A 55,715-nucleotide genomic window follows, 5' to 3' on the forward strand; every position below is an offset into this window, starting at 1 on the left:
CAGCGAACTCGCCGACTTCGATGTTTTCGACCAGGCAACCGGCCGCGTAATCCTCGATCACGTAGTCCTCGTTAATGGACTCGTAGTTTTCGATGCGGTCGCGCTTCGGCACTTCGTCAATCAGGCGGCGGTGCGTGCCTTCCTGCCAGTAAATCGACAGGTTATCGGTGCGGGTAATAAACATGGCGTCGGCCGGGAAGTACGGCACTCGCACCGCTGGCAGACCGCCGATGCGTTTCTGACTGATAATGACGTCAGCGGCCAGCTGCTCGGTATTGGCCTGCGACTGGTTGACGATCGGGAAGTACTTGTCAGCCAGCAGCTGACGGCCCACGATGACAACCAGCTCCGGGTCTTCCTGATACCACGGCTCGATCAGGGTGTTGGTGGCATCCATCACCAGCGCATCGAGGTTGGCATAATCACCGTTTTTGCCGACGCGGATTTTTTCAGAAATGACGGTGCCGTTTTCGTCGGTGATTTTGCTCATCACGCGCGCCGGTGCATCGTTGCGGTACTTCTGCAGCCAGCCTACGGCCACGTCCTGCAGCATCGGATTCTTGGCGCGGTTCGAGGTTTTGGCGCGTGTAACGCCGTTGAAGCCGATCATGATGCGGTCAAGCGCCTGGCGCTTCACGATGGCGTCACGCAGACGGGCCTGAAAATCTTCATAGCGCGCCCACAGGTCGAGGGTGTTATAGCGGATATGAAAGTCGTAGTTGACCTGCACACACTCGTAACCCTGCTTATCCAGCGCGGCAAAATCAGCGGTTTCGCGCTCGTCGCCACCTGCCGTGTCGGTCACGCTGGCAATCGAGCCGGACACACCGATCCCGATTTTCTCGCCCTTCATTTCGGACACCGGCACGATGTTGATGCGGGTCAGGAAGTCGGAAGACTCCTGCACGCGGTTCATCAGGGTCTGCGTGACCGTCGGCTCAACGGTAAACTTTTTGTTCATGTCGTCGGTTTCGACGCCGTTCAGCTCAGCAAGGCGGGTCATGAACTGGTTAAACTTAAAGCGGGTATTCTTGCGCATTGGCGTTCCTGTTTATCTCTGTGTTGGGTTTTAACGTTCAGGCAACGCCTGATTAGCAGTCGGTCTGCGCGCCGGACTTCGGATCGCTGCCGGTTGCCGCCGGGCGGCGGTTAAAGCTGCCGTCGGTCTGCGAAAGCTGGCCCTGCAGCGCAGCGAAAGCGGCGCGGTCTTCCCCGGCCTGCTGCTCGATAGCCTCAAGGCGTGCGCTGACGGATTGCTCCAGTGCCGACAGCTCCTGCGTCTGGCTCTCCGCATTCAGCTGCACCTGCTCAGCGACGGCCGTTACCGCCGCGCTGACGTCGGCGAACTGCTCGCCATCGGTTTTCTTTTTGGCAGAGAACATCGCCGAGATGCGCGCCAGCAGTGAAGGTGACGGCTCGGCCATCTCTTCAAACTCGATCACGGTTTCTTCAGCGGCGGTAAAGAGGTTGCCTTTATCCTGCTTGCGTGACGCCAGCGGATTAACTTTGGCCGTGGCGCTGAAGCTCAGAATCTCCGTGCCGAGGCTTGCCGGGTCGTCGGTGACGGCAAGGCCGACCAGATACGCCTCGCCCGTGTCGGCGAACTCAGGGTTAACTTCAATGGAGGTGTAGATTTTCTGGCGCGCTTTGGTCAGCTCGACCAGCTCAGGCGTCGGATCAATCCAGCCAAATAGCGCCAGCTTGCCTTTGAGCGGGCCTTCGCCGATTTCTTCCGCCTCGACGGCGGTCACGTCGCCAAAGCGGCGGAAGGTGCTGTCAGCGGCATAGCCCCGGATGTGCTCCATGTTGATGCGTGCGCCGTACATTTCCGGGCTGTAGTTTTTCGCCATCTGCGAAATCCAGTCACGGGAAATGACACGGCCGTCAGTGGTTGCGCCTTCAACTGCGATACGAAAACGCTTTGCTTTGATTGCTGCCATTAATCAGGCTCCGGTCAGGTGTTGGGTCGGTTCGGGGCCAGTTTCCCCGTCGCCACACAATCCCTCAACGAATGCCAGCCCGCTGATGCATCAGCAAACAGGGACAGCAGGCGCGCCATTTTCGGCACCGGTAGCCTTGCCGGTATGAAAACGACACCGACAACCATCATCAGCGATCCGCGCCGTCAGGCCGCGCTGCTTTACTGGCAGGGTTATTCCGTGCGCCAGATTGCGGAGACGCTCGGACAGAAAACGCCAACCGTGCAGAGCTGGAAGCTGCGCGACGCGTGGGACAACGTTGCGCCCATCAGTCGCGTGGAATCCAGCATGGAGGCCCGGCTGATCCAGCTCATCATGAAAGAGGTAAAGGGGAATGGTGATTACAAAGAGATAGACGCGCTCGGCCGTCAGATTGAGCGCCTTGCCCGCGTTGAGCGCTACCGCAGCAGCGGCAACGAGGCCGACTTAAACCCCAACGTGCGCAACCGCAACAAAGGCGAGCGCCAGCCGGTTGTTAAAAATGAGTTCAGCGAGGAACAGGTAGACAAGCTGACCGGCGTGTTTATGGATAACTGCTTTGAGTATCAGCTCAACTGGCATAAAGCCGGGCTGACTCACCGCATCCGCAATATCCTGAAGTCGCGCCAGATTGGCGCAACGTTCTACTTTGCCCGCGAGGCGCTGATCGATGCGCTGACCACCGGCCGTAATCAGATTTTTCTTTCAGCCAGCAAAGCGCAGGCGCACGTCTTTAAAAACTACATCATCGACTTCGCCCGCCAGGCTGACGTTGACCTGAAAGGCGATCCCATCGTGCTGCCGAACGGGGCGCGCCTGATATTTCTCGGCACGAACGTGCGTACCGCGCAGAGCTACACCGGCAACCTCTATCTGGATGAATATTTCTGGATCCCGAAATTCCAGGAGCTGCGCAAAGTCGCCAGCGGCATGTCGCTGCACAAGAAATGGCGCACCACCTACTTTTCCACGCCGTCGGCCCTGTCACACAGCGCTTATCCGTTCTGGTCAGGCGAGCTGTTTAACAAGGGGCGTCGCAGCAAAGATGATCGCATCGAGATTGACCTGTCGCATTCTCACCTGGCGAAAGGCGCGCTGTGCGGTGACGGGCAGTGGCGGCAGATTGTCACGGTTGAGGATGCGCTTACCGGCGGCTGCAACCTGTTCGACATTGACCAGCTGCAGCTTGAATACAGCCCGGCGGAATATCAGAACCTGCTGATGTGTGAGTTTGTGGACGATGAGGCGAGCGTGTTCCCGTTCGCTGAGCTGCAAAGCTGCATGATCGACAGCCTGGAAGAGTGGGAAGACTTTAACCCGTACCTGCCGCGCCCGTTTGCATACCGGCCGGTCTGGATTGGCTATGACCCGTCGCATACCGGCGACAGCGCAGGCTGTGCGGTTATCGCGCCGCCGCTCGTTGCGGGCGGAAAGTTCCGCGTACTGGAGCGTCACCAGTGGCGGGGCATGGACTTTGCCGCGCAGGCGAAATCTATCGAGGACTTAACGAAAAAATACACCGTGGAATATATCGGCGTTGATGCGACCGGCATCGGCCAGGGTGTTTACCAGCTGGTACGCCAGTTTTATCCGGCCGCGCGTGAAATCAAATACTCGCCGGAAGTGAAAACAACAATGGTACTGAAGGCAAAAGACACGATCAGCAGCGGGCGCCTTGAGTATGACGCCGGGGCGACGGATATCACGCAGTCGTTTATGGCTATCCGCAAAACCATGACGGCCAGCGGCAACCGCTCAACCTATGAGGCGAGCCGCAGCGAAGAAGCCAGCCATGCTGACGTCGCCTGGGCAATCATGCACGCCCTGTTAAACGAACCGCTTACCGCTGCCAGCGGCGGCGCTAACCCCTCTATTCTGGAATTTTACTGATGAGCAAACGCAGAGGCCGCAAGGCTCACACCGCCACCGCGCAGCCTGTACAGGCAACCGCACCGCAGCAGCACGCCGAGGCGTTTACCTTTGGCGATCCGACGCCGGTCATGGATAAGCACGACATTCTGGATTACGCCGAGTGCATCGGTAACGGGCGCTGGTTTGAGCCGCCGGTCAGCTTTAGCGGGCTGGCTAAGAGCCTGCGCTCGGCCGTGCATCACAGCTCGCCGATTTACGTGAAGCGCAATATTCTGGCCTCGACCTTTATCCCACACCCGATGATGAGTCAGCAGGAGTTCAGCAAGTTTGCGCTTGATTACCTGGTCTTCGGCAATGCCTTTGCCGAGCTGCGCCGCAATGGCCTGGGTAAGCCGCTGCGCCTTGAAACCACACCGGCCAAATTTACCCGCAGAGGCGTGAAGGATGGCGTTTACTGGTTTGTGAATGACTGGAAAGAACCGCATGAATTTTCGGCCGACAGCGTGTTTCACCTGCTGGAGCCGGATATCAATCAGGAGCTGTACGGCCTGCCGGAATACCTTAGCGCGCTAAATTCCGCATGGCTGAATGAGGCGGCGACACTATTCCGCCGCAAGTACTATCAGAACGGCGCGCACGCCGGTTACATTCTCTACATGACCGACGCGGCGCAGAGCAGCAGCGACGTTGACCGGATGCGCCAGGCGATGCGCGACACGAAAGGGATCGGCAACTTCCGCAACCTGTTTATGTACGCGCCGAACGGTAAACCGGATGGCATTAAGATCCTGCCGCTCAGTGAAGTGGCGACAAAAGACGATTTCTTTAACATCAAGAAGGCCAGCCGCGACGACCTGTTAAGCGCGCACCGCGTGCCGCCGCAGATGATGGGGATTATCCCGGACAACTCCGGCGGATTCGGCGACGCGGTGAAAGCTGCACAGGTTTTTGTTCGCAATGAGCTGACGCCACTGCAAGAGCGAATGAAGGAAATCAATTACTGGATTGGTCAGCCCGTAATATCATTCAAAAATTACACGTTAGAGGTCTAGATAGAGGCACCTGTATCGGCAGGTGCTTTTCACATTGGAAGTGACGAATCAACATCTTGGATATTAAATGTCTCATTATCATATGCGCAGGTAAATCTATCCTCTAATTGGTCCCAGAATAATGGAGGGTGATTGCGCGATAGCTTAATAAAGTTAATGAGCGCATGCATGTCTAACACATGCACTTTACAACCTGTCGCTTCGTAGATTTTACGCACTTTTTGATTAGGCTCACCATCTTCGACAAGTGAAAGCTCAGGGATAATAATTATGATGTGTTTATTATGCCCTGCATTAATCTCTACTTCCCTCTCGCAATCAACGAGCTTAATCCCAAGCGAGCATTTTTTTGCTACGCCTGTTATCTGCCCCAGAGCCTCTTTAAGTAATCGGTTAGTTGTACTTTTACTCCTGCTGAATGAAACCAACTTCCCTCTCTCTACAACCCCCGAGCTTTTAGATTCAATCAACAAAACATTGAGGTCATCAATGGCTAAAACATCCGTCAATTCTCTTTTTTTATTTCCATGTATTATAAGTGGAGATTGGATTACATCCCCCCTAAAAAGACTGACCAGAGAACGTGCAATCATCTCCTCCTGTACATACCCTTCGCTGCCATCCTTACCTTCTGATAAATCATAATACATACTGGGAAGGTGGTTATCGTATACAGACATCGGATAAGACTTTAATTCATTTATTTCCATCATCTGACTTACAACTTTAGTAGGCCACTTTTTATCGCAAATGTAATTTTTAACCAATTCTGAATAAAAAGAGTCTGCTAATATATTTAGTAAAGCAAAAGAGGCTGGAGGTCTAAATCCATTTAAAAGCCATGCTTTAACTTCACGAATAATTTCAACATCAAGCGAAACAACGCCATAAGCGACGCTATGATTTAGGTCATTGAAGAAAGTAATGCTTATCCTAATGAAGTTTTCATTTATAAGATGAATTAACCCGGGTGATTCAATCTCATCTTTAATCGGCCTAACAAAAATTAATGGAACATCATCTGTATCTTTTACGGACATTCCTAAGGACATATAATTGTTATCACCTGAAGTCATTGCAAAGTGAATGATTGTAGGGGCACCCAATAAAATTGATTTAATAGCCATCGTAGGCAGTTTGACAATAATTCCAATAGTTAGACTGGTTCGGTCATAGTCTAACCAAAGCCCAACATTTTCAGATGCAAGCCGACTTGCAATGATTGAATTCGGAACGAACATAATCACTCCATACTGTGTTAGGTCCAATGCTCATGTGCATCATTTGTACAAAATAACCCCCTCCTGTGCAAGCAATCAGCAAAGGCTCTCAAATCGATTTTAAGGGCTTAACTACTTTGATTGACGCGTGATGGCGCCGATACCCTATCGCCCGTCTCGGTGCAGCACGCGGCGCCTACGCATACATGTTTGTACACCTCGCGCGCAATGCTATCCCCGCCACGCCTGCCCGCTTCGTGCACCGTTTTTTATGCACCTGCATGACCAATAAAAACGGCACCCTGCCTGGTGCCGTCATGTTTTTTTTGCTATGAATTTTTCATGCGGATCCATGCAGCTACTGCATGCATTGTCTTTCTCTGAATTTTTTATAAGTTTTAAGAGCTAATCCCAGCTCTATCACATCACAAACCAGCCCCTACGAGGAATGTTTCAACATAGGAACCTTTAGATTCAAATGGTACTTTTTTTTAATATCCACGCAGCCACCTAAAAGGATTCTCAATTTGCAGGTACGGTCGAAAAAATGACCGAAAAATTTTGGTTACTTAAAGTGCAATCGCTTGCGATTTCAGCAATTAAAGCCAGGGCTATTTCCCTGTCACGCTCCATACAAACCCCTTCCGTGGTTAGTCTTGCGATAAGCTCAACCCGCTCAATCATTACTCGTTCTTGTAAATCATCTGCCATTTCTTCCCTCCGAACCAAAAACACTGTACATAAACACAGTATAATTTTTCTATTGATTTGTGAATTGTTTTTTTACTAAATGAGGGGAGAAATCAGCCCCATATTATCCACTAAAAATCTTGAGGACCAACAGGTTATGAGGAAAGCGTGCATTGAACTTATCGGGCAAACTAAAGTTGCATGCCTCGTTGCAGGTGAACGCGCGACGGGGAGATGCTTATACATGGTCGTGGTTTCCAGGGACATGACTATAGAGCCAACCACCGCGCAGTGGGCAAACGCCCTTCGAATGTGTGAGAGTAAAGCTGCCGAACTCAAATATGATGTCGCACGAGTGCTGGGACGCAAACTTGCCGGGGAGTGATTTGAATTTTGAGCGAGAAAAGTTACTGCTTCCACAGATCATCTTCCTGTAGACGCCCACTCCGGTAAAAAAGACGCATTTTAGAACCAGCGTCCAAACTACACCCGCTTACCAGTAGCCTGATTTCTTCCTCACTACCCTCAAAACCCCTGGCTTTAAGTTCTAACTTTAACCGTCGGCGCTGCGGCCCCGTACAGTTATTGACAGAACTCCAAGGGGCGGCAGAGCCGCTATGAAAAGCAGCCTCCGCTGGCGCATCGGCCAGTTTGGCGACCTTTTCCCACTTAACCAAACGCGTGAGAACTTCAGAACCAGCAATGAAAGGCGAGTAAATACCATTAACGCGCTGGACGTCTTCAGCATATTCATTCCCCATTTCGGTGATTTCGTAGCAAAGGCGGATCACTAAATCATCACGACTAACCAGCGGGCCACCCTGCGCCATGGTGTAAGAGGCCCAGCAGCTTGCAACAGAAGCTGACGCAAGCACGGCATCCATTTTACTGTCTGGCAGGCTGGCATCTTTAAGGCGACGCAGTTCACGCCATACCGTGACAGGCGCACCGCCGATTTGCTGAAACTGACGGATAGACCAGCGCGATGCCCAGGCCGAAACAGCTTTCGCCATTTCGCGCATATTTGCCCCAGTTTCATCGTCTTTTTCGCCGTCCATAGCGTAGCCGTCAATGTTCTTGGAAATGTACTTAGCGATGTAGCCGGTAGCGCTGCCCTTAGTCGGGTCGATAGCTTCGGCATGAAAACGTGCCTTGCGTGATTCCGGCGTGTTCATCTCGTGCGCATCTTCAGCACGAGCATATCGGGCCATAATGTCATACACGCGTTGTTTGTGCTCAGGCTCCATAAACAGCAGCATGTGCCAGTGCGGTGTACCGTCGTGATGCGGTTCGACCACACGAAAACCAAACAGGTGAATGCCTTCGCGGGAAAGCGCGGCGCGGATTTTTGACCAGACCTTGCAGAGATAACGCTGCGTATCTTTCGGGCTTGAGCCGTTCCACTGAGAGATAAAACCGCCTTGGCTGTAAACCGCATGGTATTTAGAAGGTGCGGTCAACGTATAGAACTCGCCCACGCAGCCGGTTTCGTTGGCAACGTCTTCAAAACCACGCATACGGGTCATTAACTCACGTCGGCGTATCGCCGGGTTAGCCACGCTGCGATTAACCATTTCATCAAGCGCAATGCGATCCCCTGCCTCATTAATCAAATCGAAGCGCTTAAAGAAATCCCGGTTGCGTTTCTTCTGTTCCATCCATTCGGCCAGCGTGCTGCGTGACACGTAAGGCGAGGCAGATTTCTGCACCTGCCCTACTGCTATTGCCATGTGCTCACGCTGCAAGTCACGCATCTTTTTGAGGCGACCGCGCCACCATTCCGGCGCCATCATACGTAGCAGGCCGGACTGACCTTTACGCAGGGTAAGCACGCCGTTACCCGCCTGGAATTCAGACCAGTAAGGCGGAACAGTACCGGTAAGCGCCGTCAGTTCAGCAATATAACGGTAAGCGTTCAGGGTAATGTATTCTTCATCAGCGTCATCGGGCAGGGCTACAGCCGTGGTAAAGTCAGCCACGCTTTGTGTCATGAACGTGCCGACTTTATAAGCCAAATCGCGGATGTCCTGACGTGCCAGCATGGGCAGGCGTTGTAGCTGCTTAATAAACGGCAGCTCGAAGGTGGCGGATTCAGAAAGCTTGTAACGGTTTTGAACCAGTTGCAGGCGTGGCAATACATTCTTGCCGATAGTCTGGCGTAAAAATGTATTGGCCCGGCGGCGACCCTGTTTTTCATTTCCCAGTAATTTGGCGTAACGCTTGCCAAAATAACCGGCCAGAAAATCCGGCATGTCGTGCAGGTACTGGCTTCTCCAGTTATGGTCTGCGGCATCCTTATGCCACAGTTTTAGCTCGGTCAGGGTGATGTCTTTCGGTGCGCCAGGTGCAAAAAATTCACGCCGCATGTGGTTAACGGCGTGATATTCACCCTGTATCGGATTCAGCGCGGTATCAGTCATGTGTTGCTTCTAACTCTGCAAGCGCCAGTTCCGTCAACTCTGCCAGCCTGCGGGTTTCTGCAACATAGCTGCTGATGGTTTTCATGCCCCTGCGCAGCACTTCCTGCCCGATAGCGTCAGAGACCAAATCACGGGTAAGGATCACCGGATCTGAATAGAGAGCCATGATGTTAAAGACCTGTTTGCGGATACCATCCCTTTCACGCCAGGTTAGTTTTTGTAAAGCAAGAAGCCGGGGTTTACCCGGCAGTTTTGGTTGATGCACTGAAACGGCGTAACGGCCATCAATAATCGTTTCCATACTTAAACCGCCCCGCCTTTTTGATACTGCGCGTAACGTTCGGTCATTTCCTGACAGGCAACACAGCGGGTTACTCCCTGGATGGCACGACGGCGAGCTTCAGGGATGGGCGCGTCGCAATCCTGACAAAAAGAGGCACTGACCGTAATCAGGCGGTGAGTCACCTGAGCAATGTTGCGCGCGAGCATTTCTTCGGTGCGAAGCTGTACCAAATCCATTGAGTCAGCCATTAGTGCAGCTCCATTGATTCGTTGTCGTAGCGTTCGGCTTCACGGCGGATCAGGTCGGCAGCTTCAATGCCGCTTAAGCCCTGCTGATGAATATGAACCGCCAGTTCTATAAGTCGGCCAGAAACAGCCATTGCGCGGTCTTTACGCTCTTCAATACGGGCTTTATTCAGCAAGGCGGTCATCGCCTCTACATCACTGTCGAATTTATGGGTTTCAATATTTCTCATTTTACTTTTCCTGATTAAGGGCGAAAGAATGCCCGACGGGTTGACGTCATTTACTGAAGAGGCTTATTTAATTGGTGAGAGTTAATCTTTTAGGAAATAAACTCACAACTGCACGAAAATGATTCATGGCACGAATAAGCGCATTTCTTTCATCAGTGGTCAGCTCACTAAAATCAAGCTCATGGCGGTCAGTTTTAATGTTCGCCAGATAAAAGATTGCGCTTAACGCCCGTTTGTTTTCCTGATAATTGCTATCCCTGATATCACGCATATCATCCATAAAGCGCGAAATGTCTTTTTCGCTATTTTCTCCCCAAAATCTGGATCGCAATTCAGCTACGTGATTCAGGCCAGCAGTCCTAGCGCCTGTGTTTATTGCAACCAATGCGGAGTCAGCTTCAATAGCCATGCCTTACCTCTCTTTCTAACTTGTTCATTAACGGCAGATTGCTTTTCACTCAGCACCGGATGCCAGCGTTTACCGTCTTCCCCCATGATCCAGCCGTGACCGTATGATGCCGACGGGCTTCGACGTTTGAGTAGGGAAGCCATTGAGATTGTCGTCATATAATCAACTCAGTCCGATTGAGGCACCAAGACCGCTGATTGCATCAACGGTGTTTGCCAAAGCAGGGTTTGAATGTACCCGGGCGTGAACGCTTAGACCGATCAAAGACAGGCAGCGAATACCAGCGTTAATATTTTCCATGAATGCACTCTTACCCGATGCAGTCATTTTTTGTCCTGAAACAGCAGCAGCGGCCACCTTCCCTATTTCCGATGTTGCCTGCAAAACGTAATGTGTCATGCGCTCGGCTTTAGCCTCATTAAAAGGGACTGCCGGCATACATTTCATTTGTGCCAGCAGTCCGTCTATCAACGTAGCGTCTTCGGTCATATCGGTAATTGCAGCTATTTCCATTGCGGTTAGCTGATGCACCTGGTCAGGATTCAGTTTGTTACGCAAAGTCTGATGATTCATCCCCAGCTTATCGGCCAGTTGGCGGATGTTGTGGCGGCTGGCAAAGGTCTGACAGGCATTATCGAAGTGCGGTTGTATGGAAACCTGATAATCAAACATGATTCGTCCCTATCTAACACTTAGGATGAATTACGCATTAAGCGAAATATTACTTTCGCCTAATGCTTCGATAGTAAGTGCCGCCATGTTGACTTCAACACGAGCACGAGGCTTGTTACCTTTGCCACGAATTGGTAAACGGCCATCGCGAATCATGTCGCGTGCTGTACCTAATGCAATGCCGGTGAGGGTGCAATAGGTTTCAAGTGGCAGGTATGGGGTTGGGATCGTGATTGTAATGTTTGGACGCATAAGGCAAACTCCCGTATTCGGTTGAATGCAGCAACATTCAACAATATTCGATAATATCTAGTGAACAAAACGGAGGTTAACTCGATTAAATCGAGTTTGCAAGCCTAACTATGCAACTAAAACGAAATGCAAAGCTGCCTACTGATAGCGCGGGTGTACTGGATCGTGTTTGTGAGGCATATGGATTTACCACCTCTGGCCAACTGGCTGACCACTTGGAGATGGCCTCTAGTAGCATGTCTGCGAGGCGAACGCGTGGCGTGTTCCCTGCTGATATAGTTGTTCAGTGCTCTTTGGAAACTGGTGCAACACTTGAATGGCTTGCAACCGGCGAAAACAAAACTGAAAAAACAACAAAACTAGACTTAGTCGAATTTAAAAGAAAAAAACTTGTTGATGGGCAGCTTTATGATCTTGGGTTGACCTCCTTAGACAAAGCATTTTTCCGCGAAGGGCTGCACCTCCCCTCTACTCCGATTTGCATACAGTGTGATAAAGCCCAGTACATTGTTGAGCAAAGTTTTCCCGAAGTGTATGACGGCGAATGGCTGATAAACGTAGAAGGTAAAATCAGTATCAGAAACCTTGTTCGCATTCCAATTAACAAAGTACGCGTTAGCGGTGGTGAGATTTCTTTTGATTGTGCACTGAAAGACATCGAAGTTATTGGTCGCGTGATTATGACAATTACCAACTAAATCATGTCCATTCGAAAGCAAACAGATGGAAAATGGCTTCTTGATTTTTATCCTGAAGGAAAGCCAAAAGGTAGACCCAGTAAGCGCATTCGTAAGACCTTCTCCACGAAAGGGGAGGCTCTGGCATATCAAAATCATGTCGTGGAAAACCTTCACGTCAAACCGTGGCTTGAAGGAAAAGAAGATCGCCGGAAACTAAAAGATTTGGTCAATCAGTGGTTCGACGAGCATGGCATTACTCTTGATGATGGTGAAAGACGTAAAGGTGCGATGGAATTTGCTTGTAGCAGTATGGGTGAGCCTTTAGCGCATGAATTCACTGCCACGCTGTTTTCGGTCTATCGAAAAAAACGTTTATCAGGCGAACTATCGCGTACTACCAGAGTTGAGAAGGTTTCGCCGCGGACGGTTAACCTTGAGTTAGCCTATTTTAGAGCGGTCTTCAATGAACTGAAGCGGTTGGGCCACTGGAAAGGTGATAATCCTTTAGAGCAGATGCGACCTTTCAAATCTGAAGAAAGTGAACTGATTTATCTGGAAGCCGATGCGATTAAAAGGCTTCTTGAAGAATGTCTAAACAGCCGTAATCCCAGTGCATACCACGTGGCGAGGGTTTGCCTTGCTACTGGCGCACGTTGGAACGAAGCTGAGAGTTTGACGAAACAACAGGTTTCAAATAAACGAATTTCATTCTTTAAAACGAAAGGTAATCGCAACCGTACCGTTCCTATTAGCCAAGCACTTTACGATTCACTGCCGATCCCAAAACTTAACGGACCGCTTTTTTCGTCTTGCTATTCGGCATTCCGAAAAGCTGTGCATCGCGCTGATTTGTTACTACCAGACGGACAACTTTCGCATGTTTTACGTCATACTTTCGCCAGTCATTTCATGATGAATGGCGGGAACATTTTGGTATTACAGCGAATACTTGGACATACTGATATCAAAATGACAATGCGTTATTCGCACTTTGCCCCTGACCATCTTGAAGAAGCGATCAGAATGAACCCCCTTGAGAATTAAGCCCCCTTTTTGTCCCCCCAGAACTCAAAGGCTCAACAATATTCAATAACATTCAACACTTAAGTTATTGATATACATCGTAAGCTATTGTTTTATATGGTTGGGTCACGGTTCTCATAATCGCTTGGTCGCTGGTTCAAGTCCAGCTGGGGCCACCGAATTTTCCCTGTTAAATCAGGATATTAAGCCACCTTTTAGAAGGTGGCTTTTTTGTTTCTGGTAGTCGGTGTCGCAAAAGTGCCGCATGCCTTTATTCCTTCAGAATTCAGATACAAAAAAACCGCTTTCGCGGGCCTGTTAGTGAAGCAATGATGGCTGTCTTTCGTCATGCGTAAAATTGGCACCTTGTTAGTTGGGCCTGGCGAGACGATCATCCCTACAATGCTTTCATGGGTTTTAAAAGCGCAGCTGCAATTAATGTTCTGGCATTGATGATATGGGCGACCGGCAGAGCCGCAAATCCATCCCCCAGCATGGGTTTCAGACTCTTACGCTCAGCAATCTGCGTTATCACACTGCCGAGGGTAGTGTCGTAATAGGAAACCTCCCGGCGGGAATTCAGCGTACCGCGAAAATCCAAGCTGCGCGCCCGGATAACCTGGTCTGCAATCACCTGCAAAGATGCAGCCAATGTGCCTTTCTTACTGGCCTTGCCGATGGCAGAAAGTACGTTAATTAACAAAAACGGCGTGTTTACCGGGAACGCGATCGCATCCGCATCCTCGGCGGTACAGACCAGCCCGAGGATGGCGGTGGAGATGATGGAGATGGTACGCGTGCCGTCGTTGATTTCGACAACCCGGAGACCGTGATGATAATCAGACATCTGATGCACTCCGTGAATTGGGTGTGCTCAGATTGCCCGTGCAGGCGGTTGCGGTTTGTTGAAAGACTAACGGACAGAGAATATGCCCTGACGCCAGTCACCCGAACAGCCAGCGTCCCGCATTAGCAGACTCAATAAACATCGCCAGGGTAAGTGCCTTTTTGCCCTGATTAACCGGCTTGCGGGAAAAAAACGAAGGGGAGTTCCAGGGAAAATATGAGGTAAGATTAAAACCCGCAGATTGCACATTGAACACCCGCAAGAATTTCTGAGACATTTCTGCTATATCATCGGCTTCATACAGTTCCTGCAAAATATCATCATCATTGATTTCGATTTTCTTTAGCAGGAACGTAGTAACCAATGGCAGTTCACGCCGGATAAATTCCCTTACCTCTGTTGCGTTATCAGCCATATTACTCACCAGATTTTATCCTGTGGGTGCACAAGAAGATTATAACGATGGACTGTGCGGAAACTGATTTGGGCAACATCTTTGCCCAGAATAATCCATCACACGACGGGCACAGCTCTGCCCACAAATGCGCCCAGGTTGTTAACCCAGAAAATTTTCAACCCGCGAAGGGTCAGGGATTTTGCCGTCAGGGTTGGCAGGATGCGCCGCTGAAATTTATAGGACAGATGTTTGCGAAAAAACAGTGAGGCCACAGAAGTACCGGGGGTTGCCGTGATGGGTTTACCCGGCACGGCAACACTGTTGTTACCAAGTATCAGCGCCGAGACGGCGACAATATCTTGTACACCTAACTGTTTTTCCGTCTCCTCAATCAGAACCCAAAACGGCAACTCCTGCGGCGTCAGGTTCGATAACCCATTGAAATAGTATGTTCCATTCAATTCTTCTGTTGTATCCATAGCGTAAGATTTCATTCCATGATTGGTTAACAGAATTTGAGTGTAGCACTCACTTAAGGTGCTGTTAACCTGCCAGAAAGGCGGCCAATTAAATCGGAGTTTCAGGCCTGTAGTGGCCAACAATAACTGGCCATCACTCTAGAGTTTTTCCAGTATCGATTTTCCGATTCGTTGGGTGGCAACCCGCCGTTATAATCATGCAGCCCAAACAATTTTGCTTAACGCATAACTCCGCTAAGTTACGTCGTCGCACGCCAGGCTAAATATGCCAACCCGCGCACACTTCACAAAATTCCCGCCTCAAAACCCCTACCCACATACCCCACACGGTTATAGGATTGCCACTCCATCAGACAGGAGTCGAGGAGTTGCCATGGACACACTCAACAACCCCCGCCCCCCCTCGCTGTTCCCAGGCCCAAAATGAACAGCACTGACGCTCAGTTATTAGCCTGGTATCAGGAAAGATGGAATAAGCCCCTGTTCCTCTCCTTCAAGCGCCCCACTCTTACCCTGGAGACCAGCCTTTCTACAGGTGATTACCCATGGTGCTGGGAGGATGGGGAAGACATCCTTGTTGAATACTTCGAAAAATTCCATGTCGATAAGGGCAATTTCACATTCATCAAATACTGGCCGAATGGAGGGGTATTTATGCCTCTGAATTTTCTGCGTTCAAAGGACAAAAAGTGGAAGTGGACTGAACCGGAACCACTTACCTTAAAAATGCTGGCTGAATCGGCCAAGGCCGGTCGTTGGCTGTATGACTAAATGGAAAAAAGAAGGTTATGGCTAATCACATCAATCTGCGCCTAACCTTCAGTACTTCAAGGAATAGATTATGTCACTCAGCACGGTTATTAAATGGACCCACCGAATTCTGACGCTTCTCCTGTTGTTATTAGTCCTCTGCTATTTCGCCTATCAGCGCGCAATGGGCCCGCCTTATGACGATGCATTGCTATCAGCGAAACAGATTGGCCCGGACACCTGGCTTTATATAACGGAATATCAGGGCGGTGCGACGGTGTCAGATGTCTACCGTTACTACCTTTCAGCAGAATTAAAAACCGATCCGCTAAAAGCACTCGGCCATATTGCGCCCTTCCTGACGGCGGATACCGCGGATGCCAAGATCAACAAATGGGGAAACCGGGTCAGCATCAACCTGAGCGGCAAGGTCTACCAGTTCACCAGCTCGGTCTTTTACACCTCAGACGGCATTGCGATCTCCCCATCAATCGATTTCACCTCCCACACCCCATAAAAATAAAAAGGCAGCCCCAAACGGAGCTGCCAGCATCACCTTACCCCTAAACCACTATGACTTTTTCTTAGCCTTAGCCTTAGGTTTCGGGGTTGCGCCGGTCGCCTTCACCGTTTTTACTGCTTTTGCGGCAGGCGTCGGGACGTCGGCATGGGTCGCTTCGACAAACTTCTCATAATATTCCAGAGACAGCCTGCGGATGGCTTTACCGATATTGGCGTAGTCATACTCATTCAGGTTAGCCAGCGACACGCGCCATGATGGGTGAGGTGTGCCGAACCCGCGGCCCGGTAGCAGGATCACGCCGGTTTCTTCCGCCAGGCGGAACAGCGCCTGATTCGGCTTCAACTGACCCAGCATCCATTTCACAAACTCGGCACCGTACATCTGCTCGGCCAGCTCTTCCAGATCCAGCAGATGGTAGTAACGTACCGAGTTGGTGTCATACGGCATCGGCAGGCCCAGCTCGCGATACAGCGCCTCTTTCCTGCGCAGCACGATGCGTTTCATTTCGGCTTTGTAAGCGCCCGGTTCGTCCATCAGGCAGAAAATTGAGAACAGCGTCATCTGCGCTTGTACCGGCGTCGACAGCCCGGCGGTATGGTTTAACGCCACCGTGCGACTGTCGGCGACCAGACGATCGATAAACTTCAGGCTGCGCGGATCGGTGGTGATCGAGCTGTAGCGCTTGTCGAGCTGCTTACTTTTGGCTTCCGGTAACCGGGCAATCGCCGCGTCGATAATATTGTCTTCGTGGGTCGCCACAACCCCCATGCGCCAGCCGGTGGCACCGAAGTATTTCGAGAAGGAGTACACCAGGATGGTGTTATACGGGCAGATGGCAAACAGCGAGACAAAGTTATCGGCGAAGGTGGCGTACACGTCATCGGTAAGAATGATCAGGTCAGGCCGCTTCTTCACGATCTCGGCGATATATTGCAGCGTCTCCTCATCGATTTTCACCGACGGCGGATTGCTCGGGTTTACCAGGAAGAACGCCTTCACTTTCGGGTCCAGCAGCTTATCCAGCTCTTCGTGGGTGTACTGCCATTTATTGGATTGCGGCGCGTCAATGTGGATGGTTTTGAGGTTGTAATCGCTAAGCTCGGGGATCTCGATGTACGGGGTGAAGATCGGCATACCGAGCGCGATGGTGTCGCCCTCATTGATCACATGGTTGGCCTTCAGGCTGGCAAACAGATAGGTCATCGCCGCCGTGCCGCCTTCCAGCGCATACATATCGAACTTACCGACAAACGGATAGGTGCCGATCATTTCGGTGTGGATGTACTTGCCGATAATCTCTTCGCTCATCTTGAGCATGCGATCCGGCACCGGGTAGTTACAGCCCAAAATGGCCTCACACATTTCATAAATGAAATCGCCGGCATTCAGGCCCATCTGGTCGCGAATATACGACACGGCCGATTCGATAAAACGCACGCCGGGGACACTTTCATGCTGCTTGGCAAACAGTTCAAACCGCGCCTCGATGCCTTCACGCTTCGGAAAGCCGCCGACATGATCCATATACATGTAGGAGCGTTCGGCTTCGGTCATTGCAAATAAACCAAACTGGAAAAAACCATGGCGTGGGGTGGTAGCCAGAAAATTGGGGTTCCCACGGCCAGCGTTCAACATCAACTGGTTACTTTGAACCGCCCGCTGCATCAGCGCATCTTTCAGTTCAAAAGGGCTCAACAGCGCGAGCTTTTCCGGGTCGCTAAAATTCATGTCACTACTCCTTGAAGCATCATTGACAAAGCAAATTGCCATTCCGGGATCGCCCGGGCAGGCTACCTGTAAGACGACATCTCGTTAAACCAGTGCAACCACCAGCGGCCCCAGTAAGGTCAGGAACACGTTGGCCAGCGCGTAAGTAATGGCGAACGGCACCGTTGGCACGGTGTTTTCGGCTTTATCCAGCACCTCACCAAACGCCGGGTTCGCGCTGCGGGTGCCGCTAAGCGCCCCCGCGAAAATGGCAGTGTTGTTGTAGCGCAGCACATAGCGGCCAAACAGCATGGTCAGCACTAACGGCAGGATGGTCACCACTACACCAATCAACAGCAGCTTCAGCCCCTGGCTTTCGACGGTTTGCACCGCCTGGAGGCCGGAAGAGATCCCGACCACCACCACGAACGCCGCCAGACCCAGATCTTTCAGGATCTGCACCGCGCCCGACGGCATATAGCCGAAGGACTGCCGTCGGGAGCGGAACCAGCCAAACAGCAGGCCGGAGAGCAACGCCCCGCCACCACTGCCCAACGTCAGCGGAATCGAGCCGATTCTGGCGGTCAGTAATCCCACCAGCAGCCCCACCACCAGGCCTGCGCCCATATAAACGAAGTCCGTTTTGGCGCTCGGCACAATCGCATGACCAATCAGGTCCACCACGCGTTTGACGTCCTGTTCCGCGCCAAATACGGTGACCACATCGCCCAGCATCAGCACCGTTTCCGGCTCCAGCGCCAGCGCTTTGCCCTGGCGGGTAATCTGCGAGACATATATCCCATGACGCACGTCCTGCGCGGCGGCAGCACGGATATCGCCAAAGGTGCGGTTTTCAAGTTTCTTGCTGGTGATCACCACTTCACGCCGTTGCATGGTCAGTTCCATGCCCTCCTCGGCGTGCAGCTCTTTGCCGAGGCTTGGGGCGATGGTGACCACGGCGGTACGTTTGCCGACCACCAGCACAATATCCCCGCCCAGCAACTGCAGGTCCGGCGTCGGCTCCATCACCTGTTTTTCCCGCTTCACCCGTTCGATGGTGATCGGTAAATCTGACCCATTTTCCAGGGCGGAAATCGTGGTGGCGGTATTTGGTGGCAACTGGAAAATCCTGCCAACCAGATCGGGCGCGGCGGCTTCCTGCCCCGGTCCGTACACCTGCACGCCGGACTGGATGGCGCTTTCGGCCTTTAACGCATCCTCTTTGATGCTGCGACCCATAAATTTCGGCAGCAAATTCACACAGACCAGAATGGCGCCGAAGGATCCGAAGACGTAGGTGACCGCGTAGCCAATCGCCACGTTGCCCTGTAAGCGCTGAACCTCATCGGCCCCCAGCCCCAGCTTGGTGATGGCGTCACCGGCGGTACCGATAATCGCTGACTGGGTTAATGCCCCCGCCGCGACGCCAGCCGCCAGCCCCTTATCCAGATCGAAGCCTTTGGCTAACACCACCACCGTCAGCAGCCCGGTAATCGCCAGCACCGCCGCCAGAATGATCTCCTTAATCGACTGCTTGCCTAAGGATCGGAAGAAATCGGGACCGCTCTCGTACCCCACCGCATAAATAAACAGGGCAAACATCACCGATTTCACCCCCGCATCGATCTCCACGCCGACCTGGCTGACCAGCACGGCAACCAGCAGCGACCCCGCCACCCCGCCCAGCTGGAACTTGCCAAATTTGATCTTGCCGAGGTAATACCCGGCCGCAATCGACAGAAACAGCGCAATTTCGGGAGACTTTTGGAACAACTCATGCAACCAGTTCATATGCCTACCTCAGTTACCAAAATGAAGAGTCCTGACAGCTAAACAGGCTGGAGAGAACTGGCCAGCCCGACAATTAACGGCCCCATCAGGGGCAGCACGACATTGGAAATTGCGTAAGTGATGGTGTAACCCAGCAGCGGCGTGGAATTTCCGCAGGCACTCTGGATGGCACTCAGTGCAGGCGTGCTGCACTGTTGCCCGGCAATGGCCCCGAGCAACACCGGGGCGCTGAGTTTGAGCCAAAAGTGTCCAACCAGAAGGGAAAGAGACGCCGGGATCACCGCGATGGCAATGCCCAGCAGCGGCAAGCTAAAGCCATATTGCATAATCAGCGCCAGCGCCTGCGGGCCGGATGACAGGCCAACCCCGGCAATAAATCCCGCCAGCCCGAGGTCTTTCATCAGCGCCAGCGCATCGGCATTTACCGTATGCAGATCGGCACGACGGGCGTGATACCAGCCCAGCACCAGGCCGACCACCAACACGCCGCCGCCGGTTCCGGCTGAAAACGGAATGCCGCCAAGGTTGAGGGTAAAGCTGCCCAGCAAGGTGCCCAGAGCAATCGCCAGCCCGGCAATGCCGAGGTTGCTGGCGAGCTTGTCGGGCATCCTTTTGCCGATATGGCTGAGCTGGGCGCCCGAGCTGCGACCGCCGCCTGGCGTGGTGTCGTAAATCTGCAGGATGTCATGAAGCTGTAAGTGGGTTGCGGGTAAGGCTGGCATAATCGCATCGCCGCGCTGAATGGCGGCCACATGCAGGCCCGCAGGCAAGGTCACTTCGCGTAAGGGCCGGTTGGCCATCGCCGGTGCCAGCAGCACCACATGGTAGGTTTCCAGCGCAGCGGCAATCGAGGTGGTATCCGGCATTTCCTGGCCCAGCATCGCGGCGGTCTCAATCAGCGATCCGCGATAGCCCACCAGCAGCACGCGATCGCCGCGGCGCAGCTTCAGCTCCGGGGTCAGCCCCAGCAGTCGACCATGGCGCTGCACCCGCACGATGCTGCTTTGCTGGCCTAACCGTTGCTGGATCGCCGCCACGGTATACCCGGCGCCGGCATCCACCCGATAACCGCGTCCGACGATGGTCGGTGCCGCAGACTGTCCGTCGGTTTCGACCCGCCCGCCCATTTCCAGCCACAGTTTGTCCGCCTCCTCGCGCAGGTTAACGCGCAGGAACAACGGAAAGAGCTGGCTGGTGACGATGACGATGGTGATCAGCCCGCAGATATAGGTGATGGAGTAGGCGGTCACCACGTTGCCCTGCAGGCGGAGTATGTCGCTGGCAGGTAAATCCAGGCGGGAAATGGCGTCGGTGGCGGTGCCCACTACGGCAGATTCAGTCGCGGCGCCGGCCATCATCCCCGCCGCAGTGCCCGGATCCAGATGCATCACCGCCGTGGCGGTCAGCACCAGCGCCAGCACCGCCACCACCTCAATCAGGCAGAACAGACCCAGGCGGATACCTTTGGCATTCAGATTGGCGAAGAATTGCGGGCCACCGCTGTAGCCCAACGCAAAGATAAACATCATAAAGAAGATGTTTTTGATGCCGGTATCGACGGGAATGTTCAGTTGGCCAATCAGCAACGCGGCAATCAGCGTGCCGCAGACGCCACCCAGCTGGATCGGCCCAAGGCGGATCTGCCCGATGGCATAGCCACATGTCAGGGCCAGAAAAATAGCCAGTCCGGGAACAGACTGTAACGCCTGAGTGATAAATTCAAACATAGTCCCAGACATGCAACATCCCTGGTCATTGAGTGGATACTGCTGGAGAGAGAAGAAATTCACTCTCTGAGATGCCCGTAAGTCAAATTCACCGACGAGTTGGTTAAAAATATAGCAGGCGATTCACCGTTTGGTAGCAAACGCCGTATTGCTAACAGAACCTGTGATACTGCTAGCAGTAATGGGGCATATTCTCCACATTGGTGCATCATTCGCACCATTCGCATGGTTCCCCGCCGTGTAAGCCGCTGCTCAAGCCTGCCCTGCCTGCCTTGACTGATCTGGCATAACTCCTGCATTGGTTAATAACGAACTTGTATACAAGCCCGCATACTGGGCCACATTGGGAGTCATCAGCCATGAGCAGCAAAGACAAACAGACTATCGATGCGATGCGTCGCCAGATTATGAAGTATTCGGCACTGACTTTAGGCGGCGTTGCACTCAGTGGCATGTTGGGGAGCCTGCCTGCAATGGCGGCAGACGAAGAGATCCTGATTGGCTACTGGCCGATTGTCGGCGGTCTGCCTTTATATGTCGGGATTGAGAAAGGCTTCTTTAAACAGGCAGGCCTGAATGTGCGCGCGGTGAAATTTGCCAGTACGCAACAGGTGGTTGAGGGGATGATCACCGGGCGCATTCATGGCTGTGCCAACGGCACGGCAACCGGCGCACTGGGACTGGGCGCGCTGACCAGCCCGGATCTGTTCAAAATTATCTGCTCCAATCCGTCCAATGAAAAAATGGTGCTGGATGAGTTCCTGGTACCAATGAACAGCACCGTGACATCCATCGGTGACCTGAAAGGCAAACGCATCGCCTGCGGACCCGGCATCCAGAACGTCACCATGGCGAAAATCATCCTGGAAAAGAATGGCTTCACCGAAACCAACGTGATCGAACTGCCGATTGGCCAGCATGTCCCTTCATTAGCGGCGGGCCAGATCGACGGCGTCTATACCCTGGAGCCCACCGGCACAGTGGCGCGGATGAAAGGCCTGGGCAAAGTGCTGGAAACCGGCGTGATTGCCAAATACGTGCTGGGCGATGCCAACGCACCGTGGTTTGGTGGCGCAGCGGCGCTGACCAGCAGCTTTATCAATGCCGATAAGGCCCGCTCGAAACAGTTTGTCGAGGCCTATGCCCAAGCGGTGAAATACATTCAGCAAAACCCGGACGACGCGCGTCAGTATGTCGCCGGCTACACCGGTATCGAAGCGGCGCTGGTGAAGGAAGTGCCGCTGCCGGGCTTTGTGATGTATGACCAGCTCACCGGCGAGAATCAGCAATGGTTCCAGAAATTCTATGACGTCTTTACCGAACGGAAAATTTTCAGCAAGCCACTTCAGGTTGCCCCGCTGATCTACAAAGCATAAGGAGCTGCAAGATGAGGTCATCATGGCGTTATAAGCTTCTGCCGCTGGTTGGGCCGCTGCTGCTGTTTCTGCTGTGGCAGACGGCCGTCAGCGCCAAATGGTTGAACCCGGTATTACTGCCCTCACCGGGTGAAACCGTCGGCTACCTGTTCAGCAAGCTGGCCGACGGCAGTATGAATCAGGATATCGGTGCCACCCTGTATCGCACGCTGATGGCCTTTTTCGTCTCGGCGGTGATTGGTGTGCCGCTGGGCGTGATGCTCGGCAGCAGCGAACGCCTGTATCGCAGCGTGGAGTTCCTGGTCGATTTCTTCCGCTCCACGCCCTCTTCGGCCTTGATCCCGCTGTTTATGCTGATCTTCGGCATCACCGACACCAATAAAATCGCCATTGCGGCCTTTGCAGCGGTGCTGGTGATCCTGTTTAACAGTGCGTACGGCGTAATGAATGCCAAAAAGACCCGCATCATGGCGGCGCAGGTGATGGGCGTTTCGCGCTGGCATGTGTTCAAAGACATCATGCTGATGGAAAGCCTGCCGCAAACCTTTGTCGGCCTGCGCACCGGCGTGTCGATGGCGCTGGTGATCGTGATCGTTGCCGAAATGTTTATTGGCTCGGAAACCGGCCTGGGCCATCGCATTATCGATGCGCAACAGCTGTTCAATATTAAAGACATGTACGCGTCGATCCTGATTACCGGCGCCTTTGGTTATCTGCTGAATCTGGGCTTTCTGCTGATTGAAAAGCGCTGCGTACACTGGAGTGGCAAAGCATGAACCATCCTCCCTACCCTAAACCCAATACCCACGTCACGATCCGCGGGCTGGATAAAACCTTCGCCGGGCAACCGCTTTATCAGGACCTGAATCTCGACTTCCCGCGTGGCAAAATTGTGTCGATATTCGGCCCCAACGGCTGCGGAAAATCGACGCTGATGAATATGATTGCCGGCCTGATCCCGGTCGATCGCGGGCAAATTCTGTTTGATGGTAAAACGCTGGCAGAAACCACCATCGGCTATGTGTTCCAGAACTATCGCGATGCGTTGTTTCCGTGGCTGACCGCCTGGAACAACATTGCCTATCCGCTGAAACGCCGGGGAATGAAGGCCGGTGCGGTGAAAAAGCGCGTAGCCGAGCTGTCGGAAATGTTTGATATCCGCTTCGATCTGCAGCGCTATCCCTACGAGCTGTCGGGCGGCCAGCAGCAGACGGTGTGCATCATGCGCGCGCTGGCGACCGAGCCGGAAGTGATGTTTCTTGACGAGCCGTTCTCGGCGCTCGATTTTGAAATGACGCTGTTTATCCGCGATAAGTTGCAGCAGGTACAACAAGCAACCGGCGTGACGATGTTGATTGTCTCGCACGATCTGGAGGATGCGGTGTTTCTGGCGGATGAAATCTTACTGCTGACGCGGCGTCCGACGCGGGTGGCGGAAATCGTGCCGTTTGAATTACCGCGTCCGCGCACCGCCGAAATCATGAGTCATCCGGAATTTATTCGCGTCAAAGCGCATACGCTGGAGGTGTTTAAGCGTGAAATGGCGGGGTAGTCTCATAAAGCAAAAAGCAGCGCCGGAGCGCTGCTTTTTTTATTTCACCCAGCCGGCCAATCAGGCTTCCGGCGGGGCTTTCCCTTCTTCAATAAATTCTTCATCGATCTCATCGCTGTTTTCGCGGTTATCGCGCCCGGAAAGCAGGTTCCAGCAGGCAATAAACATCGCGGCAATCAGCGGACCGATGACAAAGCCGTTGATACCGTAGATTTCCATCCCGCCGAGGGTGGCGATCAGGATCAGGTAATCCGGCATCTTGGTGTCTTTGCCGACCAGCAGCGGGCGAAGAATGTTATCCACCAGACCAATCACCACCACAAAGAAGCCGACGATAAACAGCCCTTTCCACAACACGCCCGAGGCGAAGAAGAAGATCGCCGCAGGCACCCAGACAATCGCCGACCCCACCGCCGGGATCAGGGACAGGAAGGCAATCAATGCGCCCCACAGCAGGATGCCATCAATGCCGGTGATCCAGAATGCCAGCGCACCCAGCGCGCCCTGAACCACCGCCACCACTACCGTGCCTTTGACCGTCGCACGGGAAACCGCCGCGAACTTCATAAACAGGTGATGCTTCACGTAGCTGGACAGCGGCAACGCTGCGAGGATCAGATTGACCAGATAAGCGCCGTCTTTCAGCAGGAAGAACAGCAGATACAGCATGATGCCGAAACCAACGGTGAAACCGAAGGTGCTTTTACCGATCAGGAATACGCTGCCCGCCAGATACTGCCCGCCCTGCATCGCCACCTGCGAGAGCTTCTGCTGGATTTGCGCGGCGGTATCCAACTGGTGTTCGGTCAGGAAGCTTCTGGCCCATCCCGGCAAATGCTGCATGACGTCCGCGATGATGGTCGGCAGCTGCAAATTGTTGCCCTGCAGCTTGGTGTAAACCACATTGAACTCAATCGCCATCGACGAAACAAGAATGGCCAACGGGGTGAAAACGATTAAGCAGATCACCACCAGCGTGGCAAAGGTGGCCAATCCATTACGGTCACCCATCATCTGGCGGAGTTTTGTTTTCATTGGGTGGAAGATCACTGCGAGGATCGCAGCCCACAATACCGAAGAGTAGTACGGCCCCAGTACATCAAGAAAAGCCACTGTTACGATAAAAAGGATCAGGATGAAAAATCCTTTTGCCAGGCCGTTAAATCTCATGTCAGTCCCTCTAATGCGCAATTTTGCTCCCGAAGCATAGAACGCAATTTCGCATTTGCAACAAAAGACTGACGCTCATTTAACGGCCTGTCAGATCAGGCGAGTTTCACCGGCCACTGATTCAGCACGATGCCACGTTTCTGCGCCCCTTCACCGAAGTCTTTCAGCACCGCTTTGACATCCGGATCGATGTACTCCGCGTTGTCGTGATCGACAATCACTACGCTGTTTTCCGGGATTTCCGCCAGCAGGCCTTTCAACCGGGGGTTATGCATAAAGGTCAGGTTCTGCTGGAAGCGCAACACAAAGTGATCGTCGTAGCGCGTCAGCAACATCGCCCCGCGATGGCTCTTATAGATGCTGAACAGGATCTGCGTGGCCAGGCCAATACCAATCCCCGCCAGCATGCCAAACACCAGAATCCCGCCGATGGTGGCCAGGAACGGCACCGCCTGCTGCGCGCCCTGACGGAACTGCTCAACAAACAGGCGCGGCGTCGCCAGCTTATACCCGGTATACAGCAGCACCGCCGCCAGGCTGGCCAGCGGAATGGCGTTCAGCAGATCGCTGAAGTAGAGACCACACACCAGCAGTAACACGCCGTGGATCAGAATTGAAATCTTGCTCTGCGCACCGGCGCTGACGTTGACCGAGCTGCGGACAATCACTGCGGTAATCGGCAAGCCGCCAAGGAAGCCGCTGATCAGGTTACCGATACCCTGCGCGCGCATCTCTTTATCCGGCGAAGGTGCGGGATTTTGTGGACGCAGTTTTTTCAGCGCTTCCTGGCTGAGCAAGGTTTCCAGGCTGGCAACGATGGCGAGGGTCGCGGCAATCATGTACACCGCCGGATTCTGCCAGACGCTCCAGTCCGGGCGTTCCAGTTCACCGGTCAACGCCGCCAGGCTGTCGAAGGAAGGCAGAGAAATGCGCGGCAGGTTGCTGACGATGTCCGGGAACATTCTGCCGCCCACCACCGTCGCCATACAGCCAAACAGCACCGCGACTAACGGGCCGGGCGCCCAGCTCAGCACCTTGATGTTTTTGACGGTGTTGGTCGACCAGAACCACAGAATAAACAGGCCGATGCCGGAGACCACAATCGCCGGGATCGACACGCTAAACGCGCCGCCGGTGACCAGCGAGCTGAGTTCACTCTCTTCTGCAGCACCCAGCGCCACCGGGATCTGCTGCATAATCAGCAAAATACCGATCGCCGCTAGCATGCCTTTGATCACCGTGCCAGGCACGAGGGTGATAAAGCGTCCGGCACGCATCACGCCGAGCATAAACTGCAGCACGCCGGCGATGATTAACGCGAACAGCAGGGCGGAAAACGATCCCAGGGTTTCAATTGCGCCGGTGACAATGGTCACCAGACCGGCGGCCGGGCCGCTGACGGCGAATTTAGACGGACTAAAGGTGGTGACCACCAGCCCGCCGATCACCCCGGTAAGCAGGCCAACAAAGGGCGGAAGGCCGCTGGCCTGCGCAATGCCCAGACAGAGCGGCAGAGCCACCAGAAACACGACCAGACCAGCCGGAATATCCCGACGTAGATGACTTAAGTTCATGGCGATTTACCCTCTGCACTTTGCTGGATTAACTCTTTCAGATGCCCGGACTGCAGGTCATACACGCAGCCAAACACATCCAGTTCCACGCCGGACCGCCAGATATTCAGCACCGGCTCTGCGGCGATCAGGTGAGAAAATTGGGCGAGGACGTTGGCCTCCACCAGCTTATTCAGCTTTTCGCTTTCATCCTCAATACCGTCGGCGTCCGCCAGTCCCGGTGCCAGCGCGTTACGCAGTTGCGTGATGCGTCGGGCGAGCGGCGAGTTTTCGTCAGACAGCGGAATATTCGGTAGGGCTATCGCCGCCTGCACGCCACCGCAGCCGTAATGGCCGCAGAGCACTATGCGGGACACTTTCAGGTACTCCAGCGCGTATTGCAGCACGCTCATAAAATTATCGTCACCGGCCACCACCATATTGGCGATATTACGGTGCACAAAGAGTTCACCGGGATGCGCGCCGGTCAGGACTTCGGCGGGGACGCGGCTGTCGGAGCAACCAATCCACAGCGAGTGCGGCTGCTGGGAATCGACGTTTTGGCGAAAGTATTGAGGATTGCGTTGGCGGCGCTGTAAGGCCCAACTGCGGTTTTTCGCTAACAGGGGTTTTAGTGTCGTCAAAATACATTCTCTCTTTTAAGTACGACAGGAATAAACCTGAGCGCCAAATAAATGGAAATAAGTGTTAACAGAGGAACTGCCTCCGTTTAAGTATGTACACATCTGCTGTAATAAGTTCTGATATTTTAGACTGGTATTAATTATTAAGATTATTCTTAACCCCACTGAAATAAGCGAGTGTAATTTTTATTAAATTAACCTGTTTGCCGTTGATTTCTCAAGGCATGCGTTTTCAGGCAATTAAATAAACTAAAATAATCAATTAAAATCCTTGTTAATCAATAACATGATTATTATTGCATTCCCGATGCATTAATTAAACATAAGCTTTTCCTATGACCGAAATTCGCCATAAAAGGGATGACCGTCTCTTTAATACACCGGTTTATCATTATCTTTTGTAGGGTAAATAAATAGAGCTACTGGCTAAATCCCTGAAAGGTTTTATTTCTCTAAAAATAAATATGCAGACGAGTAATAACGCGATTTATCAATAAACGTCAGAAACACCCTGAAATATTTGAACATCTTTACATTGTCGAACTGCCGCCCTGCCCCAGTTTCTTCTTACGGCACACCTCACAGAATAAATAAAACTCATGCCTCTATAACCATTTTATGGCAGACAAAGCCGCCGCCCCTGCTTAAGTTGGTATTGGCACAACAAAACAACAACAATATAACTGGCTGTTTTATAATAAAAAAACAGAACAGACTTACCTCAAAAACAGATAAAAACACCACCCGTCAATCCCAGGTGAGTGGATTTTTTTTTAACCCGGTCACGGATTAATAAAAAAAACAGAGAGCGTACCCTATGAGCAACCACGACATTGTCGACGTAAAGGGATGGATTGATTCCCGCGCCATCTCGGGGAAGCAATGGCTGATCCTGGCCCTGTGCTTCTTAATTATCCTGTTCGACGGTTATGACGCCGCCGTAATGGGCTTTATTGCCCCTGCCCTGATTGAAGACTGGGGCATTTCCCATGCTGAGATGGGCCCGATCCTTGGCGCCGCGATGTTTGGAGTGGCGATTGGCGCGCTGGTCGCCGGGCCGTGGTCGGATAAATTTGGCCGTAAGAAGATCCTGCTGATTTCGATTGCCTGCTTTGCCTGCTTCAGTCTGGGCAGCGCCTTTGCCCGTTCGCCGATGGAGATGGCGCTGCTGCGCTTTCTGACCGGGCTGGGCCTCGGCGCGGTGATGCCCAACTGCGTGACGCTGGTGTCGGAATATATGCCGGAACGCCGCCGCAGCCTGATGATCACCCTGATGTACAGCGGCTTTAATATCGGTTCAGGGATGGGCGGCTTTATCGCCGCCGGTATGTTGCCGCACTTTGGCTGGAAATCGGTACTGCTGTTCGGGGGCGCGATGCCGCTGCTGATGCTGCCGCTGCTGATTTGGGTATTACCGGAGTCGGCGATGTTTATGGTGGTGCGCAACGTCAGCCGCGAAAAAATTGCCGCCGTGCTTAATCGGTTGGGCGGCACCTTCAACGCCACCACCGCCTTTGTGCTGTCGACGCCGATTGTGCCGAAAAAAGCGCAGGTGCTGCAGTTGTTCAGCAAGGGCTATGCCGGCGGTACCATCGTGCTGTGGCTGACCTACTTTATGGGCCTGTTTGTCATCTACCTGCTTAACGGCTGGCTGCCGACCATTATGCGGTCGGGCGGCGTCACGCTGGAGCGCGCAGCGATTGTCGCCGGACTGTTCCAGCTGGGTGGCACCGTCGGCGGCCTGCTGGTCGGAAGCCTGATGGATCGCCTGAAGGCGAAATATGTTATCGCGGCCTTTTATCTGCTGGGCTGTTTCTGCCTGGTCTCCCAGGGCGTCTGGGGCTTTGGCCCGGACATGCTGGCGCTGCTGGTGTTTGTCAGCGGGCTGTGTATCAACGGCGCGCAGACCGGTTTGCAGGCCTTCTCACCGGCCTTTTATCCGACGGAAATGCGTGCCACCGGCGTGTGCTGGATGCACGGCATTGGCCGTAGCGGCGCGATTATCAGCTCCTCGCTGGGCGGCGTGCTGCTCGGCGTGTTCCCGGGGCAAACCAGCATCTTTATTGTGTTAGCGATCCCGGCTCTGCTGGCAGCGCTTTCGATTACGCAACATAAGCCTGCGCAGGTGGCACGACAGCTAAAAGGGGTTGATCTCAACGACCTGCCGTCCCTCTCGCGCAGTATGAATAACCGATAAGTGAAGGAAGAGAACTATGGCTACTATCATCGGCGGTCTGGCCGTCTCACACACGCCAACCATTGGCTTTGCAGTCGACCATAACAAGCAACAGGAAGGGGCCTGGGCGCCTATTTTCGACGGCTTTGCGCCTATGCAACGCTGGCTGGAAGAGAAGAAACCGGACGTGCTGCTGTACGTGTTTAACGATCACGTCACCTCCTTCTTCTTCGATCACTATTCGGCCTTTACGCTGGGCATTGATGAGCAGTATGCGGTGGCGGATGAAGGCGGCGGTCCGCGCGATTTGCCGCCGGTTCAGGGCCATGCCGCCCTGTCGCAGCACATTGGTGCCAGTCTGATGGCCGATGAATTTGATATGTCGTTCTTCCAGGACAAGCCGCTGGATCATGGCCTGTTCTCACCGCTCTCCGCGCTGGCACCCTGCGATAACGGCTGGCCGATGCAGGTGGTTCCGCTGGCGATTGGCGTGCTGCAATTCCCGATCCCATCTGCCCGCCGCTGCTACAAGCTCGGCCAGGCGCTGCGCCGCGCGGTGGAAAGCTTCCCGGAGGATCTGAAAGTGGCGGTCGTCGCCACCGGCGGCGTTTCTCACCAGGTGCACGGTGAGCGCTGCGGCTTTAACAACCCGGAGTGGGATGCGCAGTTTGTCGATATGATCGTCAACGATCCGCAGCGCCTGACCGAAATCACCCTCGCCGAATACGCCACGCTGGGCGGGCTGGAAGGGTCGGAAGTGATTATGTGGCTGGTGATGCGCGGCGCGCTGTCTGCCAACGTGGAAAAGCTGCATCAGGCCTATTACCTGCCGTCGATGACCGGCATCGCCACGCTGATCCTCGAAAACCAGGCGAGAGAAGCGCCGGTGGATGTGCATCAGCGCCAGCGCGATAAGATCAACCTGCAGCTCAGCGGCGTGGAGAAATTGCCCGGCACCTATCCGTTCACTCAGGCCCGCAGCCTGAAGGCATTACGTATCAACAAATTCCTGCACAAGATGATCCAGCCCGCCTGGCGTGAGCGCTTCCGCAGCGCGCCAGAGGCGCTGTATGACGAAGCAAAACTGACCGAAGAAGAGCGCACGCTGATCAGCTCGCTGGACTGGCGCGGGATGATCCATTACGGCGTCAGCTTCTTCCTGCTGGAGAAACTGGGTGCGGTGGTTGGCGTCTCCAACCTGCATATCTACTCCGCGATGCGCGGCGTGTCGCTGGAAGAGTTCCAGCAAACCCGCAATCAGCAGGTGCTCTACTCTGTGGCGGGGAAAGCATCCTGATGACTTCGTTGCCGATTATTGACTGCCACCATCACGTGTTCGATCCGGCGCAGTTTCCCTATGATGCCAACAGCGGCTACCACCCCGACGGCCACGAGCTGGCCACCCCGGCCTACTATCAGGCGGTGATGGAAGCCTACAACATCCGCCATTCGCTGATGGTCGGCCCGACCTCGGCCTATAACCTTGATAACCGCTGCATGCTGGAGGCGATCCGCCAGTCCGGTGGACGGGCGAAAGGCATTGCGGTGACGCCGCGTGACGTCGACAGCAACACGCTGGCGGCCCTGAAGGATCGCGGCGTGGTCGGTATTGCCTTCAATGTCGCGATGCTCGGCACAGGCCCTTTTTTACAGCTCGACGATCTGATGGCGAGGCTGGCGGAGCTGGAGATGTTTGCGCAGATTCAGGTGCAGGATGATCAGCTGCTGGCGCTGATGCCGCTGCTGAACCGCACCCGCACCAAACTGATCTTCGACCATTCCGGGCGACCGGACGTTAACGCCGGGCTGTCGCAGCCGGCGTTCCAGGCGCTGCTGTCGCTGGCTGGTCAGGATCGGACATGGGTCAAACTGTCCGGCATGGCCAAGTTCTCGCAGCAGCGCTACCCGTGGCACGATGCGCAGCCGTATTTACTGGCGCTGCTCGACGCCTTTGGCGCAGATGCCTGCCTGTGGGGTTCCGACTGGCCGTTCCTGCGCGCCACCGAACGGATGGACATGGGCACCCAGCTGCTGTTGCTGGAGAAAATGATCCCCGACGAAAACACCCGCCGCAAAATCCTGTGGGATACGCCAAAGCGCCTGTTTGGCTTCCACGACTGAGGAAAACGCATGAAAACCATTTATGTTCTGAATGGCCCTAACCTGAATTTGCTGGGCACCCGCGAGCCGGAAACCTATGGCTCCGACACGCTGGAAACGGTGGACAAGCTCTGCCGCGATACCGCTGCCGAACTGGATATTGCTATCGAGTTTCGCCAGACCAACCATGAAGGAGAGATGATCGACTGGATCCAGCAGGCGCGTTTGCAGGCTGATGCGCTGGTGATCAACCCGGCCGCCTGGACGCACACCTCGGTGGCGATCCGCGATGCGGTGACCGGCGTGGCCCTGCCGCTGTGGGAAGTGCATATCACCAACGTGCACAAGCGCGAAGCCTTCCGCCACCACTCGTTCCTGTCGGATGTCGCGCAGGGCGTGATTTGTGGCTACGGCATTCGGGGCTACCGCTATGCGTTGATCGAAGCGGCCCGCACGTTATAAGCGCGGCTCGCTGCCGTGGCACACCTCGCGCAGAAAGCCGATCAGCGCGTCGGCCGCCGGTGACGGCAGGCTGCCGGTGCGGTAGCTCAGCCCAATCGCCCGTCGGGTATCCGGCAGGGCGATCGGCAGCACCACCAGCTCTTCGGACGCCAGCTCAAATTCCAGCTGGTGCGCGGAGACGGCGGCCAGCATATCGGAATCACGCAGCAGGCCACGCACCAGCGCCAGATCGCCGCTCTCGACCACCGGAGCCGGCGTCGGAATGCCCATCGCCAGGAAGCAGTTATCCAGCAGATTGCGGGCGGGCGTATGGGAGCGCGGCAGCACCCAACGTGCCTCGCGCAGCGCCTGGGTGCTGACCGGTGCCTGCGCCAGCGGGTGATCGCGTCGGGCTACCAGCACCATCTCTTCCGCAAACAGCGGTTCGTTGCTGATATCGTTGATCTCTTCGGTATTGCGCAGCGCGCCAAAGATAAAGTCGATCTCGCCGGATCGCATTTCAGACGTCAGCATGCCCCAGGCACTTTCGCTGGTGACCACCTTGATGCCGGGATACCGCGCGGTCAGCCGCACGATCGCCTGCGGCAGTAATCGCGTGCGGCCAAGCGGCAAGGCCCCCACCCGCACCGTCCCTTCCAGCACCCCTTTGCGGGCGGCAATATCCGCCGGAATATGCCGCAGCTCGTTAAGGGCACGGCGAATATTCGGCTCGATTTCCCGTCCCGCCAGCGACGGGATCATGCCGTGCGGCGTGCGTTCCAGCAGCGCGATGCCCGCGCCGTTTTCCAGCACCTTGAGCGCGGCGCTGACCGCCGGCTGGCTGAGCCCCAGTTGCTGAGCAACCGACTGCATATGCCGGGTCAGGCACAGCCTGACGAAGATTTGCAGGCGACGGACGTTGAACAGCCACAGCGGTTCTGACTCCGCCCGGCCGCCTTTCCCCTGCAGTTTGCTGAGCAATAACGGGATGGCATGCAGCTCATCTATCGCCCGTTCGGCGCGCGGCAGAATGCATTGCCCCAGGTCGGTGAGGCGCATACCGCCCGCGTGACGTTCAAATAACGGCACGCCTAAAGTGAGTTCCAGATCGCGAATAGCGCGGGTGATCGCCGACTGGGTACGAAATAATTCATCGGCGGCCTTTGAGACACTCCCCTGAACGACAACCTGACTAAATGCCCTGATTTGCATCAGGTTTGTCAGTTCCTGCCGGGTTATTTCCTGGGCCATTTCCGCTCCTTCTCAACCTGTGATCTGAGCCAAACTATAAATAAAACGCATACCCACTGCAATCAAATGAATTATCCGGGGATACGCCTGCGTGACAGCATGAAAAAAAACGCAAAGGAACCCGAATATGACTGAGTTAACTTCCCCGAAAACCGCTCTGGTGGTCAGCGCTCACTCTGCCGATTTCGTCTGGCGTGCCGGCGGCGCCATCGCGCTGCATCAGCAACAGGGCTATCAGGTGCATATCGTCTGCCTGTCATTTGGCGAGCGCGGCGAATCGGCCAAGCTGTGGCGTAAAGGCCCGTCGATGACCGAAGCGCAGGTTAAGGCGTCCCGCCGCACGGAGGCGCAGGCCGCCGCCGAAATCCTCGGTGCCAGCATCGAATTCTTCGATCTCGGTGACTACCCGCTGCGTGCGGACAAAGAGACACTGTTCCGCCTGGCGGACGTCTATCGCCGCGTGCAGCCTCACTTTGTGCTGACCCATTCCCTGCAGGATCCCTACAACTACGACCATCCGATGGCGACTAATCTGGCGCAGGAAGCGCGAATTATCGCCCAGGCCGAAGGCTACCGTCCGGGCGAGAAGATCGTTGCCGCGCCGCCGGTGTACTGCTTTGAGCCGCACCAGCCCGAGCAGTGCAACTGGAAGCCGGACGTGTTGCTGGATATCACCCGTGTCTGGGACAAAAAGTACGCGGCGATCCAGTGCATGGCCGGGCAGGAACACCTGTGGGAGTACTACACCCGCGTGGCCCAGCAGCGTGGCGTGCAGGCGAAACGCAATGTCGGTATCACCGCCGCCCGCGACATCATTTACGGCGAGGGCTATCAGAGCATCTTCCCCCGCGTGACGGAGGATCTGGCATGAGTGCGATCGGTCAAAAAGGCGTTGTCGTGCGAAATATCCCGCGCGCGGACAACAAGGATATCGCGTCGCTGGCAACATCCGGCGTGGCAACGGTGCATGAAGCGCAGGGCCGCAAAGGGCTGCTGGATCACGCCATCCGTCCCCTTCAGCAGAACAAATCGGTGGCGGGCAGCGCCGTCACCGTGCTGCTGGCACCGGGCGATAACTGGATGTTTCACGTCGCGGTTGAGCAGTGTCAACCCGGCGACATTCTGGTGGCGGTGCCGACCTCCCCGTGCGTGGATGGCTTCTTCGGCGACCTGCTTGCCACCTCGCTGAAGGCGCGCGGCGTGATTGGTCTGATTGCCGATCACGGCGTTCGCGACTCGCGCACGCTGCGTGAGATGGGCTTTGCGGTCTGGTCCCGCGCGGTGTATGCGCAGGGCACGGTGAAAGAAACGCTCGGCTCGGTCAACGTGCCGGTGATCTGCGCCGGTCAGCTGGTCAATCCTGGCGATGTGATTGTCGCCGATGACGATGGCGTGGTGGTGGTAGCGCGTGGCGAAGCGGCGCAGGTGGCGGAAAGCGCCCGCAAGCGCGAAGCGCTGGAAGAGAGCAAACGCGTGCGCATGGCGGCGGGCGAACTGGGTCTGGACATCTACCAGATGCGCCCACGGCTGGCCGAGAAAGGCCTGCGCTACCTGGACACCCTTGACGATCTGGAGACCTGATATGCGCCAGCGCCGCCTGCCCTGCCTGCTGATGCGCGGGGGAACCTCAAAAGCCGCCTGCCTGCTGGCCAACGATCTGCCTGCAGACGCGGATCTGCGCGATCGCGTGCTGCTGGCGCTGATGGGATCGCCGGACAGCCGTCAGATCGACGGGCTGGGCGGTGCCGATCCGCTGACCAGCAAAGTGGCGATCGTCCGGCGATCCGAACGCGCCGATGCCGATGTCGATTACCTGTTTGCCCAGGTCAACGTCGACAAGGCCATCGTCGATTACGGCCAGAACTGCGGCAACGTGCTGGCGGCGGTCGGTCCGTTTGCCATCGAGCGCGGGCTGGTTAAGGCCGGCGATCCGCTTACCGAAGTGCGGATCTTTATGCAGAACACCGGGCAGATTGCGGTCGCGCAGATCGCCACGCCAGACGGCGAAGTCTGCTACGACGGCGATCTGAAGATCGACGGCGTGCCGGGCACGGCGGCGGAAGTAGTGCTGAATTTCAGCGATATCGCCGGATCCAGCTGTGGATCGCTGCTGCCCACCGGCCAGCCGCGCAATGTCTTCGACGGCATCGAAGTGACCTGCATCGATAACGGCATGCCGGTGGTGCTGTTGCGGGCCGCCGATCTGGGCCGCACCGGCTACGAGAGCCGCGAGCAGCTGGACAACGACGCTGAACTGAAGCAGCGGCTGGAATCCATCCGCCTGCAGGCCGGTCCGTTAATGAATCTGGGCGACGTCAGCCAGCGCACCGTGCCGAAGATGACGCTGCTGTCGGAACCACGACAGGGCGGCACCCTCAACAGCCGCACCTTTATTCCGCACCGCTGCCACGCCTCGATTGGCGTGCTGGGCGCGGTGAGCGTGGCCAGCGCCTGCCTGGTGGCGGGCAGCGTCGCCAACGGGCTCGCCCGGGTCGGCACCGCACGCGATCAGCGGCTGAGCGTCGAGCATCCCGGCGGCGAATTCAGCGTGCTGTTGCAGCGCGATGAACAGCAACAGCTGACCGGCGCCGGACTGCTGCGCACCGCCAGACTGATTTTTGCCGGTGAGGTGATGATCCCGGCATCCGTCTGGCCGCTTTCCTCATCACAGGAGACGCTGTAATGACAAAAATGACCTTTATTGGCTTTGGTGAAGCGGGCGGCATCCTCGCCGCGGCGCTGGCGAAACAGGCCGAGGTCACCGTGTGGGACCGCAAGTTCGATCGCGCCGAATACCGCGCGGCGATGGTGGAGAAAGCCGATAGCGCGGGGGTGCGCGTGGCGCGCTCGCTGGGCGATGCCTTGCAGGGGGCCGAACTGATCTTCTCTGCCGTCACCGCTTCTGAAGCGCTGAACGTGGCGATGGCCGCCGCCGCCGATCTGCACCCCGGCCAGACCTTCCTCGACATGAACTCGGTGGCACCGGCCACCAAACTGGCGGCCGCCGAGCTGATTGAGGCCCGTGGCGCGGACTATATCGATGTGGCGGTGATGGCCCCGGTGCCACCGGCGGGGCTGAAAACGCCGCTGCTGATTGGCGGTAAAACGGCGGAAGCCCTGAACGTCACGCTGCGCTCGCTGGGAATGAACAGCCAGTACCGCAGCCGCGACGTGGGCGAAGCCTCCGCGATCAAAATGTGCCGCAGCGTGATGATCAAAGGGCTGGAAGCGCTGACCACCGAATGCCTGAGCGCCGCCCGTCAGTACGGTGTGGAGCAGGCGGTGCTGGACTCGCTGCATGCCAGCTTCCCGTCGCTGGGCTGGAATGCCGCCCTGCCGGATTACCTGATTAGCCGGGTGGCTGAGCACGGCCAGCGCCGCGCAGAAGAGATGCGCGAAGTGGTGCAAACCCTGCAGGACGTCAACGTGGTTCCGGCGATGAGCCAGGGCATCGTCACCACACAGCAAGGGCTGGTCGATGCGCTGGCGCAACGTGACCTCAACTATCAACAGCTTACCCCCTTTGTCTGGCAGCAGACGCTGGACCGGATTTACGTTAAGGACTGATATGAAAACGTTATTTTTCGCCTCGAGCCTGTTGCTGGCCTCGGCAGCATCCTGCGCCGCCGCAGGCCTGAATGCCGCCCAGGCTGACCAGGTGCTCAACCACGTCAAACACAGCCTTGCTACCGCCAAAAGCACCGGCTGTGTGGCGGTGGTCGATGCCAGTGGCTTACTGATCGCCTTCCAGCGTTTTGATAACGCGCCGCCGGGCTGCGTGAACGCTTCAATCGGCAAAGCCCGCACCTCCGCGCTGTACCACGCGCCGTCGCTGAAGTTTATGCAGCGTCTGCAGCAGGGCGAAACCACCGTGCTGGCAATCCCGCAGGCGGTCGCCCTTGGCGGTGGCTTCCCGCTGACCCTGCACGGTGAGATTGTCGGTGCGGTTGGCGTCAGCACCCCCAAACAGGAACTGGATAATCAGGCCTCAGAGTCGGCCGCTACCGCGCTCAACTAGGCGCAACCCGCAAAGGATTTCACCTTATGTCGCTTACACGTCGCCGACTGTTAGTCGGCTCGACGGGCCTGTTGGTTGCTGGCGCGTTGAGCCAGTGGCTGCCCGCATTTGCCCGCGCGCCGCTGGCGTCGGCCATTACGGTGCCCGCAAATTTTGTCTCGCTGTCGCAAACGCTGACCGGCATGGATCGGCCTGATGCACTGCTGGCGCAGCGCCTGTACAGCTGGCTACATCAGCGGATCGATGGATTAGACAACCAGCTAAACGGCCTGACCGACCTGCTTCATCGCCAGCCTGCGCTGCAGGGCGATGCGCTGCTGGCGGCGATGGCTGACCAGCCGGCGGCGGTACAGGAACTCTATCAGACGCTGGTTTCCGGCTGGTATCTCGGCGTGGTGAACCGCCAGAAGCCGGAATGCGTGGCGTTTGAAAATATCGTCAGTTATCGCGTGGTTCAGACCTCGTTGCTTCCTCCGAGCTATGCGCCGGGTGAAGCCAACTTCTGGACGCAACCGCCAGGCAAGGAGAGCATTGCACATGGCTGAGAATGTAAGCGCAGATGTGGTGGTGATTGGCGCCGGGATTGCCGGTTCGCTGGCCGCCCTGAAAATGGTCAAGGCGGGCGTTTCGGTGCTGATGCTGGAATCCGGCCCGGAAATCAAACGGGACCAGGCAGTGGAGTATTTCCGTCACTCGCCGTTTAAGGGCGATTTCACCGAACCCTATCCGCCAGAGCCCTGGGCACCGCAGCCCAAATTTATCCCGGTGGATAATCACTATCTGATCCAGAAAGGGCCGGATCCATATCGTGCGCAATACCTGCGCGGCACCGGCGGCACCACCTGGCACTGGGCGGGTCAGGCGTTTCGCCTGCTGCCCAACGATTTCCGCCTCAACACGCTATACGGCGTCGGCCGCGACTGGCCGCTGAGCTATGAAGATCTGGAACCTTATTACTGCGATGCGGAAGCCCAGATGGGCGTGTCGGGCGATGACGATCTCAACTCGCCGCGTTCGCGTCCCTATCCACTGCCCGGCATTCCGCTGCCTTACGGCTTTGAGCGGCTGAAAGCCCGTCTGGCGCCGCTGGGCTACGACGTGGGGATTGGCCCGCAGGCGCGCAACAGCATTCCTTACGATGGCCGCCCGGCCTGCTGCGGCAACAACAACTGTATGCCGGTCTGCCCGATTGACGCGCAGTATCACGGCGGCATTTCGGCGCGGAAGGCGCTGGATGCCGGGGTGAAAATCATCGCCAACGCGGTGGTCTACAAGATTGAGGCCGACGACAAAGGCGTGATCCAGGCGGTGCATTACCTCGACCGCCATAAAGCCAGCCATCGGGTCACCGGCAAGCAGTTCGTACTGACCGCCAACGGCATTGAAAGTCCGAAACTGCTGCTGCTCTCCACCAGCGACCGCTATCCCAACGGCATCGCCAACAGCTCCGGCATGGTCGGCCGCAACCTGATGGATCATCCGGGTTCGTCCGTTGAATTTTATGCCGACGAGCCGGTGTGGTTTGGCCGTGGGCCGATGCGGCCTGGCAGCATCAACAACCTGCGTGATGGTGACTTCCGCAAGGAGCGTTCGGCGTTGCGTGTCGATCTGGCGAACACCTCGCCGGTGCGCTATCTCACCGAACGGCTGGTGAAACAGGGCTTCTATGGTCGGGCACTGAACGACAAGCTGCGCTGGCAGGCCGAACGTTTTGTGCAGCTGAAATGCCTGCTGGAGATGCTGCCGGAACCGGAAAACCGCGTGGTGCTGAGCAAAACCGAAAAGGATGCCTGGGGCATCCCGCGGCTGGAAGTCTATTACCGCTTCCCCGACTACGTTCACCGTGGCTATGACCAGTCGATGCAGGATTTTAAAAAGATGGTGGCAGAGATGGGCGGCACGGAAGCGGTGTACAGCAAGCGCGGCGTTTACGATAACAATCAGCATATTACCGGCACGATGATCATGGGCAGCGATCCGAAAGATTCGGTGGTGGATGCGGACTGTCGCACCCACGATCACCCGAATCTGTATATCGCCGGCACCGGCATTATGCCGTCAGCCTCGACGGTGAACTCCACGCTGACCGGCACCGCGCTGGCACTGCGGATGGCCGATACGGTGCTGAAAAGCCTGGGGGCCACCGCATGAAGCGCACCCTGCTGGCACTCTCCCTGACTGCGGCGGTCTGCGCTGCCGCTCATGCCGATCCGGCCCAGATCGCGCGCGGCAAATACCTGGCAACGGCGGCTGACTGCTCGGCCTGCCACACGGCGACCAACGGCAAACCCTTTGGCGGCGGCTTTGCGGTCAGCACGCCGTTCGGGCAGATTTACGGCACCAATATTTCCTCCGATCCCGAGTACGGCATCGGTAGCTGGAGCGAGGACGAATTTGTTGCGGCGGTGCGCGACGGCGTTGGCAAAGGCGGTAAGCAGCTTTATCCGGCGATGCCGTACGACGCCTTCAGCAAAATGCGCCGCGAAGATGTGCTGGCGATCCGCGCGTACCTGCTGGCCTTGCCCGCCGTGCATGTCGCCTCGCCGGAAACCCAGCTCGGCTTCCCGTACAACCAGCGCTGGGGACTGCGCTTCTGGAAATGGCTGAACCTGGATAAAGGCGCGCTTAAGCCCGATCCGGCGCAAAGCCCGCAGTGGAACAACGGCCGCTATCTGGTGGAAGCGCTGGCGCACTGCGGCACCTGCCATACGCCGCGTAATATCACCAAAGGCATGGATAATGGCAGCCCGCTGTCCGGCGGCGATCTGGGCGGCTGGATGGCGTGGAACATCACGCCGGATAAAAACGCCGGTATCGGTAACTGGAGCGAAAAGCAGCTGGTCACCTACCTGAAAACCGGCTTTGTCGCCGGACGCGCCAGCGCCTCCGGGCCGATGGCGGAAGCCGTTGAGCACAGCCTGCAATATCTGCCGGACAGCGATCTGCAGGATATCGCGCTGTACCTGCGCAGCGTGAAGCCGGTTGGCGATGATAAGCAGACCAAACCACGCGATGACTGGGGGCAGCCCACCGCCACCGTCAGCCAGCTGCGGGGAAGCTCTGACGCCTGGCGCCGTGAGAACGCCGGCGCGGTGGTGTTTGCCGGCAACTGTGCCAGCTGCCACGGTGCGTCGGGCGGCGGATCGGGTCAGGGCTTTGGCGCCTATCCTTCGCTCAGCCACCACACCACCACCGGCGCGTGGGACAGCCGCAATCTGATTTCGGTGGTGCTGAACGGCGTCCACCGCAAGATGAGCCAGGGCGAAGTGTTTATGCCGCCGTTTGCCCCGGAACTGAGCGATGAACAGGTGGCCGATGTCGCCAACTTTGTCAGCCGCGAGTTCGGCAATCCGGCGGCGGCGTCGGCGACCGCAAAGCAGGTGGCTGAACGTCGGCAGGAAGCGAAACTCGCCTCGCCGCCGGTGTATGGCCAGGGGGATAAGCCTTAGGGGGGCTGCCCGATCGCCCCACCGAGGGGAGATCGGGCAGTCATCATCAGTGAATAATGGCGTTTAAGATCAACACCCCGCCGAGGCCGAGGAATGAGATCAGCGTTTCCATCACCGTCCAGGTTTTCAGCGTTTCCACCACGGTCAAATTGAAGTAGCCCTTAAACAGCCAGAAGCCCGGATCGTTGACGTGTGAGGCGATCACGCTGCCGGATCCCACCGCCAGCACCATCAGCGCAGGATCGGTATGGGTGATGGCGATAATCGGCGTAACAATCCCGGCGGTGGTGATCGCCGCCACGGTGGCCGATCCCAGCGCCACGCGCAGCATTGCCGCCACGGTCCAGCACATCAGCAGCGGCGACAGCGACGAGCCTTTCATCAGGTCAGCGATATAGTTGCCGACGCCGCTGTCGACCAGCACCTGCTTGAACGCCCCGCCGCCGGCGATGATAAAGACAATCATGGCGATGGCGGCAATTGAGCTGCCGCACATCTCCATCACCTCTTCCATCTTACGGCCGTTGCGCAGGCCCAGCGTCAGCACCGCCACCACTACCGAGATAAACAGCGCCACGGCGGGATTACCAATAAATTCAAAGAACTGACGCAGCGCATTCTCTTTCGGCATGGTCAGCTCGCAGATCGCGGCGATGGCCATCAGGATCACCGGGATCACCGCCGCAAAGATGCTGATCCAGAAGCCCGGCATTTCATGTTCTTCGAAGATCTTCGGATTGAACAGGCCTTCCGGCGGTTCGCGCTCGAAGCTTTTCAGGAAGCGCGAGAAAATCGGCCCGGCGACGATCACCGTCGGAATGGTAATGATCAGCCCGTACAGCAGCGTGGTGCCGATATTGGCGCCAAAGATGGTGGCGATCGCCGTCGGGCCCGGGTGCGGCGGCAGGAAGCAGTGGGTCACCGACAGGGCGGCGACCATCGGCACGCCGACATACAGCAGCGGCATCTGCGCCGCCGCCACGATGGTAAACACCAGCGGCAGTAACAGCACGAAGCCCACCTCATAGAACATCGCCAGACCGACAATCAGCCCGGTGACCACCAGCGCCCATTGCAGATGCTTTTTGCCGAAGGCGGCAATCAGCGTGGTAGCCACCCGCTGCGCCGCGCCGGTATCGGATACCAGCCTGCCGAGCATGGCACCAAACCCGAGGATCATCGCCAGGCTGCCCAGCGTGCCGCCGATGCCTTTTTGGATCGAGGCCACCACCGCCAGCGGCGTCATGCCTTCCGCCACGCCGACCACCGCCGAGACAAACACCAACGCAATAAAGCCATTCACTTTGAAGACGATCATCAGCACCAGAAGCAGGATCACGCCAACCGCTATGATGGTTACAGGCATGCTAATTCCTTGAAGAAAAGAGTCAGAGGATGCATTAGGTGTAGCTGCTTCTTTCGCGCTGCGCCGCTGAAAAAGCGCAATACCTGGCGGCACATCACACTCCGGTTAACAACACTTTAACAATGGGCTTTTCATCGCTACAGTAGCACTCATCCGACCACTCACTTTCAGGGTCTTATGAACACTTCCTTGTTCTCTCCGCTTGATTTGGGTTTTACCCAGTTGAAGAACCGCGTGCTGATGGGCTCCATGCATACCGGGCTGGAAGAGCACCCGGACGGGCCGCGCCGTCTGGCTGCTTTCTATGCCGAACGCGCGGCGGCGGGCGTGGCGCTGATTGTTACCGGGGGCATTGCGCCGTCGGCGGAAGGCGTGGTGATGGCCGGCGCGTCGGTGCTCAATCATGCGGATCAGCTGGCGCATCATCGCCCGGTCACCGACGCGGTGCATCAGGCCGGCGGCAAAATCGCGCTGCAAATCCTGCATGCCGGACGCTACAGCTATCAGCCTTCGCTGGTTGCCCCTTCGCCGCTGCAGGCCCCAATTAACCCGTTTAAGCCGCATGAGCTTAATGGCGACGATATTCTGGCGTTGATCGGCGACTTTGCGCACTGCGCCGCGCTGGCGAAAGAGGCCGGGTATGACGGCGTCGAGATCATGGGATCGGAAGGCTATCTGATTAACCAGTTTCTGGCGGCACGCACCAACCAGCGCCAGGACGATTGGGGCGGTGATGACAGCCGCCGCATGCGCTTTGCGGTGGAGATTGTTAAGGCGGTGCGGGAAGCGGTGGGCCGGGAATTTATCATTATCTTCCGCCTGTCGATGCTGGATTTGGTCGAACAGGGCAACACCCTGCCGCAGAGCATCCGGCTGGCGAAAGCCATTGAGCGCGCCGGTGCCAGCCTGATCAACACCGGCATCGGCTGGCACGAAGCGCGGATCCCCACCATCGCCACTTCGGTGCCGCGCGGCGCGTTTGGCTGGGTCACCCGGGAACTTCGCCAGCACCTGAGCATTCCGCTGATCGCCACCAACCGCATTAATCATCCTGACGTGGCGCAAGCCCTGCTGGATGAGGGCTGTGCGGATATGATTTCCATGGCGCGGCCGTTCCTCGCCGATGCGCAGTGGGTCAGCAAGGCCCGCGCCGGGCACAGCGATCGGATCAATACCTGTATCGGCTGTAATCAGGCCTGTCTGGATCAGATCTTCGCCGGCAAAATCACCTCCTGCCTGGTGAATCCACGCGCCTGCCATGAAACCGAGATGCCGGTCATGCCAACGCAGAGCGTGAAGCGACTGGCGGTGATTGGCGCAGGCCCGGCGGGGCTGTCTTTTGCGGTCAATGCCGCTGCGCGCGGCCATCAGGTGACGCTGTTTGACCGCGCGTCCGAGGTTGGCGGCCAGTTCAATATCGCCCGGCAGATCCCCGGCAAAGAGGAGTTCAGCGAAACACTGCGTTACTACCGTCGCCAGCTGGCGCTGACCGGCGTCACCCTGAGGCTGAATGAAGCCGCCACGGCGGATCGGCTGACCGAATTTGATGAGATCGTGCTGGCGACCGGCGTCACCCCGCGCCTGCCGGACATTCCCGGCCTGGATCACCCTTCCGTGCTCAGCTATCTGGACGTATTGCGCGATAAGAAGCCGATTGGCACACGCGTGGCGCTGATCGGCGCAGGCGGAATTGGCTTCGATACCGCCGAATACCTCAGCCAACACGGGCCGTCCACCAGCCTGGATATTGCCGCCTTTTGCCAGGAATGGGGCATCGATCGGACCCTGCAACAGCCCGGCGGACTGGTCGCCCCGGTGCTGCCGACGGCGGAACGGCAGATCTGGTTATTGCAGCGCAAGCCCGGCAAACCGGGGACCGGGCTGGGTAAAACCACCGGCTGGATCCATCGCGCCAGCCTGCAGATGCGGGCGGTGAAAATGTGGGGCGGCGTGCAGTATCTGAAGATTGATGACCGCGGCCTGCATATTCTGCGTGACGGCGAGCCGCTGCTGCTGGCAGTCGATAACGTGGTGATTTGCGCCGGTCAGGAGCCTAACCGTCAGCTGGAGGCGTCGCTCACCCGTCTGGGCAAGCCAGTGCATATTATTGGCGGTGCGGATGTGGCGATGGAGCTGGATGCCCGCCGCGCGATTGCGCAGGGCACCCAGCTGGCGCTGTCAATCTAAACCCCGGCGTTTTACGGGCCTGGCAGAGCCGATCCTGCCAGGCGGTTCAGCGGGTTATTTGCCGCTCCACGCCTTCAGATTCGCGTCACGGGTTTGCAGCTTCTGCTCTGGCGTCAGCTTGTTATAGCCTTCAGCCAATCCGCTTTCCCAGTCGCCGTACAGCGGGTTAGGCAGAATGATAAACTGCGTGCCGAACAGGCGGTTGTTCTGGTTCACAAAAGCACGACGCTGGGCGTTGCCCTGATGCCAGGTCGCGGCACCGTAGTCGTTAAGGTTATCGCCGATATACAGCACCACGTCGTAACCTTCCGCCTTGATCGCATCAAATCGCGCCTGCTTGTTTGAGCTGTCGCTCTTCAGGCGCAGGGTTTTATCGTTCACCCCGGTGAAGCCCAGCCGGGTCAGGTTTGCCGCCGTGGCCGCCGCATCTTTACTGTCGCGGTTGGAGACATAGAACATGGTGCCGCCGTGGCTGTTAACGTAGTTAGCAAAATTCACCGCGCCCGGTACGGCGGTGGCCTGTTTTGCCTGGGTCCACTGTGACCAGCTCTTATCGGCAAATGGCTGGTTCGCCTTCACCTGCCAGGCGCTGTAGGCGCTGTTATCGATCATCGTTTCATCCAGATCGACGATCACCGCCTTCGGCTTGCCGGTCAGCGACGGGGCGTTATCAAACGCCAGCGTGGCAAAATTAAACGCCTGATACGCCAGCGCCTGATACTCACCCGACTGCTGGAACCAGTTGAGCGCCATCACCGACTGCTGATTCAGCTGGTTGGCAGCATCCTGTTTGTGAGGGGCACAGCCAGACAGCGCCAGCGCCATCAGCACGGCGGCACTTAAGGTGGTGGTGGTTTTCATTTTCAAGAGTGGTGATCTCCTGCCAGAATAAAGGGATAGAAAGGCTTTCGAATTAACGCCTTAAAAATGTAGCATCTCCCCCGTAATGTGAAGAGATTGTTCGCCTGCTGATGACGTAAAGGACTGGAACATGCCGCAACCCTATCGCTCGCCCCTGCTCTCTTCGCTGAGCTGGCTCGATCACGCTTTTCTGCCCGCCGGTGAGCGTCCGCCGGAAGAGAGCATCTATAACCATCAGCGCCACAGCCCCAACGTGGTGCTGGACACCGAGGCGCTGCCGGTCAAAAGCCAGCAGGCGGACGGATTGATTGGCACCGGCACGCGGCCCGTCGCGGTGTATACCGCCGACTGCCTGCCGATCCTGATTGCCGATACCCGACACAAGCAGGTTGCCGCCGTCCATGCCGGACTGAACGGCGCGCTGGGCGGCGTGTTGATTAATACTCTGCGACGGCTGTGCGAACGCGGCGCCACGCCGGACAGCCTGATGATGGCCATTGGCCCGGCGATCGGTCCCTGCTGTTATGAGTTGGGTGACGAGCGCATTGCGGCTATCCAACAGGAGAACCCTCACGATCTGGCCGGGCTGATCGCCTTCTCGCCCAAGCCATCCGCGAACCCGCACGCGGTGCGCGCACAGGCTGAAGGCACCACCGGCGGAGTGTGGTTCGATCTGCCGCTGCTGGCCAAACGAATGGCGATGCGCGAAGGGGTGCCGGAAGCGCAAATTGAACTCAGCGAAATATGTACTTACTGCATGGCGGAAGCGCAGGCCAGCTACCGCCGCAACAGCCACTTCGATCACGGCTATCAGCAGCGTTTTTCCTGGATCCGCAGGCTGGATTAAGCGCATAAAAAAAGGCGGCCCGTTACAGGGGCCACCTTTTTTGTCTGTCGTAACAGCGCTAGCGCATCTTCACCGAACGCAGGATCACGAACTTCTGGTTAGACGCCACGGTGGTGCAGTTACCAAACAGCTTCTTCATTTTGCGGTAGTAATCCAGATGGCGGTTACCCACCACGCGCAGCTCGCCGCCTTCCTGCAGACAGCGATAGGCGTCGCGCATCATCTGCCAGGCAATATAGTCGGTCAGCGTGTTCTGCTGATGGAACGGCGGGTTACACAGCACCGCATGGAAGGTATTCGACGGGAAGCCCGCCAGTGAATGGTTCACCGAGAAGTGGCAGCGATCCAGGTCATCCGGGCGGTTTACTTCCACGTTCATCTCGCTGGAAGCAACCGCCATCCAGGATTCATCGATAAAGTGCACTTCAGCCGCCGGGTTCTGATCCAGCGCGGTCAGGCCAATCACGCCGTTACCGCAGCCCAAATCGGCAATCTCGCCTTCAATCCCTTCTGGCAGGTTCGCCATAAAGAAGCGCGCGCCCACATCCAGACCGCTGCGGGAAAATACGTTGGCATGGTTGTGGATTTCGTATTGCGTGTCGTCCAGCGGCCAGATCGAGGTCACTGGCGCATCAGCCAGCGCCGGCAGCGTCGGTTCACAGAAGATCAGACGCGCTTTTTTCACCGCCAGCGAGGTTTTGGTGACGCCCAGCACGCGCTCAAACAGATTCAGCGTCGAGGTGTGAATGTCTTTCGCTTTGCCTGCGGCAATAATTTTCGTTTCAGGCGTGACCACGCTGCGCAGTGAGCGTAACTGATGCTCTAATAGCGCCAGCGTTTTAGGGATCTTGATCAACACCACGGCCGGGGTGATGGTCAGCGGCGCGAGGCTGTTAATAAACTTCACGTCCCCTTCGTCCATCGCGTTTTCATTCAGGTTCTGACGCGTGGCCAGCTCGCACATCACCGAGTCGCTGATGCTGTAAAGCTCTTCACCGTACAGTCCGCATGCCAGCGTGCCGAAGGTGTCGTTGAACAGGAAAACGGGGCCATTGGTCTGAATATCGGCCATATGTTGCAGCAAATATTCATCGGCAGCATCCCAGGCCTGTAACGGGCTCTCTTCGCGCGTCTGGGGGAAACGGTGCAGCGTCAGCGTGCGGTGGCTCAGTTCGAGTTGGCTCATGGGATCTCCGGCGTGGTAAAATTCCCGCGATTTATCCCCTAAAACGGGCTAACAGTAAACTTTTTTCTTTCCTGGAGTCAGCATGTCGTCGCTTATTTACCTGCAAGGTTACCCCGAATCCCTGCTTTCTCAGGTCAGAACGCTGATCGATCAGCAGCGTCTGGGGGAAGTGCTGCAGAAGCGCTATCCCACCAGCCACGGCATCACCAGCGATAAAGCGCTGTACGATTACGCGCTGGATTTAAAGAACCAGACCTTACGCAAAGCGCCGCCGCTGAACAAAGTGATTTACGACAGCAAAATAAAAGTGATGAAGCATGCGCTCGGTCTGCATACATCCATTTCGCGCGTGCAGGGCGGCAAGCTGAAAGCCAAAGCGGAGATCCGCGTCGCCACCATTTTTAAGCAGGCACCGGAAGCGTTTCTGCGGATGATCGTGGTGCACGAGCTGGCGCACATCAAAGAGAAGGATCACAACAAGGCGTTCTATCAGCTTTGCTGCCATATGGAGCCGGAATATCACCAGCTGGAGTTCGATACCCGTCTGTGGCTGACCGAGCAGGCCCTGCGCGGACGGGACAGCGAATAGCGCCCGGCCGTCCCGGCTATCACACCGCGAATCGCTTCGCGCCCGCCACGCAGACAATCGCGGCCAGGGTCACCAGCAGCATCGACCCGCTGACGGTTTCGTGCAGCAGCAGCGCGGCCAGCCCCAGCGCGATAAAGGGCTGAAACAGCTGCAGCTGGCTGACCGCCGCAATGCCCCCCTGCGACAACCCGCGATACCAGAAGATAAAGCCAATCAACATGCTGAACACCGAGACGTAGCCAAATCCGAGCCACGCAGGCAAGCCAACGTTGGCAAAGGAATCGGGACGCGTCAGGTATGTCGCTGGCAGCATCAGCGGCAGCGACAGCACCAGCGCCCAGCAAATCACCTGCCAGCCGCCGAGCCGGCGTGATAAGCGCGCCCCTTCGGCATAGCCCAGACCACAGACGATCACCGCCGCCAGCATGCAGATATCGCCACGCAACGATCCCTGCGCGCTGCCGATCAGCGCATAACCCGCCACGGCGGCGCTGCCCAGCAATGAGAACAGCCAGAAGGCCGGACGGGGACGCTCGCCGCCGCGCAGCACCGCAAAGGTGGCGGTACACAGCGGAAGCAGCCCGAGGAATACAATTGAATGGGCGGAAGAGACATGCTGCACCGCCAGCGCGGTCAGCAGCGGGAACCCCACGACCACGCCCATCGCGGTGACCGCCAGCGAGGCGAGATCCTGCAACGCAGGCCGCCGCTGGCGGAAAGCCATCAGCAGCGCCAGCCCCAGTAATCCGGCAATGGTGGCGCGGGCACAGGTGAGGAAAATCGGGTCGAGATCGGCCACCGCCGCGCGGGTTGCCGGTAGCGATCCGGCGAAAATCACCATGCCGATAAAACCGTTGATCCAGCCATTTGATTTCAGATTCATGTCACGCGTTATCCCTGTTGCAGATAGCCGCATTGAAGCATTGAAATGAACCGCCGGGCCAGAGACAATCAAGTACAATTCAAAGGAACTGTACTGGTTCACTTTCCCCTACAGTCTGGAGTGCCCGATGTCGGAAAACCTCACGCGTATCGCGATGGTGATGCAGGACGTGCGCAGCAAAATTGCCGCCCGAAATTATCTGCCCGGCTCGCGGCTGCCGTCGGTTCGCGCCCAGGCGAAAACGCTGGGCGTGTCGGTATCGACCGTGGTGGAGGGCTATGAACGGCTGGCGGCGGAGAATGTGATTCTCGCGCGGCCGGGGGCCGGGTTTTTCGTCAGTGGCCCGGTGGCCCCGCTGGATTTGGCGCAGATTGGCCCGCGTCTCGACAGAAATATCGATCCGCTGTGGATGTCCCGCCAGTCGCTGGAATCCGATGACAGCATGCTGAAGCCCGGCTGCGGCTGGCTTCCGGCCTCGTGGATGTTTGAAGAAGGCATCCGTCGGGCGATGCGCACGCTGGCAAGATCGGACGCCTCGCTGCTGACCGATTACGCCACGCCGCTGGGCCATGCGGGGATGCGCCAGTTTCTGGCGCGCAAGCTGGCGCTGGAAGGCGTTGAGACCGACGCCAGCCGCATCCTGCTGACCGAATCCGGCACCCAGGCGGTCGATCTGATTTGCCGCTTCCTGTTGGAGCCGGGCGATACCGTGCTGGTGGACGATCCCTGTTACTTCAATTTCCATGCGCTGCTGAAGGCGCATCGGGTCAACGTCGTCGGCATTCCCTATACCGCCACCGGCCCGGACCTTACCGCCTTCAGTCAGGCGTTGCAGCAGCACGCGCCCAGGCTGTACCTGACCAATTCGGGCATTCAGAATCCCACCGGCGCCACGCTGTCTCCGGTCACGGCGCACCGGCTGCTAAAGCTGGCCGATGCGGCGGATCTGGTGATTATCGAGGATGATATTTTTGCCGATCTTGAGGTGTTTGCCGCGCCAAGACTGGCCGCGTTTGACGGATTATCGCGGGTGATTTTTATCGGCAGCTTTTCAAAAACCGTCACCGCATCGGTGCGCTGCGGGTTTATCACCGGCCGCGCCGACTGGATTGAGAGCCTGACCGATTTCAAAATCGCCACCAGCTTTAGCGGCGGTCGCATGGCGGCCGAACTGTTGCTGACCGCGATGACCGACGGCGGTTACCGGCGGCATAGGGAAACCGTGCGGCTGCGGCTGGCGCAGGCGATGACCGACACCGTTGAGCAGCTAAAACCGCTCGGAATTACGCCCTGCCTGGTGCCGCAGGCCGGGATGTTCTTATGGTGCCAACTGCCCGCCGGCACCGATGCCGCCGACGTCTCGCGCCGTTGCCTGCAGGAAGGGGTGGTGCTGGCGCCGGGCAATACCTTTAGCCAGCTGCAAAACGCGGGTGATTTTATGCGCTTTAACGTCTCCCAGTGCGCGGATAAGCGGATTTTTGACCTCCTTGGTCGGGTGCTTACGGAATGTAAACCGGCTTAAAAGACGCCGCGCGTGGGGCGATCGCGCGCGGGTCATACAAATTCCGTATGGCTATTTTTTGCACGATTCCGACGGCGTTGAGCGCCGCTGAATGTCTGCCGCTGATTGCTTGTTTACTGGTGACTAAGCGGCAAATGTCACACCATTTAAATGCTAAAGGTATCTGATTCTTCTCGCTTTTCCCCTTCCCTCCCCGTATTGACACGGTTGTCATGTCATTTGATTATCGAGCCAACTTCACTCGGACAGGATCGGGTTTATGCAATGGGATCAACAGGCGCTTGTTGCCGGTACTCAGCCGCTCTGGTGGCAAATTGCTGAGCGGTTGCGCCGTGAAATCGAATTTGGCGTCTTTAAGCAGGGCGACGTGTTGCCGTCCGAAGCGGCCCTCAATCAGGTGTTTGGCGTCAGCCGCACCACCACCCGAGCGGCGCTGGACAAGCTTGAGCAGGAAGGGCTAATCAGCCGTCGGGCGGGAAAAGGCTCGATCGTATTGCCGCCGCAGGTTATCCAGCCGCTCAGCCAGATGTCGAGCTTTGCCGAAGATATGCGCCGTCGCGGCTTTATCGCCAGCTATAAAACCCTCAGTGCCCGCATGGTGACGCCGCCCGCGGAAGCCGCCGCCGCGCTGGTCAGCTCGGAACTGGCCCGACGTCTGAAGGTGGCGAAAGGCTCTGCCAGCCTGGTCGCCCGCCGCCTCAGTCACGATGCAGAACAGCAGCCGGTGGAGTACGCGGTGGTGCATTACCGCGCCGACCGCTACGCCTTCGCCATCGACCTGGTGCGCACCTGATGGCGACGGGAAAGGCATTATTTGTCGGCGATATCAGCCTTGACACCACCCTGCAGCTGGGCCACATCCCGCAGCCCGATGAAAAGCTGCACGTGCGTATTGATAACGAATCTGCCGGTGGGGTGATCAGCAATGCCGCCCTCGCCTGCCGTCTGGCCGGCGGCAGTCCGGTACTGGCGGTGGAAACCGGTGACGATCTGTTTGCCGACTCCCTGCTGGTCAGCCTGCAACTGGCGGGCATTGAAATCATCAGCCGCAAGATGCCTGGCCGCACCTGCCGCGCCATCGTGCTGATTGAACCGCATGGGGAGAAGCGACTGCTGCTGGAGCCCGGCGTGTCGCTCTATCCCTCCCTTGAATGGGTGCAATCCCTCTCCTTAGACGGCATCGACTGGGTGCATACCGCGGTGTATGGCGAAGGCGCGTGGCCGATGCGCTGACGCTGTCACGCGGCGGCGTGGACGGCATTGTTGTCGAAAACGCCAGCGACCTGCCCTTTGCGCGCCCGGAAAATATCGGCCCGGAGACGGTCGCCGCGTTAACCGCCGCCTGCCTCGCCGTGCGTCAGGCGGTCGATACCCCGATCGGCATTACCTGTGTCGCCAACGGTGCTATCCCGGCGCTGGCAATTGCCAAAGCGGTCGGTGCCCGCTGGGTGCGCGTTAATCAGTGGGCCAATGCCTATATCGCTAACGAAGGCTTTATCAACGGTCCGGCGCCGGAAGCGATGCGCTATCGCTCAATGATCGACGCCCGCGATGTCGCCATTTTCGCCGATGTTCACGTCAAGTTTGGCGCCCATGCCATTACCGCCGACCGCAGCATTCCCGAGCAGGCGACCGATGCCGAATGGTTTGATGCCGACGTGCTGATCGCCACCGGCACCCGCACCGGCAACCCCACCAGCGACACCGAGGTCAACGAAGTCCGAAGCGGCACCAATTTGCCGGTGATTGTCGGCTCCGGCCTGTCACCGTCTCAGGTGCCGGCGCTGGTTGGCTCCGCCGATGGCGCGATTATCGGCCAGTGGCTGAAGGAAGACGGACAGTGGTGGAAACCGGTCGATCCGCGCCGCGTGGCGGAGCTGATGGCGACGGTGATGAAAGTGCGGGAGGGACTGTGAGCGAGAAGGTCGAATACCCGACCGACTGCCTGTAATCCGCAAGGGGTTCCCGCCAAGGGCGCCCCTGCTTACAGGAAGTCTTTGGCTTTCTGGATCAGGCTGGTTTTGGTCAGCGCGCCGAGGTATTTCCTTTCCACCGGATTATTCAGCACCGGCAGGCGCTCCAGCGTGATGCGGGCAAAGGCTTCCCAGCCTTCGGTAATGGTCTGATTTTCGTAGATAAACGGGAAGGCCTCGTCCACCACGCAGCTGACCGGCGAATCCAGCGTAATCTCTTTATCCAGCACCTTTCTGGAAATATCATGAATCGACACCGCGCCCAGAAACTGCCCAACATCACCGATCACGTAGACAAAACGCTCGCGTTTTAACGTGCTGACCGCCAGCGCCTTGCCGACGGTATCTTCCGGCTTCAGCGCCGCGCCTGAAACGATAAATTGCGAGATGATGCCGTTATCAAAATCAAACTTGGCATCGGAGCGGCTGAAGTGGTTTTTGATCACCGGATAGGTGCTGCTGGACTGCAAACGGTAGACGGTCATTGACGCCAGCACGCAGGCAATCATGGTGGGGAACAACAGGCTGCTGTTGAGGGTCATTTCCAGCACCATCAGCATCGCCATCAGTGGCGCCTGACTGACCGACGCCAGCACTGCGCCCATCCCCACCGCCGCGAATACCACGGTGTTGCTGACCGGCCAGCCGGCCAGGCTCGCCAGCGTGGCGATCGCCACGCCCAGCACCGCACCAATCAGCAACGAAGGAGTGAACAGGCCGCCCACCGCGTTAGAGCCGACCGACACCGCCGTGGCGATCATCTTCAGCGCCAGCAGGATAATCAGCCCTTTCAGCACGAAGCTGCCGGCCATGATTTCGACAATCACGTCGTAGCCGTTGCCGAGAATATTGGTGCTGGCAATCGCCATCACGCCCACCAGCACGCCGCCTAATCCCAGGCGGAACGGCAGGTTTTTGATGCGGCCAAAGCGCTGCCTGCTCTGATTGATCAGCCAGATCATCGCCCACCCCACCAGACCGGCCGCCAGGCCGATGATCACCGTCAGCAGCATGTTGCCGACCGTCAAATCAAACTGCGCATGGGAGAAGGGATAAATCGCCGAACGGTAGCCCAGCGTCCACATGGTCAGCACCGCCACGCCTGCGGAGATAATCAGCGGGATCAGGCGCTGTAGCGCCGAGATGCCAAAGGCAATCTCCGCCACGAAAATCGCCGAGGCCAGCGGGGCATGGTAAACCGACGACAGGCCAGCGGCGGCGGCCATTGCCACAATGTCGCTGTTGCGCAGCGAAAGCTTCGCGAAACACAGCCGGCCCATCAGGCTGCCGCTGAGCGCGGAAAGCTGCACCATCGGCCCCTCTTTACCAATCGAGGCGCCGCTGCTGATACTGGCAATCGAGGAGAGAGCGCGGAACAGCGAGGTTTTGGTCGGCACGGCATCCAGTCGGGCATTGATCACTTCCAGATAATCGGTGCGAACCGTCTCTTTCTGCTCAATCGCCGTGGCATAACGCAGGAAAAAACCGGCAATCACCCCGCCAACACCTACCACCAGCGGCCAGAGATACCACGGATAGACGCCGATGGCCTGGGTCACATCCTGCTGGGTGCCAAACACCACCGAGTTAATCAGCTCAATCGCCTGACGAAAGCCCAGTGTCACCAGCGTCGCCACCAGGCCAACCGGGATCGCGACCAGAATGCTGGTCCAGTTCAGTGCGTGTTTACTGCCCGTCGTCATGTTTTCAGTGTGCCCCGGTGGAGAATCTTTCCTCTTAGGGTGAAAGAGGATACAGGAAAAATCAAACGGCATGCGGGAACTCACATGCTACTCTGAAGGTTATCGCCGTGGGCAGGGCAAACGCGCTGCGCCACTCCCGCCATAAACGTGTGGAGACCAAAACACGCCATGATCCGCTTCGCTGTTGTAGGGACTAACTGGATCACCCGCCAGTTTGTCGATGCCGCGCATGAAACCGGCAAAATGAAGCTCACCGCCGTTTACTCCCGTTCGCTGGACCAGGCTCAGGCCTTCAGCACCGATTACCCCGTGCAGCATCTGTTTACTTCGCTTGAGCAAATGGCTCAGTCGGACGACATTGATGCGGTGTATATCGCCAGCCCGAACGCCCTGCACTGCCAGCAATCACTGCTTTTCCTGCAGCATAAAAAGCATGTGATTTGTGAGAAGCCGCTGGCGTCTAACCTGCGTGAAGTCGAGACGATGATCGCCTGCGCGCGGGAAAATCAGGTGGTACTTTTTGAAGCCTTTAAAACCGCCAGCCTGCCCAATTTCATGATCCTGCAGCAGTCCCTGCCGAAAGTGGGCAAGCTGCGTAAAGCGTTGATTAACTACTGCCAGTATTCCTCGCGCTATCAGCGCTATCTGGACGGCGAGAATCCCAATACCTTCAATCCGGCCTGGTCGAACGGCTCGATTATGGACATCGGTTATTACTGCCTGGCGATCGCGGTCAGCCTGTGGGGCGAACCGCATAAGGTGTCCGCGAATGCGTCGCTGCTGGCCAGCGGCGTGGATGCCCACGGCACGGTGGTGATGGATTACGGCGATTTTGACGTTACCCTTCTGCACTCGAAAGTCAGCCAGTCTGGCCTGCCAAGTGAGATCCAGGGCGAAGAGGGTTCGCTGGTTATTGAGCACGTTTCGGAATGCCAGCGCGTCAGCTTTGTGCCGCGCGGCGCCCGCTCGCAGGACCTCAGCCATCCTCAGCATATCAATACCATGCTGTATGAAGCCGAGACCTTCGCCCGACTGGTAGAGAGCAACGAAGTGAATCATCCGGGCCTGGCCACCTCACGAACCACGGCGAAACTGCTGACCGACATTCGACGCCAGACCGGCGTGGTCTTCCCGGCGGATCAGCTGCCCGATGACGTTGTTGTGTAAATATTTCTAAATATGTCCAGTTATGATTGACCTGTGCCGCGGCGGACCGTATCTTCTGCCGCAGCATAGGGGAGTAACTTTTACGCCAACCGATCGTCAGCACGGTATCGAAGATACCCGGTCGTTGGGCAACAGAACCACGGGTTCTGCTGTAAGTGAGACCTGGCTTTGAAGGAATCGGCCTGTTTGTCATCTATGATGAAATAAACAGCGCTGTTTCTGTCGGCCATTTTTCATTTTACAGGATACGTCTATGCACTCTGTTGGCACGCCTCTGCTGTGGGGCAGCTTCGCGGTAATCGTGGTTATTATGCTGGCCATCGACCTGTTCTTGCAGGGTCGTCGCGGCTCCCAAACCATGTCAATGAAACAGGCGGCACTCTGGTCGCTGCTGTGGATCTCCCTCTCTCTGCTGTTCGCTGCCGGTTTCTGGTGGTACCTCGATGGTAATGTCGGCCGTGAGGTCGCGAATAC

General features: G+C 56.8%; 56 protein-coding genes and 2 pseudogenes (2 of these 58 running past the window's edge). 30 read left to right on the forward strand and 28 right to left on the reverse strand.

All coding sequences use genetic code 11. The annotated features are described in order from the left end of the window. Window positions 1-1,039, reverse strand: partial view of a phage major capsid protein, P2 family gene (locus tag AC1UKS_RS19260; protein ID WP_482434879.1) — the 5' portion only. 71 nt of this gene lie to the left of the window's left edge; only the first 1,039 of its 1,110 coding nucleotides appear in the window; it begins with the start codon at window positions 1,037-1,039; its stop codon lies beyond the left edge, outside the window. A gap of 52 nt (window positions 1,040-1,091) precedes the next feature. Then, complete coding sequence (locus tag AC1UKS_RS19265) at window positions 1,092-1,940, reverse strand: GPO family capsid scaffolding protein (RefSeq protein ID WP_031592808.1); 849 nt, start codon at window positions 1,938-1,940, stop codon at window positions 1,092-1,094. Window positions 1,941-2,084: 144 nt separating this feature from the next. Here AC1UKS_RS19265 and AC1UKS_RS19270 point away from each other — a divergent pair, with 144 nt between their 5' ends. Both AC1UKS_RS19270 and AC1UKS_RS19275 read left to right on the forward strand, forming a co-directional pair. Next, a complete protein-coding gene (locus AC1UKS_RS19270; protein ID WP_425033372.1) occupies window positions 2,085-3,848 on the forward strand; it encodes a terminase ATPase subunit family protein in 1,764 nt (587 codons plus the stop codon). Next, window positions 3,848-4,882, forward strand: coding sequence for a phage portal protein (locus tag AC1UKS_RS19275; protein ID WP_482434881.1), 1,035 nt, complete (start codon window positions 3,848-3,850; stop codon window positions 4,880-4,882). Before AC1UKS_RS19270 ends, AC1UKS_RS19275 begins: the two co-directional genes overlap by 1 nt. Window positions 4,883-4,911: 29 nt before the next feature. Here AC1UKS_RS19275 and AC1UKS_RS19280 read toward each other — a convergent pair whose 3' ends face one another. The 10 genes from AC1UKS_RS19280 to AC1UKS_RS19325 form a co-directional block, all read right to left on the reverse strand. Beyond that, window positions 4,912-6,123 carry a hypothetical protein gene (locus tag AC1UKS_RS19280; protein ID WP_482434882.1) on the reverse strand — a complete coding sequence of 404 codons (1,212 nt, stop codon included), beginning with the start codon at window positions 6,121-6,123 and terminating at the stop codon, window positions 4,912-4,914. Between the two features lie 501 nt (window positions 6,124-6,624). Beyond that, on the reverse strand, window positions 6,625-6,813 hold the full coding sequence (locus AC1UKS_RS19285; protein ID WP_482434883.1) for a hypothetical protein: 189 nt from the start codon (window positions 6,811-6,813) through the stop codon (window positions 6,625-6,627). Window positions 6,814-7,199: 386 nt separating this feature from the next. After that, on the reverse strand, window positions 7,200-9,212 hold the full coding sequence (locus AC1UKS_RS19290) for a replication endonuclease (RefSeq protein ID WP_482434884.1): 2,013 nt from the start codon (window positions 9,210-9,212) through the stop codon (window positions 7,200-7,202). Then, a complete protein-coding gene (locus AC1UKS_RS19295) occupies window positions 9,205-9,513 on the reverse strand; it encodes a DUF5405 family protein (protein ID WP_482434886.1) in 309 nt (102 codons plus the stop codon). Before AC1UKS_RS19295 ends, AC1UKS_RS19290 begins: the two co-directional genes overlap by 8 nt. A 2-nt stretch (window positions 9,514-9,515) precedes the next feature. After that, entirely contained in the window at window positions 9,516-9,743 is a 228-nt protein-coding gene (locus AC1UKS_RS19300; RefSeq protein ID WP_482434888.1) for a TraR/DksA C4-type zinc finger protein, read from the reverse strand. Then, window positions 9,743-9,970 (reverse strand): DUF2732 family protein, encoded by a 228-nt coding sequence (locus AC1UKS_RS19305; RefSeq protein WP_482434889.1) that lies wholly within the window; start codon window positions 9,968-9,970, stop codon window positions 9,743-9,745. The genes AC1UKS_RS19300 and AC1UKS_RS19305 overlap by 1 nt, the downstream gene beginning before the upstream one ends. Before the next feature lie 67 nt (window positions 9,971-10,037). Continuing rightward, complete coding sequence (locus AC1UKS_RS19310) at window positions 10,038-10,379, reverse strand: DUF5347 domain-containing protein (protein WP_482434890.1); 342 nt, start codon at window positions 10,377-10,379, stop codon at window positions 10,038-10,040. Continuing rightward, window positions 10,343-10,537, reverse strand: a complete 195-nt coding sequence (locus AC1UKS_RS19315) for a phage filamentation protein Fil family protein (protein ID WP_482434892.1) — start codon at window positions 10,535-10,537, stop codon at window positions 10,343-10,345. The genes AC1UKS_RS19310 and AC1UKS_RS19315 overlap by 37 nt, the downstream gene beginning before the upstream one ends. 4 nt (window positions 10,538-10,541) lie before the next feature. Next, entirely contained in the window at window positions 10,542-11,051 is a 510-nt protein-coding gene (locus AC1UKS_RS19320) for a phage regulatory CII family protein (RefSeq protein WP_482434893.1), read from the reverse strand. A 30-nt stretch (window positions 11,052-11,081) separates the two neighbouring features. Next, a complete protein-coding gene (locus AC1UKS_RS19325; RefSeq protein WP_482434894.1) occupies window positions 11,082-11,303 on the reverse strand; it encodes a regulator in 222 nt (73 codons plus the stop codon). Window positions 11,304-11,413: 110 nt separating this feature from the next. Between AC1UKS_RS19325 and AC1UKS_RS19330 the strand changes: the two genes are divergently transcribed. Next, window positions 11,414-12,001, forward strand: a complete 588-nt coding sequence (locus AC1UKS_RS19330; protein ID WP_482434895.1) for a phage repressor protein CI — start codon at window positions 11,414-11,416, stop codon at window positions 11,999-12,001. A gap of 3 nt (window positions 12,002-12,004) precedes the next feature. Next, window positions 12,005-13,027, forward strand: a complete 1,023-nt coding sequence (locus tag AC1UKS_RS19335; protein WP_482434896.1) for a phage integrase — start codon at window positions 12,005-12,007, stop codon at window positions 13,025-13,027. Between the two features lie 194 nt (window positions 13,028-13,221). Here AC1UKS_RS19335 and AC1UKS_RS19340 read toward each other — a convergent pair whose 3' ends face one another. From AC1UKS_RS19340 to AC1UKS_RS19355, 4 genes and pseudogenes are all read right to left on the reverse strand, one after another. After that, window positions 13,222-13,488, reverse strand: a complete 267-nt coding sequence (locus AC1UKS_RS19340) for an ogr/Delta-like zinc finger family protein (RefSeq protein WP_482437049.1) — start codon at window positions 13,486-13,488, stop codon at window positions 13,222-13,224. Window positions 13,489-13,625: 137 nt separating this feature from the next. Further along, window positions 13,626-13,853, reverse strand: a pseudogene (locus AC1UKS_RS19345) (phage tail protein); the annotation flags it as partial. 97 nt (window positions 13,854-13,950) lie between these two features. Further along, window positions 13,951-14,268, reverse strand: coding sequence for a DUF1493 family protein (locus AC1UKS_RS19350; RefSeq protein WP_482434897.1), 318 nt, complete (start codon window positions 14,266-14,268; stop codon window positions 13,951-13,953). A gap of 5 nt (window positions 14,269-14,273) precedes the next feature. Next, window positions 14,274-14,729, reverse strand: a pseudogene (locus AC1UKS_RS19355) (STM2901 family protein). 423 nt (window positions 14,730-15,152) lie between these two features. Between AC1UKS_RS19355 and AC1UKS_RS19360 the strand changes: the two are divergent. Both AC1UKS_RS19360 and AC1UKS_RS19365 read left to right on the forward strand, forming a co-directional pair. Continuing rightward, window positions 15,153-15,500, forward strand: a complete 348-nt coding sequence (locus tag AC1UKS_RS19360; protein ID WP_482434898.1) for a DUF1493 family protein — start codon at window positions 15,153-15,155, stop codon at window positions 15,498-15,500. A 70-nt stretch (window positions 15,501-15,570) separates the two neighbouring features. After that, window positions 15,571-15,996 carry a hypothetical protein gene (locus AC1UKS_RS19365; RefSeq protein ID WP_482434899.1) on the forward strand — a complete coding sequence of 142 codons (426 nt, stop codon included), beginning with the start codon at window positions 15,571-15,573 and terminating at the stop codon, window positions 15,994-15,996. Window positions 15,997-16,050: 54 nt separating this feature from the next. Here AC1UKS_RS19365 and AC1UKS_RS19370 read toward each other — a convergent pair whose 3' ends face one another. The 3 genes from AC1UKS_RS19370 to aspT (AC1UKS_RS19380) form a co-directional block, all read right to left on the reverse strand. Continuing rightward, window positions 16,051-17,730 (reverse strand): bifunctional aspartate transaminase/aspartate 4-decarboxylase, encoded by a 1,680-nt coding sequence (locus AC1UKS_RS19370; protein WP_265911442.1) that lies wholly within the window; start codon window positions 17,728-17,730, stop codon window positions 16,051-16,053. Between the two features lie 84 nt (window positions 17,731-17,814). Further along, window positions 17,815-19,500, reverse strand: a complete 1,686-nt coding sequence (gene aspT / locus AC1UKS_RS19375) for an aspartate-alanine antiporter (RefSeq protein ID WP_482434900.1) — start codon at window positions 19,498-19,500, stop codon at window positions 17,815-17,817. A gap of 38 nt (window positions 19,501-19,538) precedes the next feature. Beyond that, a complete protein-coding gene (gene aspT, locus AC1UKS_RS19380) occupies window positions 19,539-21,239 on the reverse strand; it encodes an aspartate-alanine antiporter (RefSeq protein WP_482434901.1) in 1,701 nt (566 codons plus the stop codon). Between the two features lie 347 nt (window positions 21,240-21,586). On the opposite strand from aspT (AC1UKS_RS19380), the gene AC1UKS_RS19385 reads away from it, so the two are divergent. The 3 genes from AC1UKS_RS19385 to AC1UKS_RS19395 are packed head-to-tail and all read left to right on the forward strand — an operon-like array spanning window position 21,587 to window position 24,155. Continuing rightward, complete coding sequence (locus tag AC1UKS_RS19385; RefSeq protein WP_482434902.1) at window positions 21,587-22,603, forward strand: ABC transporter substrate-binding protein; 1,017 nt, start codon at window positions 21,587-21,589, stop codon at window positions 22,601-22,603. Between the two features lie 11 nt (window positions 22,604-22,614). After that, a complete protein-coding gene (locus AC1UKS_RS19390) occupies window positions 22,615-23,379 on the forward strand; it encodes an ABC transporter permease (protein ID WP_265911446.1) in 765 nt (254 codons plus the stop codon). Beyond that, window positions 23,376-24,155: an ABC transporter ATP-binding protein gene (locus tag AC1UKS_RS19395; RefSeq protein ID WP_106381790.1), complete on the forward strand. Its 780-nt coding sequence runs from the start codon at window positions 23,376-23,378 to the stop codon at window positions 24,153-24,155. Before AC1UKS_RS19390 ends, AC1UKS_RS19395 begins: the two co-directional genes overlap by 4 nt. 60 nt (window positions 24,156-24,215) lie before the next feature. On the opposite strand, the gene AC1UKS_RS19400 is transcribed toward AC1UKS_RS19395, so the two are convergent. The 3 genes from AC1UKS_RS19400 to AC1UKS_RS19410 all read right to left on the reverse strand — a co-directional run bounded on the left by AC1UKS_RS19400 (window position 24,216) and on the right by AC1UKS_RS19410 (window position 27,522). Then, window positions 24,216-25,325, reverse strand: a complete 1,110-nt coding sequence (locus tag AC1UKS_RS19400; protein ID WP_482434904.1) for an AI-2E family transporter — start codon at window positions 25,323-25,325, stop codon at window positions 24,216-24,218. A 95-nt stretch (window positions 25,326-25,420) separates the two neighbouring features. After that, complete coding sequence (locus AC1UKS_RS19405; protein ID WP_265911447.1) at window positions 25,421-26,899, reverse strand: SulP family inorganic anion transporter; 1,479 nt, start codon at window positions 26,897-26,899, stop codon at window positions 25,421-25,423. After that, complete coding sequence (locus AC1UKS_RS19410; protein WP_013200578.1) at window positions 26,896-27,522, reverse strand: carbonic anhydrase; 627 nt, start codon at window positions 27,520-27,522, stop codon at window positions 26,896-26,898. The genes AC1UKS_RS19405 and AC1UKS_RS19410 overlap by 4 nt, the downstream gene beginning before the upstream one ends. A gap of 817 nt (window positions 27,523-28,339) precedes the next feature. On the opposite strand from AC1UKS_RS19410, the gene AC1UKS_RS19415 reads away from it, so the two are divergent. From AC1UKS_RS19415 to aroQ, 4 genes are read left to right on the forward strand one after another with little or no spacing between them, the layout of a single operon-like run. Continuing rightward, the gene (locus AC1UKS_RS19415) at window positions 28,340-29,719 is read left to right on the forward strand and encodes an MFS transporter (protein ID WP_482434907.1); all 1,380 of its coding nucleotides are present in this window, start codon (window positions 28,340-28,342) and stop codon (window positions 29,717-29,719) included. A 16-nt stretch (window positions 29,720-29,735) separates the two neighbouring features. Then, window positions 29,736-30,995: a gallate dioxygenase gene (locus tag AC1UKS_RS19420; RefSeq protein ID WP_482434908.1), complete on the forward strand. Its 1,260-nt coding sequence runs from the start codon at window positions 29,736-29,738 to the stop codon at window positions 30,993-30,995. After that, window positions 30,995-31,819, forward strand: coding sequence for an amidohydrolase family protein (locus AC1UKS_RS19425; RefSeq protein WP_482434910.1), 825 nt, complete (start codon window positions 30,995-30,997; stop codon window positions 31,817-31,819). The genes AC1UKS_RS19420 and AC1UKS_RS19425 overlap by 1 nt, the downstream gene beginning before the upstream one ends. 9 nt (window positions 31,820-31,828) lie before the next feature. Continuing rightward, window positions 31,829-32,260: a type II 3-dehydroquinate dehydratase gene (gene aroQ / locus AC1UKS_RS19430; protein ID WP_482434911.1), complete on the forward strand. Its 432-nt coding sequence runs from the start codon at window positions 31,829-31,831 to the stop codon at window positions 32,258-32,260. Here the strand turns inward: aroQ and AC1UKS_RS19435 are convergent. Next, window positions 32,255-33,490: a LysR family transcriptional regulator gene (locus tag AC1UKS_RS19435; RefSeq protein ID WP_482434912.1), complete on the reverse strand. Its 1,236-nt coding sequence runs from the start codon at window positions 33,488-33,490 to the stop codon at window positions 32,255-32,257. The two genes, aroQ and AC1UKS_RS19435, sit on opposite strands and share 6 nt — an antisense overlap. A gap of 127 nt (window positions 33,491-33,617) precedes the next feature. Between AC1UKS_RS19435 and galB the strand changes: the two genes are divergently transcribed. The 8 genes from galB to AC1UKS_RS19475 are packed head-to-tail and all read left to right on the forward strand — an operon-like array spanning window position 33,618 to window position 40,957. Further along, on the forward strand, window positions 33,618-34,361 hold the full coding sequence (gene galB, locus AC1UKS_RS19440) for a 4-oxalmesaconate hydratase (protein WP_013200572.1): 744 nt from the start codon (window positions 33,618-33,620) through the stop codon (window positions 34,359-34,361). Continuing rightward, window positions 34,358-35,071, forward strand: coding sequence for a 4-carboxy-4-hydroxy-2-oxoadipate aldolase/oxaloacetate decarboxylase (locus AC1UKS_RS19445; RefSeq protein WP_482434913.1), 714 nt, complete (start codon window positions 34,358-34,360; stop codon window positions 35,069-35,071). Before galB ends, AC1UKS_RS19445 begins: the two co-directional genes overlap by 4 nt. Window position 35,072: 1 nt before the next feature. Continuing rightward, window positions 35,073-36,173, forward strand: a complete 1,101-nt coding sequence (locus AC1UKS_RS19450) for a 4-oxalomesaconate tautomerase (RefSeq protein WP_482434914.1) — start codon at window positions 35,073-35,075, stop codon at window positions 36,171-36,173. Then, window positions 36,173-37,057, forward strand: coding sequence for an NAD(P)-dependent oxidoreductase (locus tag AC1UKS_RS19455; protein WP_482434916.1), 885 nt, complete (start codon window positions 36,173-36,175; stop codon window positions 37,055-37,057). The genes AC1UKS_RS19450 and AC1UKS_RS19455 overlap by 1 nt, the downstream gene beginning before the upstream one ends. A 1-nt stretch (window position 37,058) precedes the next feature. Then, window positions 37,059-37,508 (forward strand): GlcG/HbpS family heme-binding protein, encoded by a 450-nt coding sequence (locus AC1UKS_RS19460; RefSeq protein ID WP_482434917.1) that lies wholly within the window; start codon window positions 37,059-37,061, stop codon window positions 37,506-37,508. Window positions 37,509-37,534: 26 nt separating this feature from the next. Continuing rightward, window positions 37,535-38,053, forward strand: coding sequence for a sugar dehydrogenase complex small subunit (locus tag AC1UKS_RS19465; protein ID WP_482434918.1), 519 nt, complete (start codon window positions 37,535-37,537; stop codon window positions 38,051-38,053). Beyond that, on the forward strand, window positions 38,046-39,659 hold the full coding sequence (locus AC1UKS_RS19470; protein WP_482434919.1) for a GMC family oxidoreductase: 1,614 nt from the start codon (window positions 38,046-38,048) through the stop codon (window positions 39,657-39,659). Before AC1UKS_RS19465 ends, AC1UKS_RS19470 begins: the two co-directional genes overlap by 8 nt. Then, window positions 39,656-40,957, forward strand: a complete 1,302-nt coding sequence (locus tag AC1UKS_RS19475) for a c-type cytochrome (RefSeq protein WP_482434920.1) — start codon at window positions 39,656-39,658, stop codon at window positions 40,955-40,957. The genes AC1UKS_RS19470 and AC1UKS_RS19475 overlap by 4 nt, the downstream gene beginning before the upstream one ends. Before the next feature lie 46 nt (window positions 40,958-41,003). Here AC1UKS_RS19475 and AC1UKS_RS19480 read toward each other — a convergent pair whose 3' ends face one another. Beyond that, a complete protein-coding gene (locus tag AC1UKS_RS19480; protein ID WP_013200564.1) occupies window positions 41,004-42,323 on the reverse strand; it encodes a gluconate:H+ symporter in 1,320 nt (439 codons plus the stop codon). A 177-nt stretch (window positions 42,324-42,500) separates the two neighbouring features. On the opposite strand from AC1UKS_RS19480, the gene AC1UKS_RS19485 reads away from it, so the two are divergent. Further along, window positions 42,501-44,510, forward strand: coding sequence for a 2,4-dienoyl-CoA reductase FMN-binding domain-containing protein (locus tag AC1UKS_RS19485; RefSeq protein ID WP_482434921.1), 2,010 nt, complete (start codon window positions 42,501-42,503; stop codon window positions 44,508-44,510). 54 nt (window positions 44,511-44,564) lie between these two features. Here AC1UKS_RS19485 and AC1UKS_RS19490 read toward each other — a convergent pair whose 3' ends face one another. Next, window positions 44,565-45,371, reverse strand: a complete 807-nt coding sequence (locus AC1UKS_RS19490; protein WP_482437051.1) for a 5'-nucleotidase, lipoprotein e(P4) family — start codon at window positions 45,369-45,371, stop codon at window positions 44,565-44,567. A gap of 130 nt (window positions 45,372-45,501) precedes the next feature. Here AC1UKS_RS19490 and AC1UKS_RS19495 point away from each other — a divergent pair, with 130 nt between their 5' ends. Further along, window positions 45,502-46,218, forward strand: a complete 717-nt coding sequence (locus tag AC1UKS_RS19495) for a purine nucleoside phosphorylase YfiH/LACC1 family protein (protein WP_482434923.1) — start codon at window positions 45,502-45,504, stop codon at window positions 46,216-46,218. A gap of 58 nt (window positions 46,219-46,276) precedes the next feature. Here the strand turns inward: AC1UKS_RS19495 and rlmG are convergent, their stop codons facing one another. Beyond that, complete coding sequence (gene rlmG / locus AC1UKS_RS19500) at window positions 46,277-47,404, reverse strand: 23S rRNA (guanine(1835)-N(2))-methyltransferase RlmG (RefSeq protein ID WP_265911471.1); 1,128 nt, start codon at window positions 47,402-47,404, stop codon at window positions 46,277-46,279. 82 nt (window positions 47,405-47,486) lie between these two features. Between rlmG and AC1UKS_RS19505 the strand changes: the two genes are divergently transcribed. Next, window positions 47,487-47,993: a M48 metallopeptidase family protein gene (locus AC1UKS_RS19505; RefSeq protein WP_265911472.1), complete on the forward strand. Its 507-nt coding sequence runs from the start codon at window positions 47,487-47,489 to the stop codon at window positions 47,991-47,993. Window positions 47,994-48,012: 19 nt separating this feature from the next. Here AC1UKS_RS19505 and AC1UKS_RS19510 read toward each other — a convergent pair whose 3' ends face one another. Next, window positions 48,013-48,876, reverse strand: coding sequence for a DMT family transporter (locus AC1UKS_RS19510; RefSeq protein ID WP_482434924.1), 864 nt, complete (start codon window positions 48,874-48,876; stop codon window positions 48,013-48,015). 127 nt (window positions 48,877-49,003) lie between these two features. Here AC1UKS_RS19510 and AC1UKS_RS19515 point away from each other — a divergent pair, with 127 nt between their 5' ends. The 4 genes from AC1UKS_RS19515 (at window position 49,004) to AC1UKS_RS19530 (ending at window position 52,314) form a co-directional block, all read left to right on the forward strand. Beyond that, window positions 49,004-50,398, forward strand: a complete 1,395-nt coding sequence (locus tag AC1UKS_RS19515) for an aminotransferase-like domain-containing protein (RefSeq protein ID WP_482434925.1) — start codon at window positions 49,004-49,006, stop codon at window positions 50,396-50,398. Between the two features lie 259 nt (window positions 50,399-50,657). Continuing rightward, the gene (locus AC1UKS_RS19520) at window positions 50,658-51,191 is read left to right on the forward strand and encodes a GntR family transcriptional regulator (RefSeq protein WP_482434926.1); all 534 of its coding nucleotides are present in this window, start codon (window positions 50,658-50,660) and stop codon (window positions 51,189-51,191) included. Then, window positions 51,191-51,631, forward strand: coding sequence for a carbohydrate kinase family protein (locus AC1UKS_RS19525; protein WP_482434927.1), 441 nt, complete (start codon window positions 51,191-51,193; stop codon window positions 51,629-51,631). The genes AC1UKS_RS19520 and AC1UKS_RS19525 overlap by 1 nt, the downstream gene beginning before the upstream one ends. Continuing rightward, window positions 51,616-52,314: a BtpA family protein gene (locus AC1UKS_RS19530; RefSeq protein ID WP_482434929.1), complete on the forward strand. Its 699-nt coding sequence runs from the start codon at window positions 51,616-51,618 to the stop codon at window positions 52,312-52,314. The genes AC1UKS_RS19525 and AC1UKS_RS19530 overlap by 16 nt, the downstream gene beginning before the upstream one ends. Before the next feature lie 68 nt (window positions 52,315-52,382). Here AC1UKS_RS19530 and AC1UKS_RS19535 read toward each other — a convergent pair whose 3' ends face one another. After that, a complete protein-coding gene (locus tag AC1UKS_RS19535; RefSeq protein WP_265911477.1) occupies window positions 52,383-54,074 on the reverse strand; it encodes a chloride channel protein in 1,692 nt (563 codons plus the stop codon). 168 nt (window positions 54,075-54,242) lie between these two features. On the opposite strand from AC1UKS_RS19535, the gene AC1UKS_RS19540 reads away from it, so the two are divergent. Both AC1UKS_RS19540 and AC1UKS_RS19545 read left to right on the forward strand, forming a co-directional pair. After that, window positions 54,243-55,241, forward strand: coding sequence for a Gfo/Idh/MocA family protein (locus AC1UKS_RS19540; protein ID WP_482434930.1), 999 nt, complete (start codon window positions 54,243-54,245; stop codon window positions 55,239-55,241). 253 nt (window positions 55,242-55,494) lie between these two features. Beyond that, window positions 55,495-55,715, forward strand: partial view of a TerC family protein gene (locus AC1UKS_RS19545; RefSeq protein WP_482434932.1) — the beginning only. It continues 751 nt past the right edge of the window; 221 of the gene's 972 nt are visible here — the first part of the coding sequence; its start codon is at window positions 55,495-55,497; its stop codon lies beyond the right edge, outside the window.

The organism is Erwinia sp. AK-PDG3-5, from assembly GCF_056821705.1.

Excerpts from the sequence above, each read along its gene's own strand:
- AC1UKS_RS19265 (WP_031592808.1), bottom strand. The coding sequence starts at position 1,940 with ATGGCAGCAATCAAAGCAAAGCGTTTTCGTATCGCAGTTGAAGGCGCA.
- AC1UKS_RS19270 (WP_425033372.1), top strand. The coding sequence starts at position 2,085 with ATGAAAACGACACCGACAACCATCATCAGCGATCCGCGCCGTCAGGCC.
- AC1UKS_RS19275 (WP_482434881.1), top strand. The coding sequence starts at position 3,848 with ATGAGCAAACGCAGAGGCCGCAAGGCTCACACCGCCACCGCGCAGCCT.
- AC1UKS_RS19280 (WP_482434882.1), bottom strand. The coding sequence starts at position 6,123 with ATGTTCGTTCCGAATTCAATCATTGCAAGTCGGCTTGCATCTGAAAAT.
- AC1UKS_RS19285 (WP_482434883.1), bottom strand. The coding sequence starts at position 6,813 with ATGGCAGATGATTTACAAGAACGAGTAATGATTGAGCGGGTTGAGCTT.
- AC1UKS_RS19290 (WP_482434884.1), bottom strand. The coding sequence starts at position 9,212 with ATGACTGATACCGCGCTGAATCCGATACAGGGTGAATATCACGCCGTT.
- AC1UKS_RS19295 (WP_482434886.1), bottom strand. The coding sequence starts at position 9,513 with ATGGAAACGATTATTGATGGCCGTTACGCCGTTTCAGTGCATCAACCA.
- AC1UKS_RS19300 (WP_482434888.1), bottom strand. The coding sequence starts at position 9,743 with ATGGCTGACTCAATGGATTTGGTACAGCTTCGCACCGAAGAAATGCTC.
- AC1UKS_RS19305 (WP_482434889.1), bottom strand. The coding sequence starts at position 9,970 with ATGAGAAATATTGAAACCCATAAATTCGACAGTGATGTAGAGGCGATG.
- AC1UKS_RS19310 (WP_482434890.1), bottom strand. The coding sequence starts at position 10,379 with ATGGCTATTGAAGCTGACTCCGCATTGGTTGCAATAAACACAGGCGCT.
- AC1UKS_RS19315 (WP_482434892.1), bottom strand. The coding sequence starts at position 10,537 with ATGACGACAATCTCAATGGCTTCCCTACTCAAACGTCGAAGCCCGTCG.
- AC1UKS_RS19320 (WP_482434893.1), bottom strand. The coding sequence starts at position 11,051 with ATGTTTGATTATCAGGTTTCCATACAACCGCACTTCGATAATGCCTGT.
- AC1UKS_RS19325 (WP_482434894.1), bottom strand. The coding sequence starts at position 11,303 with ATGCGTCCAAACATTACAATCACGATCCCAACCCCATACCTGCCACTT.
- AC1UKS_RS19330 (WP_482434895.1), top strand. The coding sequence starts at position 11,414 with ATGCAACTAAAACGAAATGCAAAGCTGCCTACTGATAGCGCGGGTGTA.
- AC1UKS_RS19335 (WP_482434896.1), top strand. The coding sequence starts at position 12,005 with ATGTCCATTCGAAAGCAAACAGATGGAAAATGGCTTCTTGATTTTTAT.
- AC1UKS_RS19350 (WP_482434897.1), bottom strand. The coding sequence starts at position 14,268 with ATGGCTGATAACGCAACAGAGGTAAGGGAATTTATCCGGCGTGAACTG.
- AC1UKS_RS19360 (WP_482434898.1), top strand. The coding sequence starts at position 15,153 with ATGAACAGCACTGACGCTCAGTTATTAGCCTGGTATCAGGAAAGATGG.
- AC1UKS_RS19365 (WP_482434899.1), top strand. The coding sequence starts at position 15,571 with ATGTCACTCAGCACGGTTATTAAATGGACCCACCGAATTCTGACGCTT.
- AC1UKS_RS19370 (WP_265911442.1), bottom strand. The coding sequence starts at position 17,730 with ATGAATTTTAGCGACCCGGAAAAGCTCGCGCTGTTGAGCCCTTTTGAA.
- aspT (WP_482434900.1), bottom strand. The coding sequence starts at position 19,500 with ATGAACTGGTTGCATGAGTTGTTCCAAAAGTCTCCCGAAATTGCGCTG.
- aspT (WP_482434901.1), bottom strand. The coding sequence starts at position 21,239 with ATGTCTGGGACTATGTTTGAATTTATCACTCAGGCGTTACAGTCTGTT.
- AC1UKS_RS19385 (WP_482434902.1), top strand. The coding sequence starts at position 21,587 with ATGAGCAGCAAAGACAAACAGACTATCGATGCGATGCGTCGCCAGATT.
- AC1UKS_RS19390 (WP_265911446.1), top strand. The coding sequence starts at position 22,615 with ATGAGGTCATCATGGCGTTATAAGCTTCTGCCGCTGGTTGGGCCGCTG.
- AC1UKS_RS19395 (WP_106381790.1), top strand. The coding sequence starts at position 23,376 with ATGAACCATCCTCCCTACCCTAAACCCAATACCCACGTCACGATCCGC.
- AC1UKS_RS19400 (WP_482434904.1), bottom strand. The coding sequence starts at position 25,325 with ATGAGATTTAACGGCCTGGCAAAAGGATTTTTCATCCTGATCCTTTTT.
- AC1UKS_RS19405 (WP_265911447.1), bottom strand. The coding sequence starts at position 26,899 with ATGAACTTAAGTCATCTACGTCGGGATATTCCGGCTGGTCTGGTCGTG.
- AC1UKS_RS19415 (WP_482434907.1), top strand. The coding sequence starts at position 28,340 with ATGAGCAACCACGACATTGTCGACGTAAAGGGATGGATTGATTCCCGC.
- AC1UKS_RS19420 (WP_482434908.1), top strand. The coding sequence starts at position 29,736 with ATGGCTACTATCATCGGCGGTCTGGCCGTCTCACACACGCCAACCATT.
- AC1UKS_RS19425 (WP_482434910.1), top strand. The coding sequence starts at position 30,995 with ATGACTTCGTTGCCGATTATTGACTGCCACCATCACGTGTTCGATCCG.
- aroQ (WP_482434911.1), top strand. The coding sequence starts at position 31,829 with ATGAAAACCATTTATGTTCTGAATGGCCCTAACCTGAATTTGCTGGGC.
- AC1UKS_RS19435 (WP_482434912.1), bottom strand. The coding sequence starts at position 33,490 with ATGGCCCAGGAAATAACCCGGCAGGAACTGACAAACCTGATGCAAATC.
- galB (WP_013200572.1), top strand. The coding sequence starts at position 33,618 with ATGACTGAGTTAACTTCCCCGAAAACCGCTCTGGTGGTCAGCGCTCAC.
- AC1UKS_RS19445 (WP_482434913.1), top strand. The coding sequence starts at position 34,358 with ATGAGTGCGATCGGTCAAAAAGGCGTTGTCGTGCGAAATATCCCGCGC.
- AC1UKS_RS19450 (WP_482434914.1), top strand. The coding sequence starts at position 35,073 with ATGCGCCAGCGCCGCCTGCCCTGCCTGCTGATGCGCGGGGGAACCTCA.
- AC1UKS_RS19455 (WP_482434916.1), top strand. The coding sequence starts at position 36,173 with ATGACAAAAATGACCTTTATTGGCTTTGGTGAAGCGGGCGGCATCCTC.
- AC1UKS_RS19460 (WP_482434917.1), top strand. The coding sequence starts at position 37,059 with ATGAAAACGTTATTTTTCGCCTCGAGCCTGTTGCTGGCCTCGGCAGCA.
- AC1UKS_RS19465 (WP_482434918.1), top strand. The coding sequence starts at position 37,535 with ATGTCGCTTACACGTCGCCGACTGTTAGTCGGCTCGACGGGCCTGTTG.
- AC1UKS_RS19470 (WP_482434919.1), top strand. The coding sequence starts at position 38,046 with ATGGCTGAGAATGTAAGCGCAGATGTGGTGGTGATTGGCGCCGGGATT.
- AC1UKS_RS19475 (WP_482434920.1), top strand. The coding sequence starts at position 39,656 with ATGAAGCGCACCCTGCTGGCACTCTCCCTGACTGCGGCGGTCTGCGCT.
- AC1UKS_RS19480 (WP_013200564.1), bottom strand. The coding sequence starts at position 42,323 with ATGCCTGTAACCATCATAGCGGTTGGCGTGATCCTGCTTCTGGTGCTG.
- AC1UKS_RS19485 (WP_482434921.1), top strand. The coding sequence starts at position 42,501 with ATGAACACTTCCTTGTTCTCTCCGCTTGATTTGGGTTTTACCCAGTTG.
- AC1UKS_RS19490 (WP_482437051.1), bottom strand. The coding sequence starts at position 45,371 with ATGAAAACCACCACCACCTTAAGTGCCGCCGTGCTGATGGCGCTGGCG.
- AC1UKS_RS19495 (WP_482434923.1), top strand. The coding sequence starts at position 45,502 with ATGCCGCAACCCTATCGCTCGCCCCTGCTCTCTTCGCTGAGCTGGCTC.
- rlmG (WP_265911471.1), bottom strand. The coding sequence starts at position 47,404 with ATGAGCCAACTCGAACTGAGCCACCGCACGCTGACGCTGCACCGTTTC.
- AC1UKS_RS19505 (WP_265911472.1), top strand. The coding sequence starts at position 47,487 with ATGTCGTCGCTTATTTACCTGCAAGGTTACCCCGAATCCCTGCTTTCT.
- AC1UKS_RS19510 (WP_482434924.1), bottom strand. The coding sequence starts at position 48,876 with ATGAATCTGAAATCAAATGGCTGGATCAACGGTTTTATCGGCATGGTG.
- AC1UKS_RS19515 (WP_482434925.1), top strand. The coding sequence starts at position 49,004 with ATGTCGGAAAACCTCACGCGTATCGCGATGGTGATGCAGGACGTGCGC.
- AC1UKS_RS19520 (WP_482434926.1), top strand. The coding sequence starts at position 50,658 with ATGCAATGGGATCAACAGGCGCTTGTTGCCGGTACTCAGCCGCTCTGG.
- AC1UKS_RS19525 (WP_482434927.1), top strand. The coding sequence starts at position 51,191 with ATGGCGACGGGAAAGGCATTATTTGTCGGCGATATCAGCCTTGACACC.
- AC1UKS_RS19535 (WP_265911477.1), bottom strand. The coding sequence starts at position 54,074 with ATGACGACGGGCAGTAAACACGCACTGAACTGGACCAGCATTCTGGTC.
- AC1UKS_RS19540 (WP_482434930.1), top strand. The coding sequence starts at position 54,243 with ATGATCCGCTTCGCTGTTGTAGGGACTAACTGGATCACCCGCCAGTTT.